55 protein-coding genes, 1 pseudogene and 1 other annotated feature (1 of these 57 running past the window's edge) are annotated in these 57,671 nt (G+C 40.3%); of the genes and pseudogenes, 48 read left to right on the forward strand and 8 right to left on the reverse strand.

What is annotated here, in order from left to right; all coding sequences use genetic code 11:
* Positions 1–1,537: pseudogene (locus AC4J95_RS12775) on the forward strand (hypothetical protein); the annotation flags it as partial.
* 100 nt (positions 1,538–1,637) lie between these two features.
* Here the strand turns inward: AC4J95_RS12775 and AC4J95_RS12780 are convergent.
* Entirely contained in the window at positions 1,638–2,153 is a 516-nt protein-coding gene (locus AC4J95_RS12780; RefSeq protein WP_494550222.1) for a PadR family transcriptional regulator, read from the reverse strand.
* A gap of 231 nt (positions 2,154–2,384) precedes the next feature.
* On the opposite strand from AC4J95_RS12780, the gene AC4J95_RS12785 reads away from it, so the two are divergent.
* Positions 2,385–2,555 (forward strand): hypothetical protein, encoded by a 171-nt coding sequence (locus tag AC4J95_RS12785; RefSeq protein WP_494550223.1) that lies wholly within the window; start codon positions 2,385–2,387, stop codon positions 2,553–2,555.
* A gap of 185 nt (positions 2,556–2,740) precedes the next feature.
* Here AC4J95_RS12785 and AC4J95_RS12790 read toward each other — a convergent pair whose 3' ends face one another.
* Positions 2,741–2,923, reverse strand: coding sequence for a hypothetical protein (locus AC4J95_RS12790; protein ID WP_494550224.1), 183 nt, complete (start codon positions 2,921–2,923; stop codon positions 2,741–2,743).
* 1,161 nt (positions 2,924–4,084) lie between these two features.
* Between AC4J95_RS12790 and rsxC the strand changes: the two genes are divergently transcribed.
* The 7 genes from rsxC to AC4J95_RS12825 all read left to right on the forward strand — a co-directional run bounded on the left by rsxC (position 4,085) and on the right by AC4J95_RS12825 (position 9,794).
* Complete coding sequence (gene rsxC, locus AC4J95_RS12795; RefSeq protein ID WP_494550225.1) at positions 4,085–5,410, forward strand: electron transport complex subunit RsxC; 1,326 nt, start codon at positions 4,085–4,087, stop codon at positions 5,408–5,410.
* The gene (locus AC4J95_RS12800; protein WP_494550226.1) at positions 5,407–6,348 is read left to right on the forward strand and encodes an RnfABCDGE type electron transport complex subunit D; all 942 of its coding nucleotides are present in this window, start codon (positions 5,407–5,409) and stop codon (positions 6,346–6,348) included. Before rsxC ends, AC4J95_RS12800 begins: the two co-directional genes overlap by 4 nt.
* A complete protein-coding gene (locus AC4J95_RS12805) occupies positions 6,345–6,908 on the forward strand; it encodes an RnfABCDGE type electron transport complex subunit G (protein ID WP_316403688.1) in 564 nt (187 codons plus the stop codon). The genes AC4J95_RS12800 and AC4J95_RS12805 overlap by 4 nt, the downstream gene beginning before the upstream one ends.
* Positions 6,909–6,920: 12 nt before the next feature.
* Positions 6,921–7,598 (forward strand): electron transport complex subunit E, encoded by a 678-nt coding sequence (locus AC4J95_RS12810; protein WP_316403689.1) that lies wholly within the window; start codon positions 6,921–6,923, stop codon positions 7,596–7,598.
* On the forward strand, positions 7,598–8,188 hold the full coding sequence (locus AC4J95_RS12815; RefSeq protein ID WP_316403690.1) for an electron transport complex protein RnfA: 591 nt from the start codon (positions 7,598–7,600) through the stop codon (positions 8,186–8,188). Before AC4J95_RS12810 ends, AC4J95_RS12815 begins: the two co-directional genes overlap by 1 nt.
* A gap of 12 nt (positions 8,189–8,200) precedes the next feature.
* Positions 8,201–9,013 (forward strand): RnfABCDGE type electron transport complex subunit B, encoded by an 813-nt coding sequence (locus AC4J95_RS12820; protein ID WP_494550227.1) that lies wholly within the window; start codon positions 8,201–8,203, stop codon positions 9,011–9,013.
* Positions 9,014–9,083: 70 nt separating this feature from the next.
* Positions 9,084–9,794, forward strand: coding sequence for a glucosamine-6-phosphate deaminase (locus AC4J95_RS12825; protein ID WP_494550228.1), 711 nt, complete (start codon positions 9,084–9,086; stop codon positions 9,792–9,794).
* 53 nt (positions 9,795–9,847) lie between these two features.
* Here AC4J95_RS12825 and AC4J95_RS12830 read toward each other — a convergent pair whose 3' ends face one another.
* Positions 9,848–10,561 (reverse strand): glucosamine-6-phosphate deaminase, encoded by a 714-nt coding sequence (locus AC4J95_RS12830; protein WP_494550229.1) that lies wholly within the window; start codon positions 10,559–10,561, stop codon positions 9,848–9,850.
* Between the two features lie 372 nt (positions 10,562–10,933).
* Here AC4J95_RS12830 and AC4J95_RS12835 point away from each other — a divergent pair, with 372 nt between their 5' ends.
* Together AC4J95_RS12835 and AC4J95_RS12840 are read left to right on the forward strand one after the other, a co-directional pair.
* Complete coding sequence (locus AC4J95_RS12835) at positions 10,934–12,379, forward strand: glycoside hydrolase family 1 protein (protein ID WP_494550230.1); 1,446 nt, start codon at positions 10,934–10,936, stop codon at positions 12,377–12,379.
* A gap of 99 nt (positions 12,380–12,478) precedes the next feature.
* A complete protein-coding gene (locus AC4J95_RS12840; protein ID WP_494550231.1) occupies positions 12,479–13,216 on the forward strand; it encodes a MurR/RpiR family transcriptional regulator in 738 nt (245 codons plus the stop codon).
* A gap of 161 nt (positions 13,217–13,377) precedes the next feature.
* On the opposite strand, the gene AC4J95_RS12845 is transcribed toward AC4J95_RS12840, so the two are convergent.
* Positions 13,378–13,602 (reverse strand): hypothetical protein, encoded by a 225-nt coding sequence (locus AC4J95_RS12845; RefSeq protein WP_494550232.1) that lies wholly within the window; start codon positions 13,600–13,602, stop codon positions 13,378–13,380.
* A gap of 418 nt (positions 13,603–14,020) precedes the next feature.
* Between AC4J95_RS12845 and AC4J95_RS12850 the strand changes: the two genes are divergently transcribed.
* The 17 genes from AC4J95_RS12850 to recN all read left to right on the forward strand — a co-directional run bounded on the left by AC4J95_RS12850 (position 14,021) and on the right by recN (position 29,507).
* A complete protein-coding gene (locus AC4J95_RS12850) occupies positions 14,021–14,872 on the forward strand; it encodes a PRD domain-containing protein (RefSeq protein ID WP_494550233.1) in 852 nt (283 codons plus the stop codon).
* Complete coding sequence (locus AC4J95_RS12855; RefSeq protein ID WP_494550234.1) at positions 14,869–16,728, forward strand: beta-glucoside-specific PTS transporter subunit IIABC; 1,860 nt, start codon at positions 14,869–14,871, stop codon at positions 16,726–16,728. Before AC4J95_RS12850 ends, AC4J95_RS12855 begins: the two co-directional genes overlap by 4 nt.
* Before the next feature lie 12 nt (positions 16,729–16,740).
* Positions 16,741–18,165 (forward strand): family 1 glycosylhydrolase, encoded by a 1,425-nt coding sequence (locus AC4J95_RS12860; RefSeq protein WP_494550235.1) that lies wholly within the window; start codon positions 16,741–16,743, stop codon positions 18,163–18,165.
* A 2-nt stretch (positions 18,166–18,167) separates the two neighbouring features.
* Positions 18,168–18,947: a histidine phosphatase family protein gene (locus AC4J95_RS12865; RefSeq protein ID WP_494550236.1), complete on the forward strand. Its 780-nt coding sequence runs from the start codon at positions 18,168–18,170 to the stop codon at positions 18,945–18,947.
* A gap of 231 nt (positions 18,948–19,178) precedes the next feature.
* Positions 19,179–19,880 carry an LCP family glycopolymer transferase gene (locus AC4J95_RS12870; protein WP_494550237.1) on the forward strand — a complete coding sequence of 234 codons (702 nt, stop codon included), beginning with the start codon at positions 19,179–19,181 and terminating at the stop codon, positions 19,878–19,880.
* A gap of 212 nt (positions 19,881–20,092) precedes the next feature.
* Complete coding sequence (locus AC4J95_RS12875) at positions 20,093–20,329, forward strand: GlsB/YeaQ/YmgE family stress response membrane protein (protein WP_410470543.1); 237 nt, start codon at positions 20,093–20,095, stop codon at positions 20,327–20,329.
* Positions 20,330–20,454: 125 nt separating this feature from the next.
* A complete protein-coding gene (locus tag AC4J95_RS12880; protein WP_494550238.1) occupies positions 20,455–21,519 on the forward strand; it encodes a M24 family metallopeptidase in 1,065 nt (354 codons plus the stop codon).
* Between the two features lie 85 nt (positions 21,520–21,604).
* On the forward strand, positions 21,605–22,162 hold the full coding sequence (gene efp, locus AC4J95_RS12885) for an elongation factor P (RefSeq protein WP_316403707.1): 558 nt from the start codon (positions 21,605–21,607) through the stop codon (positions 22,160–22,162).
* A gap of 90 nt (positions 22,163–22,252) precedes the next feature.
* Positions 22,253–22,678 (forward strand): Asp23/Gls24 family envelope stress response protein, encoded by a 426-nt coding sequence (locus tag AC4J95_RS12890; protein ID WP_494550239.1) that lies wholly within the window; start codon positions 22,253–22,255, stop codon positions 22,676–22,678.
* Positions 22,671–23,129: a transcription antitermination factor NusB gene (gene nusB, locus AC4J95_RS12895; RefSeq protein WP_316403709.1), complete on the forward strand. Its 459-nt coding sequence runs from the start codon at positions 22,671–22,673 to the stop codon at positions 23,127–23,129. The genes AC4J95_RS12890 and nusB overlap by 8 nt, the downstream gene beginning before the upstream one ends.
* A 54-nt stretch (positions 23,130–23,183) precedes the next feature.
* A complete protein-coding gene (locus AC4J95_RS12900; protein WP_494550266.1) occupies positions 23,184–24,041 on the forward strand; it encodes a bifunctional methylenetetrahydrofolate dehydrogenase/methenyltetrahydrofolate cyclohydrolase in 858 nt (285 codons plus the stop codon).
* Between the two features lie 15 nt (positions 24,042–24,056).
* A complete protein-coding gene (gene xseA, locus AC4J95_RS12905) occupies positions 24,057–25,391 on the forward strand; it encodes an exodeoxyribonuclease VII large subunit (RefSeq protein WP_494550240.1) in 1,335 nt (444 codons plus the stop codon).
* Positions 25,391–25,612, forward strand: a complete 222-nt coding sequence (locus tag AC4J95_RS12910; RefSeq protein WP_016180539.1) for an exodeoxyribonuclease VII small subunit — start codon at positions 25,391–25,393, stop codon at positions 25,610–25,612. Before xseA ends, AC4J95_RS12910 begins: the two co-directional genes overlap by 1 nt.
* Positions 25,613–26,497, forward strand: a complete 885-nt coding sequence (locus AC4J95_RS12915; protein ID WP_494550241.1) for a polyprenyl synthetase family protein — start codon at positions 25,613–25,615, stop codon at positions 26,495–26,497.
* Between the two features lie 20 nt (positions 26,498–26,517).
* Entirely contained in the window at positions 26,518–27,333 is an 816-nt protein-coding gene (locus AC4J95_RS12920) for a TlyA family RNA methyltransferase (protein ID WP_494550242.1), read from the forward strand.
* A 15-nt stretch (positions 27,334–27,348) separates the two neighbouring features.
* A complete protein-coding gene (locus tag AC4J95_RS12925) occupies positions 27,349–27,807 on the forward strand; it encodes an arginine repressor (RefSeq protein ID WP_494550243.1) in 459 nt (152 codons plus the stop codon).
* A gap of 29 nt (positions 27,808–27,836) precedes the next feature.
* A complete protein-coding gene (recN, locus tag AC4J95_RS12930) occupies positions 27,837–29,507 on the forward strand; it encodes a DNA repair protein RecN (RefSeq protein ID WP_494550244.1) in 1,671 nt (556 codons plus the stop codon).
* Between the two features lie 26 nt (positions 29,508–29,533).
* Here the strand turns inward: recN and AC4J95_RS12935 are convergent, their stop codons facing one another.
* Positions 29,534–29,650 carry a DUF4044 domain-containing protein gene (locus AC4J95_RS12935; protein WP_010745911.1) on the reverse strand — a complete coding sequence of 39 codons (117 nt, stop codon included), beginning with the start codon at positions 29,648–29,650 and terminating at the stop codon, positions 29,534–29,536.
* A gap of 228 nt (positions 29,651–29,878) precedes the next feature.
* On the opposite strand from AC4J95_RS12935, the gene AC4J95_RS12940 reads away from it, so the two are divergent.
* The 17 genes from AC4J95_RS12940 to ileS all read left to right on the forward strand — a co-directional run bounded on the left by AC4J95_RS12940 (position 29,879) and on the right by ileS (position 48,014).
* Positions 29,879–30,250, forward strand: a complete 372-nt coding sequence (locus AC4J95_RS12940; protein WP_316403716.1) for a DUF3397 domain-containing protein — start codon at positions 29,879–29,881, stop codon at positions 30,248–30,250.
* Positions 30,251–30,419: 169 nt separating this feature from the next.
* Positions 30,420–30,851: a division/cell wall cluster transcriptional repressor MraZ gene (gene mraZ / locus AC4J95_RS12945; RefSeq protein ID WP_494550245.1), complete on the forward strand. Its 432-nt coding sequence runs from the start codon at positions 30,420–30,422 to the stop codon at positions 30,849–30,851.
* Positions 30,852–30,866: 15 nt separating this feature from the next.
* A complete protein-coding gene (gene rsmH, locus AC4J95_RS12950; RefSeq protein ID WP_494550246.1) occupies positions 30,867–31,820 on the forward strand; it encodes a 16S rRNA (cytosine(1402)-N(4))-methyltransferase RsmH in 954 nt (317 codons plus the stop codon).
* A 5-nt stretch (positions 31,821–31,825) separates the two neighbouring features.
* Positions 31,826–32,203 (forward strand): cell division protein FtsL, encoded by a 378-nt coding sequence (gene ftsL, locus AC4J95_RS12955; RefSeq protein WP_316403719.1) that lies wholly within the window; start codon positions 31,826–31,828, stop codon positions 32,201–32,203.
* Positions 32,204–34,393, forward strand: a complete 2,190-nt coding sequence (locus AC4J95_RS12960) for a penicillin-binding transpeptidase domain-containing protein (RefSeq protein WP_494550247.1) — start codon at positions 32,204–32,206, stop codon at positions 34,391–34,393.
* A 16-nt stretch (positions 34,394–34,409) separates the two neighbouring features.
* The gene (gene mraY / locus AC4J95_RS12965; protein ID WP_494550248.1) at positions 34,410–35,372 is read left to right on the forward strand and encodes a phospho-N-acetylmuramoyl-pentapeptide-transferase; all 963 of its coding nucleotides are present in this window, start codon (positions 34,410–34,412) and stop codon (positions 35,370–35,372) included.
* Between the two features lie 14 nt (positions 35,373–35,386).
* Positions 35,387–36,751, forward strand: coding sequence for a UDP-N-acetylmuramoyl-L-alanine--D-glutamate ligase (murD, locus tag AC4J95_RS12970; RefSeq protein WP_494550249.1), 1,365 nt, complete (start codon positions 35,387–35,389; stop codon positions 36,749–36,751).
* A gap of 9 nt (positions 36,752–36,760) precedes the next feature.
* On the forward strand, positions 36,761–37,852 hold the full coding sequence (gene murG / locus AC4J95_RS12975; RefSeq protein ID WP_494550250.1) for an undecaprenyldiphospho-muramoylpentapeptide beta-N-acetylglucosaminyltransferase: 1,092 nt from the start codon (positions 36,761–36,763) through the stop codon (positions 37,850–37,852).
* Positions 37,853–37,856: 4 nt separating this feature from the next.
* Positions 37,857–38,975, forward strand: a complete 1,119-nt coding sequence (locus tag AC4J95_RS12980) for a cell division protein FtsQ/DivIB (RefSeq protein ID WP_494550251.1) — start codon at positions 37,857–37,859, stop codon at positions 38,973–38,975.
* Positions 38,976–39,140: 165 nt separating this feature from the next.
* Entirely contained in the window at positions 39,141–40,466 is a 1,326-nt protein-coding gene (ftsA, locus tag AC4J95_RS12985; RefSeq protein WP_494550252.1) for a cell division protein FtsA, read from the forward strand.
* 21 nt (positions 40,467–40,487) lie between these two features.
* Positions 40,488–41,726, forward strand: coding sequence for a cell division protein FtsZ (ftsZ, locus tag AC4J95_RS12990; RefSeq protein ID WP_494550253.1), 1,239 nt, complete (start codon positions 40,488–40,490; stop codon positions 41,724–41,726).
* 14 nt (positions 41,727–41,740) lie between these two features.
* Entirely contained in the window at positions 41,741–42,418 is a 678-nt protein-coding gene (locus AC4J95_RS12995) for a YggS family pyridoxal phosphate-dependent enzyme (RefSeq protein WP_494550254.1), read from the forward strand.
* A gap of 9 nt (positions 42,419–42,427) precedes the next feature.
* A complete protein-coding gene (locus AC4J95_RS13000; protein WP_494550255.1) occupies positions 42,428–43,060 on the forward strand; it encodes a cell division protein SepF in 633 nt (210 codons plus the stop codon).
* Between the two features lie 18 nt (positions 43,061–43,078).
* Positions 43,079–43,348 (forward strand): YggT family protein, encoded by a 270-nt coding sequence (locus tag AC4J95_RS13005; protein ID WP_316403732.1) that lies wholly within the window; start codon positions 43,079–43,081, stop codon positions 43,346–43,348.
* An 11-nt stretch (positions 43,349–43,359) separates the two neighbouring features.
* Positions 43,360–44,142, forward strand: coding sequence for a YlmH family RNA-binding protein (locus tag AC4J95_RS13010; RefSeq protein ID WP_494550256.1), 783 nt, complete (start codon positions 43,360–43,362; stop codon positions 44,140–44,142).
* A 22-nt stretch (positions 44,143–44,164) separates the two neighbouring features.
* Complete coding sequence (locus AC4J95_RS13015) at positions 44,165–44,872, forward strand: DivIVA domain-containing protein (RefSeq protein WP_316403734.1); 708 nt, start codon at positions 44,165–44,167, stop codon at positions 44,870–44,872.
* Positions 44,864–45,076 (forward strand) — a binding site (T-box leader). (Overlaps the previous gene by 9 nt.)
* Positions 45,077–45,227: 151 nt before the next feature.
* Positions 45,228–48,014, forward strand: coding sequence for an isoleucine--tRNA ligase (gene ileS / locus AC4J95_RS13020; RefSeq protein WP_494550257.1), 2,787 nt, complete (start codon positions 45,228–45,230; stop codon positions 48,012–48,014).
* 150 nt (positions 48,015–48,164) lie between these two features.
* Here the strand turns inward: ileS and zwf are convergent, their stop codons facing one another.
* A complete protein-coding gene (gene zwf, locus AC4J95_RS13025; RefSeq protein ID WP_494550258.1) occupies positions 48,165–49,679 on the reverse strand; it encodes a glucose-6-phosphate dehydrogenase in 1,515 nt (504 codons plus the stop codon).
* 135 nt (positions 49,680–49,814) lie between these two features.
* Positions 49,815–50,462 carry a transcriptional regulator EfaR gene (efaR, locus tag AC4J95_RS13030; protein WP_494550259.1) on the reverse strand — a complete coding sequence of 216 codons (648 nt, stop codon included), beginning with the start codon at positions 50,460–50,462 and terminating at the stop codon, positions 49,815–49,817.
* Positions 50,463–50,677: 215 nt separating this feature from the next.
* On the opposite strand from efaR, the gene gltB reads away from it, so the two are divergent.
* Positions 50,678–55,168: a glutamate synthase large subunit gene (gene gltB, locus AC4J95_RS13035; protein WP_494550260.1), complete on the forward strand. Its 4,491-nt coding sequence runs from the start codon at positions 50,678–50,680 to the stop codon at positions 55,166–55,168.
* Position 55,169: 1 nt separating this feature from the next.
* A complete protein-coding gene (locus AC4J95_RS13040; protein ID WP_494550261.1) occupies positions 55,170–56,606 on the forward strand; it encodes a glutamate synthase subunit beta in 1,437 nt (478 codons plus the stop codon).
* Positions 56,607–56,639: 33 nt separating this feature from the next.
* Here AC4J95_RS13040 and AC4J95_RS13045 read toward each other — a convergent pair whose 3' ends face one another.
* On the reverse strand, positions 56,640–56,996 hold the full coding sequence (locus AC4J95_RS13045; RefSeq protein ID WP_494550262.1) for a DUF4828 domain-containing protein: 357 nt from the start codon (positions 56,994–56,996) through the stop codon (positions 56,640–56,642).
* Between the two features lie 234 nt (positions 56,997–57,230).
* Here AC4J95_RS13045 and sfsA point away from each other — a divergent pair, with 234 nt between their 5' ends.
* Positions 57,231–57,671, forward strand: the 5' portion of a protein-coding gene (sfsA, locus tag AC4J95_RS13050) for a DNA/RNA nuclease SfsA (protein WP_494550263.1). It continues 291 nt past the right edge of the window; only the first 441 of its 732 coding nucleotides appear in the window; it begins with the start codon at positions 57,231–57,233; its stop codon lies beyond the right edge, outside the window.

A 57,671-nucleotide genomic window follows, 5' to 3' on the forward strand; every position in this document is an offset into this window, starting at 1 on the left:
TAAAGAAGTCAACAATGCAATAGACCGGTTATTGATTAATTATCCAGTTGATGAAATAAAAAATTTTTTTGTTGAGACGGTAGTATCAGATTTGAAATGTATCGGTAATTTATTCTTTGAAGATATTACTAAACTGACAAATAGACAGGAAAGTATTTTATCTAAGCTACAAACCGAAATAAATAAATATGAGTTGAGGATTTCCCCATTTTTAGAATACGAAATGTCAAACAAACAAAAGGTTTATAGGATTTTTTCAACCGATGAATATAGCTCTGAGATGAAAGATCTCAATTATAGTGATTCTCGGGAAATGAGAGTAAAAATGCTTAAGGGGGTGTTTACAGAGTTTAGTAAAGATTTCGAGGAATTATTCAATATTCTTTCTGAATATCAGTCCGATGAAGTATTAAATAATTCCGAGCTAGAAGAATCCATTTTTTTACACTATTCAATTGTAGAAAAAAAAGAGAAAGTGAAGATATTGATAGGTTTATTAAATAGTGATTTTCTTACATCTTATTCACCTAGTCAGTACATGAATCAACTATCATTTGAAGACGGGAGAAATGTCTTAAGCAGAATTCAAAAAGAAGTCGATGTAAGATGGTCGATTTCCAATATGCTAACCTGCGAAATTATTGAGCAAGAGCAGGTAGCTGAAATGACTTTGCTTCTGGAAAATATCAAAGAAAATGAAGTGTTTGAATCCTTTGATATTCTATCTTTTGATTGCTATATCAATGAAGATAGCAGCATTTTAGAACTATTCTGGAAGTATTTTAATGAAGAAATCATTAGTAATAAATTCTTTATACCTGAGGGACAAAACGAACGGGTATTTGAACGGATTATAAAAATTGTCGGAATAGAAAAATTAGAAAAAGTCTATCTAAAAAGTTTAGAAACAGAGGGTATGGACTATTCTGGAAGACTATTTAAAAATTTGTTAATAGAACAAGGGGTAAATTTTGCCTACGCTTTTCTTTTGAAATTACATTCATTGGAGTTTTTTTCTGATATACATGAGTATCATAACCATCTTAAGTATTTATGGAATCTGAAAGATATTGAAAAAGCAATTAATTTATATCTTGATTTTCTAATTAAGGAAAATTCATTAATATACTATGGATTAGATTATGCTCTGAAATTGCTTATAATAGAAAATTTTGAAGGTTTTATGGAGTTTATAATAGATGAAATATTCAAAACAAATGATGAAAGTCGAATAGTTAATCTGTATAACATAGTTTTAGAAATTTATGATATAGAAACTCTTTTCGTTCTTTTTCAAATACTTAAGGAAAAGAAAATAAGCGATGATTCTTTCAAAAAGATCAATCTAACAAGAAATATAGGAGAGTACAGTGGAAGTTTTGCACCGACGATAGAGAAAAATATCAGACTTTTGAATAGCTTGCTTTTGGTTTTCGAAGATATAGAGTATATCTCCTATTCATATATTATTGATGAATATATTGAATATCTTAAACTGTTCAAGGAATCAATTTTAATAACAGACCTTTTAGAATAGAGTGTTAAGGGAGGTTTCTCATTTTGAGAGACCTCTTTTTAAGTCAAGAGTAACCAAACAAAAGGGCATAAATCTGATGGAGAATTTATCTGTTTTGCCCTTACTTCACACTTTCAATCCATGTTTCGATAGCTTCAACTAAAAGAACTTGCTGCTGCATAACGGCTTTCCCAGCATCATGAACTTCAGCGGAGCCTTTACTATCAGCAATATCTTCTTTTAGCTTTACCTTCATCTTATTAACATTGGCTTCGATAATGCCGATACAGGCTTTTTGGTCTGCGAAGGATAAACTGTCTAGATTGAGAATAACCGCATTCAAGTCTAGAAAAATATTAATGGGACGGGCAGCGATACCTAGCATCAGTTTCTCAAATTCTGTTTTGCCTTTTTTGGTCAAGGAGTAAACAGCTTTTTCCGGCATCTTCCCATTCTTCTTCATGGTGCTTTTGACATAGCCCTGCTTTTCCAGCTGCAGCATCTTCTTATAGATCGTTGGTGTACTGACTTTTACCCATTGGGAGATATTGCGGTATTCAATAAGCTTTTGGATATCGTAAGCACTCAGTGATTCCTTTTTTAAGATTCCTAGAACAATTAGGTCAATCGTCCGCATCGCTAAAACCTTCTTTCTATCACATTTTCTTAATAATCTATATACGAGTAATAGTAGGTCGACTACTATATATTATAGTATTTTGTTTCTACTGACACGTCAAGCATGAGATCACTAAAGAAACTGCTATTCGAGAGGTCAACAGAACTTTCTCATTATCGCGAATAACCAAATTATTTGCCGATCGATATATAATTTAAGTGAAAAGAATAGGAATAAAGGAGGATGGACATGCATCCAAAAGGATTGACCCGTCAAAAAGGAATCGAATTAATCCGATCATCAAAGGAACTAGATTTTGTTATTGTTCCTGTGTCGTATATCGTTGTAACTGCTGGCTTGCTTTGTTTATTTCCTTTAGTGTTACTATACATACAATCACCTTTCATTTATTCTTGCTAAGTATCCTTATTACTAGTGATAACGTCCTGCTACTCCCAATTTGATAAAAACTACTCAAACCTTGGTAGGTGCATAAAAAGCCGACGTCTCTGTTCAAAGGCGTCGGCTTCGTTTTTATTTTCTGTCTATTTTCTTCTTCAAGTTCCTGTTATACATGAAGATGGCGATGGTTAGTAATAAGAGGATCACTGCGATGCAGCCCAGATCCAATCGTTCGTTGCTTCATCTTCGATTGAAACAGCCTCGCCATAGGTCGTTCTCTCATTATCGACCGTCGCGGTACCCACATTACGATTATTGACTTGGGTGGCTTTTGCCTTAGTAATTTTCAACTCTGGTTTTACTTCGTCTGTCTTGTTTTGCAGCAAGACAGCGCGCTCTCTAGAAAACACATGTTTGATATTACCTCGACTTTTTCTGTTGAAATCTGCGCGATGTAAAGGCCGCCAGCAAGAACTCCCTCAAATTCTTTGTCTGGCACCTATACATCTAAATCACTATTCTTCAATTGTATTTTTCGCGTATTGAAGAGTCTCTCTCAATTCTTTCTTTCCCCTTTAATCTAAGTCAAAGGACAGAATCATAGTACAGCGGCTTGGATCGCTTTCACAGTAAGCGTAGCAGTTAACGGGATTCCGTCCTAGTTTTTCTAGATAGGTGTTGCTGACAAGTCTCGAACTATAGGAGCTTGGAAGTTATTCACCAGTTCTCCACGAGTTTACGTGTTCAGTTCCGTCCATTCATTCTCTGTACTCAGTCCAGAGAAAAAATGTGATTCCTTTTTGCGCAGAAAAGAAGATAAATTTTATATCAACGTTATTATATAAGTTCAATGGAAGATAATGCTAAATACTGCTTGAACGTTCTTCACTGTTGAGCAAAAAACTTTTATTTTTTTAACTGTTTCGTACTCAATTTGGAGAGAAAATAAAGGAGTTAGTGGTCTTTTTACCCGAATATGGGTATTCGTTACATATGAAGAGCAAAAATAGGATCAATAGTAATGGTTAATCGAATATTTTCTCGCGAGGGAAATTTTTGATAAACTCAGCTTAATTGAGAGTAAAGGGAAGTGAAAAGGGACTGGCTTGTTCCACGAAGACTTTTTTCAATGTAAAAGAAAAAAAGAGCGAACAAAAATGTCTTTTCTAATTACATCGAATAGTATGTTATGCAGCGGCTTTAGTCACACTATTCTTGGTTTACTTTCAATGATACAAGAATGGTTTACGAAATGCCTAGGAGACTGAATATTATTTTCGTCTAAAAGTATCTTCGTTAACTTCAATTGTATGAATGGATTTCAAAAGTCTTCGACTAAGAACGATTCTCACTATAATCGATTGTGAAACCGCTTTATATGAGGGTATAATAATAACAAAGATAAAACAGGTTCTGGACTTTTGGAAAACGGCTAATGATAAGTTTCTCACAATCAAAAATGTTCATTTAACAATAATAGTGATGTAATTATTCACGAAAGTCACATTAGTTTGTGAGATTCTTATTATTACAAGGGAGGTTTGTATATGGAAACATTAACGAAAGCAATTGCGAAGTTTAAAGGAGGTGTCAGGGTTCCCCACAATAAAAATACTGCAGAATTCGAAAGCGTTTTTATGGATCCGCCGAAAATTGTGACCATTCCAATGCAGCAGCATATTGGAGGTGTCTGTAAACCGACTGTCAAAAAGGGTGATGTAGTGACGGTTGGTCAAGTGATCGGTGATTCAGACGCTTTTGTTTCGGCGCCGATCCATGCCTCTGTTTCGGGCAAGGTAAAGGGGATCAAACCCGTATTGATGATGAACGGGCAGACTTGCGAAGCAGTTCACATCGCCAGTGACGGATTACCAGTGGAATTTCCGGAACCCAAGCCGATTGAGATTAATTCGAAGGAAGATCTTTTGAAGGCTGCTCGCGACAGCGGTATTGTCGGAATCGGTGGAGCCGGTTTTCCATTACATGTGAAATTAGCAGTCAAGGATGAGACACCGATTGATACTCTGGTGATTAATGGGGCAGAATGTGAGCCTTTTATTACTTCGGATTATCGTGAAAGTCTGGAATATCCTGAACGGATCATTGCAGGAATGCAGGTAATCATGAAGCACCTCAACATTCCTCATGGTGTGATCGGGATTGAAAGTAATAAGCCAAAAGGATTGAAGCGCCTACGTGATCATTTGAATGAGCTGGCTGATCTTGATCCGACGATTGATGTGATGGAGATTCCTTCCTTGTATCCGCAGGGAGCGGAAAAAATGCTTGTTTATGCGACAACTGGACGAAAGATTCCGCCTGGCAAGCTGCCATCTGAAGTGGGCTGCCTGATCACCAATATTTCCACAATCTCACTACTCCAGCGTTATATCGAGATTGGTATGCCGTTGACCCACAAGCGAATTACGGTGGATGGCAATGTGGCACAACCGAAAAATGTGGTTGTACCAGTTGGCACCCCAATCAGTGATGTCATCGACTATTGCGGCGGTTTAATTGATGAGCCGAGCAAAATTATTTTAGGTGGACCAATGATGGGTATCGCACAATTTTCATTGGAACTACCTGTTACGAAGCAGACAAATGCTATCACGATTTTATCCGAGGCACAAAGATTGCCGGAAGAATCACCTTGTATCCGATGCGGCCGATGCGTCGAAGCCTGTCCTATGTCGTTACTTCCCGTTCAGATTGAACGGTGCACGTTGAACAAAGATGTCGCCGGGTTGAAGAAACTGAATGTATCGGCATGTATGGAATGTGGCTGTTGTGCCTTTGTTTGTCCGGCTGGTCGGAGACTTGTTCAGGCCATGAAGGAAGCCAAACGATTAGAAAGGGAGGCAGCGCAATGAACAAATTACCTGTTTCGATTTCACCCCATCTTCACTGTGGACGCAGCAGTCGCAGTATTATGCTGGACGTAATCATCGCATTGGTTCCAGCGATCATCGCCTCGACGATTATTTTTGGTTTTCGTGCTCTTATATTGATTATCGTCACGGTTGCTGCTTGCGTTATTAGCGAATATGTCACAAGAAAAATCTTGAAACGACCAGATACGATCCATAATTTGACTGCAGTTGTTACGGGCATCTTGCTGGCGCTGAATCTGCCGGTCACTTTGCCATTTTGGATGGCTATTCTAGGTGGAGTCATCGCCATCGTCATCGTGAAGGAATTTTTCGGCGGTGTCGGTCAAAACTTTGTCAATCCGGCGATCACTGCCCGAATCATTTTGATGATGTCCTTTGCCTCTCAGATGAGTACGTGGCAGCCGCCACTAGATTACTACATGTTCCGTCCAGATGTTATTTCATCGGCAACGTATTTTTCTGCTTCACAAACAGGGCAAAAGATCCCTTCATTATTAGAAATGTTTTTGGGTATTCGAGCAGGAAGCTTGGGTGAGACCTGTGCCTTGGCATTGCTGCTGGGCGGTGTTTATCTCGTCGCTCGAAAAGTAATCTCACCGATTATTCCACTTTGTTTTATCGGAACAGTTGTTATTTTTTCTACTTTGTTAGGTGGCGATCCGCTCTATCAAATGATGTCAGGCGGATTATTGCTGGGAGCGATTTTTATGGCGACTGACTATACAACATCACCTGTAACTAGAAACGGTAAAATTATTTTCGGAGTCGGCTGTGGCATTGTCACGGTATTGATTCGTTTCTTCGCTGCGCTGCCAGAAGGAGTGTCTTATGCCATTTTACTGATGAACATTTTGACTCCTCATATTGAGAATTTGACGATTCCGAAGGTCTTTGGTGAGGGGGCGAAGTCTAAATGAAAGGTTCGAATTCCAAAGTAATTTTTACTGATGCACTTTGTTTGTTTATCATCTGTCTCGTGATTACTTTCGCTGTCGCAGGTACGCGATCAGTCTTTAAAGATCGAATAGCCAAACAGGAGTGGGAGCAGACGCAGAGTGTCATGAGCAAACTGATCAAGGCGGATGATTTTCAAGAGATCGATGTTTCAGGAGGAAATCAGGGGTATCAAGCAGTGGATAGTTCTGGAGAAACGGTGGGCTATCTTTTTGTAACAGCTGCTTATGGGTATGGTAGTGACGTGAGTGTCATGAGTGCAGTTAAGGATGGCAAAGTTGTGGGCGTTGATGTATTGGATGCATCAAACGAAACGCCAGGACTTGGACAAAACGTCACTAAGAAAGAGTTTATTGATCAATTTGCTGGTACGGATGGTACATTAGAGGTTGTGAAAAACGACCCGGCAGATAAAAATCAAGTCGAAGCGGTCACAGGGGCAACCAAATCCTCCAATGCCGTAGCTGCATCAGTCAAAGAAGCACTTGCTCTGTTTGAACAAGTCGCTAAGTCAGGAAAGTAGGGAGGATAAGCAATGGAAAAAGAGAAAGCATCCCGCATTTTTAGTAAAGGATTGATCACCGAAAATCCAGTTCTGCGGCTGATGTTGGGGACCTGTCCAACTCTGGCAGTCACTACCTCCGCTTTGAATGGACTCGGTATGGGGGTAGCTGCGACAGTTGTACTTTTTGGCTCCAATGTCGTGATTTCCCTTCTGCGGAAAGTGATTCCGGATCGCGTCCGAATCCCAGCCTTTATCACCATCATCGCAGGATTTGTGACGGTCGTACAATTGGTCGTTAAAGCATTAGCGCCAGCGCTAGATGCTACTTTAGGAATTTATTTACCATTGATCGTAGTAAACTGTATCATTCTTGGTCGAGCAGAGGCTTATGCGAAGGATCACACAGTGCTTCATTCTGCTTTGGACGGATTAGGTATGGGTGTCGGATTTACGATGGCGCTTCTTTGTATGGGCGGGATTCGCGAGTTGATCGGCAGCGGTACATTTTTAGGTTTCCCGATTACCGCGGGTGTCGTACCACCAATGACAATCATGCTATTGCCGCCAGGAGGCTTCTTTGTTTTTGGCATGCTGGTGATGGTGGCGAATAAATTGAGCGATCGCAAGACAAAAGAGCTCGACTGTGGTGCTTGTCCGATCGCGGAAGCTTGTACAACGGTTTGTGAAGAAAAGGCAGGTGATCAGTAATGCAGATATTTGTAACAATATTAGTCGCGGGTATTTTGACTGATAATTTTGTCTTGTCGCAGTTCTTGGGTATTTGTCCATTCCTAGGAGTATCAAAAAAACTGGACACAGCAGTCGGCATGTCTTTGGCTGTTACCTTCGTAATGGTGTTGGCAACCGCGGTGACGTATCCGATCTACGCTTCCTTGTTAGTACCCTTAGGCTTGGATTATTTACAGACGATCGTCTTTATCCTGACTATCGCCGCTTTGGTGCAGCTGGTGGAGGTTGTGATGAAACGCTACATGACGCCACTGTACAATGCGCTAGGGATTTATCTGCCACTGATCACTACGAACTGTGCGGTTCTTGGTGTGACGATCTTGAATTTTTCAAAAAGTTACAGCTATGTCCAATCGCTGGTCAATTCCTTTGCTGCAGGCGTCGGATTCCTACTTGCGATGGTGATTTTCGCTGGTGTGCGTGGCCGCTTGGAGGGCAATGATATTCCCGAGTCGCTCCAAGGCTTGCCGATCACACTTGTTGCTGCCGCAATTGTTTCCTTGTCGTTTCTAGGATTTGCCGGTTTGGCAGAAGGATTATTCCAGTAGGGGGTGGAAAAAATGACAGAAATCATGATACCCATCGGCATTGTCAGTGGTATGGGATTGATCGCAGGAGTCATTCTTTCACTCGCCACGATCATTTTTCATAAACCAGGTGATGCAAAAGAAGAAGCTCTGCGTGAGGCGTTACCGGGTATTAACTGCGGAGCCTGTGGCTTTTCCGGTTGTGACGGCTATGCCAAAGCGATGGCTAAAGGTGAAGCAGGAGTCACTAATTGTACACCGGGGGGAGCAACAACGAGGCAGGCCTTGTCAGAAATATTGGGAGTCGAAGTGGGTGATGTTCAAAAAGTTGCGGCATTCGTCCGCTGCAATGGCGGCTGCGAGTACACGAATACAAAGATGGAATACAATGGAACCGCGACCTGTTATGGTGCCAATCAAATTTTTGGCGGACCGGAGGCTTGTCGTTTTGGCTGCATGGGTTATGGCGATTGTAAAACAGTTTGTGACTATGATGCGATCCACATTGAGGACGGCATCGCTAAAATAGATCCTGATAAATGTGTCGGTTGCTTAAAATGTATCGCCGTGTGTCCGAAAAATCTGATTAAAATGCTGCCAGCAGAAAACACCTCGATTGTGGCCTGTTCCAATCAGGATAAGGGTGGCGGTGTTCGCAAAATTTGTGATGTCGGCTGTATCACCTGTAACCGTTGTGTGAAGACTTGCCCGCAAAAAGCAATTAAGATGGAAAATAACGTCGCGGTGATTGATCCAGAGTTATGTACCGATTGCGGTGAGTGTGTGGAGGTCTGTCCGCAAAACTGCATCATGAGTATGCCGATTAAGGAAAAGGTTCCTAGCTGATGAAAATTCAAAAAAAACGAAAGCCTTTTCAAATTTGTGCTATCATAAAAAGGAAAGGGTAGGTGTTGAAATGAAATTATTAATAACAGAGGACTATGAAACATTAAGTCAGATTACAGCGGATATTATTTTAATGAAGTGGGCGGAGAGTCGTCGCGTGAACCTAGCATTGACTGCTGGTTCATCACCGAAACGAACCTATGAGATTTTAGCCGAGCGGCTGCAAAAAGTGACTTTTGATCGGAATTTGGCACATTTTTATAACTTTGACGAGATCTCATTAAAGGGCCAAGAATACGGTCTAACGATGCAAGCGTTAACCAAAGAGTTATTTCAGCCGTTGGGGATCGAAGAAGAAAATATTGAAGTGCTAGATGCAAAGAACTATCAGGATTACGATTATCAAATCGCTGAAGACGGCGGCTTGGATTTGGTCTTGATGGGAATTGGCGGAGACGGTCATTTCTGTGGGAACCTGCCAGAATTTACTTCCTTCGACTATGGTGTTTATCGTGTGCCGATTGAACAAGGTGACGATCTGTACAAGTTCATTGATGAAGCAAGTCCTTATGAACCAGGGGGAGAAATGGTGACTTTTGGTCCGCAAACGATTTTAGCAGCGAAAGAGCTAGTGCTGATCGTCAATGGCGAAAAGAAGGCTGCGATCATCAAGCAAGCCTTGGAAGGCCCGATTACTGAAGATATTCCCGCATCAGTACTGCGCTTGCATCCAAACTTAACAGTGATTTTAGATCAAGAAGCGGCTAGTCTATTAGATTAATACTACACAAAAACGAGAGACGCTGAGCGTCTCTCGTTTTTCACTGGACTCAATTAACTAATCAGCTTCGCCGCCTCTTCATCAGCGATGACGGTGATATTTGAATGCAATCTCAGGACAGACGCAGGGAAATCTTCTGTCAACGGTCCCTTCAGCATTTTTGCCAAAGCCTCCGCCTTATTACTGCCATTGACGATTAATAAGACTTCCTTGGCCTTTAAGACACTAAGTGGACCCATTGTCACAAAGGATTTTGGAACCGGCTGGTCGTAGCCCTTATACATCTCAACAAAAATATCGTACCAAGGGTATTCAGGCTTAATGTCCACTTCATAAGATAGACTGTCAAAATCAGTTGTTTTCGGCATATTCCCGCAGAAATGACCATCGCTGCCCAAGCCGATCACCATCAGATCCAGACCACCGGCATCTTCGATCTGCTGATCAAATGTTGCAAAGTTTTCCATCGTCATCTCATGGATATTCTCCTTTTTGATATTCGCTGGATCAAAAAACATTTTCTTCATTTCAAGATAAGTAGAAGTATGATCAGCTCCTTCATAGGGCGCACCATCAAAGGTGTAGACATGGAAATTGGAGCAATTGTGGTTCTTCATTCGGCTAATAACTAGTTCATAGGCTTTTTTAGGTGTCGAGCCAGCTGTCAGTGCACAATTCACTCGGTGATCGGCGGTCATTTTTGATAAAATTGTGGCCGCTGCCAGTTCGCTCATTGCTTCGTAGGTTTTTACAGTAGTGATTTTCATTAAGCTATCCTCCATTCATTTTGTTTTCGTTAAGATGTAAATAACAGCTTTTTTGGATCGTATTTTTGATGCTAAAACAAACCTCATTAATAAAAGCTCCACCAGTAAACGGTATTTTGATTTTATGTTTGACTAAAATTTCGTGCTAATATCCTCATCTAAACCTTACCATGTTTTTCCTTACTTTGTGTAAAGACACTTAAAATAATTTTTCTTCCTCAATAGTTTTAAAAAGTCATTTCCTCTGTCACACCCTGTACCAGCTCTGTAACAAGAATCTCAATGTGTTTCCTGTGACTGAAAGCCTTGAACGGATTACATTTTTATTGTTTGCTGGCTATACTCGAATTAATCAAGAGAGGAGCCAAAATGATGAAAAAAAATAAACGTGAATTTCCTAAAAATTTCTTATGGGGCGGGGCGATCGCTGCCAATCAAGCGGAGGGTGCTTATGATGTTGGCGGAAAAGGGCTGAACGTTTCAAACATCAATGAATTTGTAGATGATATTCCTCTGGAAGATCGAATGGAACGTGATACGACATCGACATTTGTCAAAGAAGCCATTGAAAGCATTGAAAAAGGGGAAGAGCGAAATTTTCCGAAATTGCGAGGCATTGATTTTTATCATACGTATCAAGATGATTTGAAATTACTGAAAGAACTTGGGTTGAATACTTTCCGTACCTCAATCGACTGGTCACGGATCTTTCCAACTGGTGTAGAAGATGAACCGAACGAAGAGGGCTTGAAATTCTATGATCAGCTGATCGATGCGATCCTTGAAAATGGTATGGAGCCAATGATCACCTTGTCTCATTACGAAATGCCGGTATATTTGACGACTCATTATCAAGGCTGGTATTCCCGAGAGGTCATTGATCACTTTGTAAGATACAGCAGCGTGATCTTGGAACGTTATAAGGATAAGGTGAAATACTGGATCGTCTTTAATCAGATCAACCTGATTAGTTATGAAGCATTTTGTCACATCGGAGTAACAGAAGATGGGGCAGATAATTTATTAGAAGCTAAATATCAAGGCCTGCACAACATGCTGGTAGCCAGTGCCAAAGTCAAAAAAGCTGCGACAGCGATTAATCCAGCAATGGAAATTGGAATGATGGTTTTTGCTGATGAAGTGTACCCTGCTTCGACAAAACCAGAGGATGTATTGGCAGCCTTACAGTATTCGCAAATGGATTATTTTTACAGCGATGTTTTACTGAGAGGAAAATATCCTAACTATGCCTTCCGTTATTTTGAAGAACAGGGAGTTGATATCACGTTTTATGAAGGTGATGAAGAGGTTTTGAAAAATACAGCCGACTTTCTTTCCTTCTCCTATTATTATTCGAGTTTAGTTTCAAAAGAGTCCGTCGCAAATAACCGCTCTTTCTTCAAAAATCCTGAATTGGAACAGTCGCCTTGGGGCTGGTCAATTGATCCAATCGGTTTGCGAATCGCATTGAACGAGTTTTACGATCGTTATCAATGTCCGATCTATATTACGGAAAATGGGCTGGGAACAAATGATATTGTAGAGGAAGACGGCATCCATGATGACTATCGCAGCTACTATTTGGCAGAGCATCTGAAGCAGGTGAAAGAAGCAATTTACGATGGCGTAGATGTGCGCGGCTACTATGCCTGGGGGCCGATTGATATTGTCAGCGCCTCATCTCATCAAATGAGCAAACGCTATGGCTTCATTTATGTTGATATTGATGATTATGGCAAAGGAAGTAAACAACGCCTGAAAAAAGATAGCTTTACTTGGTTCCAAAATACGATCCAGCAAAATGGTGCAAATCTCTAAGATAAAAAACTGCTAGCTATGCTGGCAGTTTTTTTGTTGATTGCATTCATTCGTTTCAACCAGTACAATTTATTTGAGATTGCACTGGAGGAGATGACTATGTTTTCAGTCGAACAGCTTTCAACCTTTAATGATTTAGATTACCTGATCTACAATTTTATTATTGAAAATCCAGCAAAAATTCCTTATATGACCATTCGTGAACTGGCAGATGAAACCCATGTATCGACAGCGACGATCACACGTTTCGCGAAAAAAGTCGGCTGTAATGGCTTTACGGAGTTTAAGCTGCTATTCAAGAAAGAACAAACAGCAACTGAACCAGAGATTATTGATGATATCTCTGTCGCCGAAGCCTTTTTTGCTCGAGCGAAAGAGAACAACTTTCAGGAAAAGCTGAATGAAACTGCACAAGTTCTCGCAGATGCGCGTATGATCATTTGTGTTGGAACCGGCAACTCTGGTGTAATGGCAATCTATGCAGCGCGCTATTTTTCTTCGTTAGGAAAATTTGCCGTCAATGTCGATAATCCGATGTTTGCCATCGATATGCCGACATCACCGGATACTGTTTTTCTGTTCTTTTCGGTTTCAGGCGAATACTTTTTGAAGACGTTACCTTTAATCAAAGCGAGCGAAGCTAAATTAATCTCGATTACCAATAGCCGAAATAATCCGTTAGCTAAAATATCGGATTGCAACTTGGCTTATTATGTTCAGCAAGAAAAGAAAACCATTGAGTCCTATGAATACTTGATCGACACGACGACTCAAATTCCGGTAATTTATATGATTGAAGTATTAGCAAAAAAAGTCCGACAATTGATGCAGACATAAATTTATTTCCACTGGTTGAAACTTACTGAGACTAGTAGGTAGTCAATAATGGGGCATCGGTAGCCTAATGATCAATGTTTTAAGGATTCTAACTCAATATATTTATTTGAGAAAAAAACTGTAGGTACTAGCTATAAAAGGCTAATACCTACAGTTTTTAATTAGTTACTCGTTAGTTCTTCGTCTTCTTTCGTTCCAAAATATCGCGAATGAACAACGACTAGCAAGATCTCGATAAAGACCCTAGCACTAGCGAAGTAGAAGGAATAATTACCACCGAATTTTGCACCAATCAAACCAACGCTAAAGCCCCCGAAGAACCAGACGAAGCTATAGGTTGATGCTACCCTGGAAGACACCTGCAACAAGTGAGGGCTGATCCGCATTAATTCCCATCAGCATCAAACAAATCACAAAACCAAGAAAGCCAGTCATCAAAGTATAAAAGGTTCCGATCTTCTGCTCAAAACGTGTTACCAAGAAAATCGAAGAGATTGCCAACAAGGGGACCGAGCGACATCCCTAAGTCCATTGCAGCTCCATAAAATAACTAATGATTTCGCTAATCCGAATATACTATAAAGAAATAGGGGTAACAACATTTTAAGAAAGCGTTGACATTCATCTTTTCATCACTTAGAATGAGACTATAAAATAATGAAGAGAAAAGACCGATCATGGCGCCGGAGTCATGATTGTGAGTATGTTACTGAAAATGATCAGGCAGAACTCAAGAAAGCATAGCTGGAGACCAAGGTCCCGCTGTATACTTTCTTGGGTTTTTTTTCTGGAAAGGAGGAAAAAATGAAGATCAGCCAAATTTTAAATAATAACGTTGCATTGGTGAAACGAGGAGGAAATGAGGTCTTCGTCGTTTCAAAAGGAATTGGTTTCAAAAAGAAAAAAGGACAGGAGATCGCGGAAGAGGAAGTTGAGAAAATGTATATTCTTGATTCTTTCGATATGCTGGATCATTTCAGCTATTTATTATCTCATTCGGACCCCAACGATATACTTCTGATCAACAACATTATTTCCTATGGAGAGGAAAAATTGGGCATCAAGGCAAGTGATTATTTGAGTTTGGCTCTTCTTGACCACTTGGAGTTCTTGCTGAAACGAGTTGAAAAACAACAATTCATCAAAAGTCCCTTGATTTGGGATACGAAACGTTTTTATCCGGATCACTTCAGTGTCGGACTAAAGGCATTGAAGATGATCGAGGAACAAAAAGGATTACAATTGCCAGAAGATGAAGCCGTGTCACTGTGTTTGCATTTTGTCAATATGGAAGAAAGCCGTGACAGTCGCAAAGACTATGTTTTAGAAATGCGCACGCTGGGGGATCTTGTTTCGATCGTAGAACGTCATTTCAATTTGGCTTTGGACGAGGAATCGACCAATTACATGCGTTTTACTACTCATTTGCAATATTTTGTACAGCGAATCGTTGATGGTGAAACCTTTAATGACGGATCAGAAACCATGGAGCTTTACAAGCAAGTTTGCCAATTGTATCCAGAATCGTTTAAAGCAGTCCAGAAAATGAAAATTTACGTACAATCACAGTTTAACTTAGAGATTTCAATTAATGAAGAAACCTATTTGATGCTTCACATTAATCGTGTGACAGAAAGAATGGAGGACAAAAAATGAGTTACGAGAAATTAAATAAACAGCTGATCGAGCTGGTTGGCGGTAAAGAGAATATCAAGGCAGTTGCACATTGTGTAACACGTCTGCGTTTGACCCTAAATGATCGTAGTCTAGCGAAAACAGAAGAAATCAAAAATTTAGATGGGGTCATAGATGTTGTTTCCAATGAAGTAGCTTATCAAATTATTGTTGGAACGCATGTTACGGACGTCTATAACGAGTTTATGGCGATGCTGGGCTTAAAGCCAGATGGCGAAGAGGTAGAAAAGCCGAAAGCTAAGGGAATCAAAGGAATCGCTTCATCAATTCTAGTAATGATCTCAGAAACCATGACTTCGATCATCGAAGTTTTACTAGCAGCTGGGATGATTGCCGGAATCATGGCAATTATTTCATTAACAGGGTTGGTTTCAAAGGACAGTTCAACCTACATGATTTTTGATACATTGCGGGGCGGAGTTTTCCACTTCTTACCAGTTTTCATTGCGGCATCCGCAGCGAAACGAATGAAATTGAACGAGTATGTAGCAATGGCATTAGCAGTCGGATTACTTTCCACTAATATTGATGGTGCCAAAGGCTTGGAATTATTTGGTTATAATCTGCCGACAATTGGTTATGCGAATACCTTTATCCCGATCTTACTAGGTGTCTGGTTCTTGAGTATCGTGACAAAGTATCTGAAAAAAATCATTCCAAGCGGGCTACAGTATTTCTTAGTTCCTGCACTATCGCTAGTTTTGACTTTTCCAGTTATTCTTGTTGTCTTTGGCCCGATCGGAACATTAATCGGTGATGGCGTAAATGCTTTCTTTAATGTACTGATGAGTACGATCGGTAACTGGATCGTTGTTATGTTGTACGCTGCCTTCCAGCCATTCCTAATCGTTTTGGGGGCTGCCAACTTTACCTATCCGATCGTCTTGAACTTCTTAGGAACATTAGGGTATGACCCAATCATCAACCATGCAGCAACGATTTCAGATATCGCAGTTTGTGGTGCGATGTTCGGCTACTTCCTACGTGCGAAAAAAGGTCATCAACGTCAAATGTTCGGTACGGTCAGCTTCAGTGCGTTGATGGGAATCACCGAACCGGCCGTATTTGGGGTCTTTGTAAAATATCGCAGACCCTTCTTAGCGGTTATTATCGGCGGTGGGCTCGGTGGATTGATCGCTGGTTTAGCTGGTGTGAGAACTATGGGATTCGTATGGGGGTTAGCGGCTTTACCAACCTATTTAGCAGGTGGAACGAGCAACTTCATTTGGATGGTCATTAGTGTCATTGTCGGTTTTGTCGGGGCAGCAGCAGTGGCTTACGGTGTTGGAATTCCTAAAGAAGAATCAGAAGAAGAGCTTGAGGAAAAAGAACTCGTTGAAGCATTAGAAGGCAACCAAGGATTGAAACAGGTTTGTATTGGTAAAATCGCCGAAGGAACAGCAATTCCCTTGAGCGAGGTCAGCGATAGAGCATTTGCTTCTGGTGCGTTAGGAAAAGGAGTAGGAATCTTACCTTCTCAAGCAGAAGAAACAATTATCTCGCCAGTTGAAGGAACAGTCACAGTGGCCTTTCCTACAAAACATGCGTATGGCATCAAAACAAAAAATGGTGTGGAATTATTGATCCACATCGGTGTCGATACGGTGAATTTAGAAGGGAAGTATTTTGAAGGCTTCGTAGAACAAGGACAAGAAGTTAAAAAAGGCGACATTATCGCTAAATATCAAGCTGATAAAGTGGAAGAAGCTGGTTTTGATCCGGTGATTATCGTGGTCGTAACAAATTCAAATGATTATCTCGATGTGATCTCAACCAGTAATGAACAAGAGGATGAATTACTTACAGTGATTCTGTAAAAGGAGAAGCAAATGACGTTTATGAAAGATTTTTTCTGGGGCGGCAGTATCGCCGCCCATCAATGTGAAGGAGCTTGGCAAGAAGGCGGTAAAGGGCCGGCGATTATGGATTTTGTTACAAAAGGATCAAACAAAGAACCACGGACGATCACTGAATCAATTGATCCGAAGCTAGATTATCCTTCACATCTAGGAATCGATTTTTATCATCACTATAAAGAAGATATTCAGCTTTTTAAAGAAATGGGCTTCACCGCTTTACGCATCTCGATCGACTGGTCGCGGATTTTTCCAAAAGGCGATGAGCAAGAACCCAATCAAGCCGGACTAGATTTTTATGACAAAGTCATTGATGAGTTACTAGCAAACAACATTGAGCCAATCGTCACCTTGTATCATTTTGAAATGCCGATTCATTTAGTTCACGAATATGGCTCATGGAAAAACCGGCAGGTCATTGATTTTTATCTGCATTATTGTGAGACAGTCATGCGAGCATACAATGGCAAAGTGAAATATTGGATAACTTTTAATGAAATGAACCATTTAGATCCGCAGTCTGAACAATCCGATATTTTCACCTATTTGATTGCTGGTTTGAAATATAGCGAAATGGAAAATCCAGCACAAGACCTAGCACGGATCGGCTATAACATGACCTTAGCGGGAGTTAAAGCAGTTAGGTTGGCACGTGAAATCAATCCCGAAAATAAAATCGGCTGTGTCTTCGGCTTAAATCCGATCTATTCCTATGATTGTCAACCAGACAATGTTTTGAAAGGTTTCTTGGATAACGACCGCGATTACTACCAAGTCGATGCGATGTGTAACGGGAAGTTTCCAAAATATAAGATGAAACAATATCAAGCATTAAACATTGATTTAGACAATCAGCTGAGTGACGTTGAAGATTTTGCCAAAGGGTCGATTGATTTCATTGGTTTGAACTATTATATGTCCAGCATTTCTGAGCCGAACAAACCCGTTGAAGGTGAAGCGGCATTATTTGGCGGCCTGCAAAATCCCTATCTTGAGCAATCAAAATGGGGCTGGGGCATTGATCCAGTGGGAATTCGCTATGTCATGAATTATTTGTATCGGAAATACGAGCTTCCCATCATTATTACTGAAAATGGGTTGGGAGCTATCGATCAAATAGAAAATGGCGCTGTTCATGACGAGTATCGGATTGACTACTTGGAGAAACATATTCAGGCAGTCAAACAAGCGGTGGAGGAAGATTATGTGGAATGCTTTGGCTATTTGACTTGGGCTCCAATCGACTTGGTCAGTGCTACCACAGGAGAAATGAGTAAGCGCTATGGCTTCATTTATGTTGATCTGGATAATGACGGTCAAGGCAGCTTACTACGTTCTAAAAAGGATTCTTTTGATTGGTACCGTAAAGTGATTAAAAGCAATGGGGAGGCACTCTAAAGATGAAGAAAATTTTGGGACTATTGTTCGTAGCTTTGCTGGCTTTTAGCTTAACTAATGGAGTTTCGGCTCAAGCAAAGGAAAAAAATCCCGATAAAGAAGGTGAAGTAACACTCTATCTGGTTCGTCACGGCAAAACTTTTTTCAATACTACCGGACAAGTTCAGGGGTTTGCTGATTCACCTCTAACAGATAAGGGAATCGAACAGGCAAAACTAGTTGGGGCAGGACTGAAAAATAAAAAGTTTGATCTCGCCTATTCCAGTGACTTAGGTCGCCAAAGAAACACTGCTAAGCTGATCCTTGCTGAAAATAAGAAAAAAACACCGAAGCTTTCTGAACACGATGGCTTTAAAGAATGGAATTATGGTGGTTTTGAAGGAAAAACGAATGCAGAGATGTGGACGCCGATTTTTGAAGCGAATGATTTGAAGTTTGATGAAGATTGGACAGACTATGATAAGCTAGTCAACAAGTTAGGCGATGAAGGAGTAGCAGATGCTATCGCAGAAAGCGATCCATTGAAAGTAGCAGAAAGCTATAAAGACATTACTAAAAGAGGTCAGGCAGCGATGGATAAAGTCATTGCTGACGCGGAAAAGAAAAAAGCGAAAAATGTTTTGATCGTTTCTTCTGGTAGTATGATCCCGACACTACTTGAAATGCTTGTGCCTGGAGAATACAAAGGAGAAGCCATTGATAATTGCAGTGTCACTACATTGAAGTACAGAGACGGCAACTATTCAGTCAACAAAATCAACGATACGCAATATGTAGAATAATTTGAGAACTGCTTTCGATGAAACTTATCGAGAGTAGTTTTTTTTAATTATTCCCATCATTTAATTGATTGATAAGGAATCGCCCAGTACTAAATCAGGAATCATCATGTGGAATGAAATGGTACGAGGTACGAAAATTTCCTTATTTGGGCGGACGATTAAACCTCAGACTTACGGCGGATGTTTTTTTCTTCTTTTTTTTATACACTTATTTCAGAGAGGAAGAACGTCATGAAGGTTTTATTTGTATTTGAGGATCATGAGTTTTCTAGTTTTTTTGTTTATGATCTGACTAGCGGTGTAAATACCCTGTTGCGTGTTTCGCCAGAAATAAAAATTCAAAAGCTGACCCTTGGGGAGCTGTATACGCAGGTACCAATTGAAAAATTCTTAAGCTATTTTTCAGTCGCCTTCTCTATAGAAGTAAAAAAATTCTTGATTCTGAAAAAAGCTGATAGTTTGCTAGGTGTCAAAGAAGCAGGCCTCGAGAAAGATGGCAAAATGCCAGTGACTGTTTACAAAGATTTCACTGCAATTAAAAATGGCCAGCGATTCACAAAAGGTGATCAGCGATTGACCCTTGATGAGATAGACGCGTATATCAGTTATCAAATTGATCAGGATGGTCGGATGGATGTGTTTGAGCGTCAAGAGGATATCATTCGGCTAATGAAACGGAAGACTGTTCGTCCACGTTTGTCTTCGATTACGAGTAATTATGGAACGATCAAAGAGTATTCCGGCAGCAATCTTAATCTGAAGGATATGCTGAAAATGGGAACTGGCTATTTAGCAAAAGGCAGTGCTCGAATGAATAAAATCAATGTACCAGAAGTCGGAAGTTTCTCTTTGGCAGGTAATTTCCCTTACCAGTTAGGAACGATCAATTGGGAGCAAAACAGCGTGAAATTGCGATCAGATTTGATTCAATAAAAAGTTATTCACAGGGAATGCTAAAAAAGCGAATTTATCATTCGATTTAGCCGCTTACAAAGCGATAAATACGTTCATAACAGGCTTAGATAGAGTTTCACAACTGGGAAACTTTTTGAGAAAAACGTCTTTGGACTCTTGACATTCCCGATGGCAACTCAGACCTATGAACGATAAAAGACTATGATCCACTAAAAAATGGAGGGATAATTATGATTTGGACTTTAATTGTTGGCGCGGTGATTGGAGCAATCGGCGGCAGTCTTTCTGGACGTGGAAAACAAATGGGCTGTATCTTTAACATCATTGCTGGTCTAGCGGGATCTTATATCGGTCAAGCAGTTTTTGGTCATTGGGGTCCGCATTTAGCTGGGATGGCTTTGGTACCATCAATCTTGGGAGCAGTGATAATCGTCGCAGTTGTTTCATTTTTCACAGGAAGACGATGAGACGAAACATAACAGGAGTCGAGAGATCGGCTTCTTTTTTTGTTTGACAAGGTCTTTTCTTTTTTCTAGTCGAGTTCGTTCTGCTTTTCGAAACTCTTTGTTATAATAGAAGACGGGTGATAAGAATGATAAAACGAATTGAAAAATTGCGTGCATCAATGAAAAAAGAAGTCATTGATGCGTATTTAGTAACAAGTCCAGCAAACCTTCGTTATTTGACGAATTTTACTGGAACAGCAGGTCTAGCATTCATTACATTAGAAAAAGCGTTCTTTATTACTGATTTTCGTTATACTGAACAAGCGAGTGAACAGGTTCAAGGGATGACAATCATCCAGCATCAAGGCAATATAGTAGGAGAGATTATCAAACTGGTAGAAAGCGAGCGTATTAGTTCCCTTGGCTTTGAAGATGGGTTCATGACATATGCGGAATATTCTGTCTTTGAAGAAGTCATTGATGCGGAGCTAGCGCCAGCTAGTGGTTTGATTGAAAAATTGCGAGAGCAAAAAGATGATGGAGAGATCGCAATCATTGAAAAAGCTTGTGCGATTGCGGACGAAGGGTTCGATCACGTCTTAAAAATGATCCGCCCAGGTATGACAGAAATTGAGGTAGCTAATCAGTTAGATTTCTTTATGCGCTCACTTGGTGCAACCGGAACATCTTTTGATACGATCGTAGCAAGCGGAGTACGGTCCGCTTTGCCTCACGGTGTTGCCAGTGAAAAAATGATTGAACCTGGTGATCTAATCACACTAGATTTTGGCTGTGTCTACCAAGGATATGTTTCGGACATCACTCGGACATTTGCGATCGGCGACCCAGGTCAACAATTAAAAGACATTTACCAAATCGTTCTGACAGCACAGCTAAAGGTCATTGATGCAGCACAAGCAGGCGTGACCGGTGCACAATTAGATGCTGTTGCTCGCGATTTTATTACTGAAGCAGGCTATGGGGAGGCCTTTGGACATTCTACCGGTCACGGAATTGGTATGGAAATCCATGAAGGTCCGAATATCAGCAAAACAAATAATGATCCATTGAATGTCGGCAATATCATTACTGATGAACCAGGGATATATATAGCTGGTTTGGGCGGGGTTCGAATCGAGGATGATCTGGTGATTTTAGCTGATGGTAATCGAATTCTGACGCAGTCTCCAAAAGAGCTCATCATTTTGTAAGTGTGATAGAGTAGTGGTAGCGTAAGTAAACAAGAAATGATAAACTAGAACCAAATCTGCAGAGATTGAATTAGGAGGAAGTATCATGATTTCAGTAAACGATTTTAAAACTGGGTTAACAATTGAGGTGGACGGCGGCATTTGGCGTGTAGTCGATTTCCAACATGTGAAGCCAGGTAAAGGTGCGGCCTTCGTTCGTTCGAAACTTAAAAATCTGCGTACTGGAGCGGTTCAAGAAAAAACGTTCCGCGCTGGAGAAAAGGTAGCAAAAGCTCAGATCGATAATAAAAAAATGCAGTATTTATATGATGATGGTGACAACTATGTCTACATGGATATGCAAAGCTATGAACAAATTGAAATGCCTAAACAACAGGTAGCTGATGAAATGCTTTACGTATTAGAAAATACTGAGCTCACTGTTATTATGTATGGGAATGAAGTCTTAGGAGTGGATCTGCCGAATACAGTTACCTTAGAAGTGGCAGAAACGGAACCAAATATCAAAGGTGATACTTCGTCAGGTGGTTCAAAACCAGCTGTGATGGAAACGGGCCTGACAGTCAACGTACCATTTTTCGTGAACCAAGGAGACAAACTGATCATTAACACACAAGATGGCAGTTACGTTTCTCGAGCATAATGATGTTGATACGAAAAGCTTTTAAATTTTGACGTTAGAATAATCATATACTACTTAAGAGTTCGCTCGATGATAGAAGGAGAGAGTAAGATGGCAGATGAAAGAAATTTAGTTTTAGGCGAGAGTCCTGAACTTGGCGAGATTATCATCGCACCAGAAGTAATCGAAGTAATTATCGGGATCGCGGCTTCTAAAGTCGACGGGGTTTACGGTATGCGCGGATCTATTGCTAGTAACATGACAGAGTTGCTGGGAAGATCAGCGCATGGCAAAGGTGTTTATCTTAAAAATGATGAAGACGGCTTAAAGGTCGACATTTATTCATATTTTGATTATGGCACGTCTGTTCCAAAAGTAGCAATGGCGATGCAAGAACGTGTTAAACAGCAAGTTTTGTTTATGACTGATGTTGCGCTAAGCGAAGTTAATATTCACGTAGTCGGTGTTGTTGCAGAAAAACTTGAACAACCAACACTAGAAGAATTATTCAATGATGAAGAGGAAAATAATGAATAAAGAATTATCACGTCATGAGATTCGGGAGAAGGCGTTACAGGCTTTATTCCCATTGGATTTCAACCAAGAGTTAACCAAAAAAGACGCCATAAACCATGCATTAAGTATTGACCAGCAAGAATTCGTCAGTGAAGACGAAGATGCTTTCGTTCCAGTCTATCTTGATGAATTAGTTGGTGGAGTCGTAGAACACCAAGCAGAGCTAGATGACATTATCAAAAAACATCTACGTTCTAACTGGTCGATTCAACGAATTGCTAAAATGGATTTGATTATCTTGCGACTAGGGATCTATGAGATGCTATATAACACTCAAGTACCCAATCGAGTTGTTTTAAATGAAGCAATCGAGTTAGCCAAAACTTTCAGTGATGATCAATCAAGAAAGTTTGTCAATGGAATCTTATCTAATGTAATGAAAGAGATCGATGAAGCTGGGGCAAATAGCTGATAAAGCTATTTTTCCCAGCTTTATTTAAACTATTAAAAGAAGCGGGGAATGAATGTGGCACAACTTATCAATGGAAAAGAGTTAGCTGAGAAGCTACAACAAGAAACGGCGGCGCAAGTTGAAGCGTTAGCGACAAGAGGGATCCATCCTGGTTTGGTCGTATTATTAGTCGGAGAGAACCCCGCCAGTCAAGTTTATGTGCGAAACAAAGAACGCGCAGCAAAAAAAATCGGGATCCATTCAGAAGTAAAACGTTACCCAGAAACAATTACAGAAGCTGATTTGATCAAGGAAATCGAATATTTCAATAATTCTGATGAATTCCACGGCATTTTAGTACAGCTGCCATTACCAGATCATATTGATGAAGAAAAGGTGCTGCTTGCGATTGATCCATTAAAAGACGTTGATGGGTTCCATCCAATGAATATGGGCCGTTTATTTGCGGGGATGCCTCATACAATTCCATGTACGCCATACGGTATTATGAAAATGTTTGAAGCGTATGATATTCCATTGGCTGGCAAGCAAGCAGTTGTGATCGGTCGTAGTAATATTGTCGGTAAACCCATGGGAATCTTACTATTAGAAGCCAATGCGACCGTGACCTTAACACATTCCAAAACGGAGGACCTGGCAAAAGTTGCCAAGAAGGCAGATATTTTGGTTGTAGCAATCGGCAGAGGTCATTTTGTTACAAAAGAATTTATCAAACCAGGGGCAGTCGTAATCGATGTTGGCATGAACCGTAATGAAGATGGGAAATTGATTGGTGATGTAAAATTTGATGAGGTCGAACCAATCGCGGGCTACATCACTCCAGTTCCTGGCGGTGTGGGTCCTATGACTATCACTATGCTGATGCAGCAAACGGTAGAATGTTGTGAACGCCAAGTGTTGGACCACGAATAGCAAAGAGGTGTTTGAATGGCACAAGAGTATTTAACTGTCAGTGCGCTAAATAAATATATTAAACGAAAATTTGACGTAGACCCCTATTTAGAGCGGGTCTATTTGACCGGAGAAATCTCCAACTTTCGTATGCGGGCAAATAGCCATCAATATTTCAGTTTAAAGGATGAACGCTCAAAAATAAGTGCGATCATGTTCAAAGGTGCCTTTCAAAAACTGAAATTCGCACCGAAAGAAGGAATGAAAGTATTGGTGGTTGGTCGTGTAGCACTTTACGAAGCTAGCGGGAATTACCAAATCTATATTGATCACATGGAGCCCGATGGTGTGGGTGCTTTGTATCAAGCTTTAGCTGAATTGCGGGAGAAGTTAGACAAAGAAGGGTTGTTTTCAAGACCAAAAAAAACGTTACCGCGCTATCCCAAACGGATTGCGGTGATCACTAGTCCAAGTGGTGCGGTCATTCGCGACATCATTACAACAGTGAAACGACGCTATCCAATCACCCAGTTGGTTCTATTTCCTACTTTAGTACAGGGAGACAAAGCAGCAGCGGATATCGTCAAAAATATCAAAAAAGCAGAAGCCATGGATTTTGATACCATGATTATTGGACGAGGTGGCGGCTCGATCGAAGACTTATGGCCTTTCAATGAAGAAATCGTCGCGCGAGCAATCTCTGCTTCTCCTATACCGATTATCTCATCAGTGGGACATGAAACGGATACGACAATTGCAGATTTGGTTGCAGATGTTCGAGCAGCGACACCAACGGCTGCCGCGGAATTAGCAGTGCCTGTCTTATCAGAAGAAATCTTGCGCATCAAAGAAAAACAAGCGCGCTTAGAGCAAGCCTTCTTACATCAGTTGCAACGCAAAAAGGAACGCTTTGAACGGCTGCAGCAATCGTATATTTTTAGACAACCCAATCGCTTATATGAAGCACAAAGCGTACAGTTGGATCGCTTAACGCAGCAATTGCAGCAGAATATGACTGTTTTGGTGAATCAGCGAGAACGAGAATTGATGCAGTACAGCAATCGCTTAGCGCAAGCTAATCCTATCAATCGAGTCAAGCAAGCCCAACAACAAATGACTTATTTGCAGGAACGCCTGCAGCAGCAAATGCAAGGCTATTTGGAAAATCAACAACGAAGAGTACAGCAAGCCATCACGTCACTGGATTTATTAAGTCCCTTAAAGACAATGGGCCGAGGCTTTACTTATACAACGCAAGATAATCAGGTAGTTCGTTCAGTAGACGATTTACAGGAAAAAGAAATGACTGTTCATTTTGTCGATGGAACGGTGAAAACAGCGATTTTAGAAATTGATAAAGGGGAAGAATAATGGAAAATACAACCTTTGAAGAATCCATCACGCAATTAGAAACGATCGTCACACAGCTAGAACGCGGCGATGTGCCTTTAGAAGAAGCACTAGAAGCGTTTCAAAAAGGGATGGTCTTAAGCAAACAGTGTCAAGACACGCTAACGAAAGCAGAAAAAACATTGACGAAAATGATGAGTGAAGACGAAGAAGTGCCTTTTACAGGTGAGGAGGAAGCCTAAATGTTGCAGCAGCTTTCTGCTGAAGAGCTACCTAAAGTCGAAAAAGAGATTCGCGACTTTATTACTACCTGCACGACCCATGAACAACTGAAAGAAAGTATGCTTTATTCCATTGAAGCAGGAGGGAAACGGATTCGGCCGCTAATTGTTTTGGCAACTGTCAAAGCATTTCAAAAAGAACTGACCGCACCTGTTTACCAAACAGCTGGAGCACTAGAGATGATTCATACGTATTCACTGATTCATGATGATCTTCCAGCGATGGATGATGACGATTTGCGTCGCGGAAAGCCTACTAACCATAAAGTCTTCGGAGAAGCTCTGGCGATTTTAGCAGGTGATGGACTTTTGACTGGGGCTTTTCAACTGATTAGTGAAACGACATTAAGTACTGCTGAAAATGTCTTACTGATCCAGCTTTTAGCGAAAGCTTCTGGTACCGCCGGAATGGTAGCTGGACAAGCAGGGGACATGGCAGCAGAGAAGCGTCAGGTACCTTTAGATGAGCTAAAGGCGATTCATCGTGGGAAGACGGGAGCGCTTTTGACCTATGCCTTCGTTGCTGGGGGCATCTTGGCAAATCAAACGGAATACGTGATTGAGCTACTTGAAAAACTTGGCGGACACATCGGGCTGGCTTTCCAGATCCGTGATGATTTGCTTGATGTGGTCGGTACCACCGAGGAACTAGGTAAGCAAGTTGGTCAAGATGAAAAAGCTGCTAAAAGCACGTACCCAGCCTTATTGGGTCTTGAAGGAGCAAAACAGGCATTAGCAGATGAATTGAACCAGGCTGAGATTGTTGTACAGCAATTGACGAGTGTTGCTGAGTTTCACCCGCAAATCTTCCGAGAATTGCTTGAGCTGTTTGCGCTAAAAAAATAACTTTAGAAGTAGGGAATGATATGAAAAAAGAACGTGTCGATGTGTTGGCTTTCAATCAAGGACTTTTTGAGACCAGAGAGAAGGCAAAACGCGGCGTGATGGCTGGGCTAGTCTACGATCAGAAAAATGAGCGACTGGACAAACCTGGTGAAAAAATCCCAATTGAGACGATTTTACAAGTGAAAGGACAAGGCTTGGCGTATGTTTCTCGTGGTGGACTAAAACTGGAGAAAGCCTTAAAGACTTTTGCTGTTGATATCAATCGGAAGATTCTATTGGATATTGGTTCTTCTACGGGAGGATTTACTGATGTTGCGTTACAAAACGGGGCAACGTTGAGCTATGCATTGGATGTGGGCTATAATCAATTGGCCTGGAAATTACGTCAAGATGAACGTGTAGTAGTGATGGAACGAACAAATTTCCGCTATTCCAAACTAGCTGATTTTGAGCATGGACAGCCGAATTTTGCCACAATTGATGTTTCTTTTATTTCCTTGAAACTAATCTTACCGCCACTTCATGATATTCTAACAGAAGCAGGCGATGTAGTGGCATTAATCAAGCCACAATTCGAAGCAGGGAAAGAATATGTTGGAAAAAAAGGCATCATCAAGGATCCTAAAACGCATTTGATGGTTTTGGAAGAAATCACAGATTTTGCCACAACTATTGGATTTGATGTACAAGAGTTGACTTTCTCTCCAATTACAGGCGGGGAGGGCAATATCGAGTTTCTTGCTCATTTAAAAAAAGTTCCTGAGTCCGGCATCATAAATCCAGAAATAGATTTGGCAAATGTTGTCTCAGAAGCCCATCAGCAACTAGATAAATAGTCTGGAGGAGAAGGAATGCGAAAACAAGAACGTCATCGTATCATTACTCAGTTACTGAGTGAGTTCGATGTGAAGAAACAAGAGGATTTCGTGGCAATCTTGGCCCAGCAAGGAGTAACTGTTACTCAAGCCACGATCTCACGTGATATCAAGGAAATGAAATTGATCAAAGTTCCCGCTCAAAATGGTGGTTATCGGTACAGCATGCCACGCAAGGAGCAAGAAGATGTTAACGAAAAACTAGCTGATCTTTTGAAAGAAGCTGTGATTTCTGTTGATCAGATGGAAAAGTTCATCAATGTAAAAACACTGCCGGGAAATGCTTCGGCGTGTGCTAATTTGCTGGAAAAACAGTTCACTAAAGTTCTATTCACGACTTTAAATGACGATGACAGCGTTTTGATGATCGCTCGAACGGAAGAAGATGCCAAGCGTATTAAGCAAGACATCGCACAGAAAAGTCAAAATAATTAGTCTGTCTCATTAAAAGGAGAATGTGCAAAATGTTACAAGAACTGACAATTAAAAACTTTGCGATCATTTCTTCGTTACATTTGAGTTTTACTGATGGAATGACTGCATTAACTGGTGAGACTGGTGCCGGAAAATCGATCATTATCGATGCGGTGAGTTTGTTAGCAGGTGCTCGCTCTTCAATCGAATACATTCGCCAAGGCAGCGATAAGTGCTTGGTAGAAGGACTTTTTGATTTACCAAAGCAGTCAGACTTTGAAATATTGATGGAGGAGCTTGGTATAGAAGTTGACGAGGCGGGATTGATTGTCCAGCGAGATTTGAATATCTCAGGAAAGAGTGTCTCACGTGTTAATGGCAGGATTGTGACTTTAGCAAATCTGCGACGAATCGGACAATTTTTAGTGGATATCCAAGGTCAAAACGATCACCAAGAATTGATGCATCCCGAATCGCATTTGCGTCTTTTAGACAGTTTTGGCGATGCTTCTTTTCAAAATATCAAACTGACCTATCAAACGGCTTTCCAAAGCTATGTTACCTTAGCGAATCAGGTCAAGAAGTTCAAACAAAATGAACAGTCTTTTGTCCAACGGATCGATATGCTGACCTTCCAGCAAGAAGAAATTGGCAACGCCGAGCTGACTGTCGGTGAGGAAGAAAAATTGGTAGAGGAACGTGAGAAGCTAACGAACTATCAAAAAATCGTGGACAGTCTTTCCTACAGTTATCAAGCAATGACAAATGAAGAAACGAGCGCTCTTGATACAATTGGTTCTGCTAGTCAAGAACTTCAAACGATTGCTTCTTTAGATAAGGATTATGAAAGTATTTCCGACAATGTTCATAGTGCGTACTATTTACTACAAGATGCCGTCAGTGAAATCGGTCGTCAATTAGATATGCTCGAATTAGATGAGGAAAGATTAGATTTAGTCAATGAACGTCTAGAATTGATCCATCAATTAAAACGAAAATACGGTGATTCGATCGAAGTGATTTTGAACTATTATGATCAGATTAGCCAAGAACTGTTAGATTCAGATTTTTCTGGTGATAAATTGGAAAAACTGGAAAATGAGTTAGCAACAAAAAAAGTAACCTTGCAGAAACTGGCGGAGAAGTTGAGGGCGGCTCGGAACAAAATGGTGAGGAAGCTGGAATCCGCTATACAGAATGAACTGAAGGATCTGTACATGGAAAATGCGCGCTTTGAAGTCCGCTTCAAAGAAACCAATTTTACATCGGATGGAATTGATGAGGTAGAATTCTATATCACGACGAATCCTGGGGAACCTTTAAAACCATTGGTCAAAGTAGCTTCAGGTGGCGAAATTTCGCGTGTGATGTTAGCTTTGAAGACGATTTTCTCGAAAACACAAGGCCTAACCAGTATCGTATTTGATGAAGTCGATACAGGAGTAAGTGGACGTGTGGCGCAAGCCATTGCTGATAAGATTTATCAAATCGGACAAAATTCGCAGGCCTTATGCATCACACATTTACCTCAGGTAGCAGCAAAAGCGGATCATCAATTGTTCATTCGAAAAGAGGTGGTGGATGGCCGGACGCTTACTAAAGTAGAAGAGCTAACGGAGCAAGACCGCACAGAAGAAATCGCCCGAATGTTAGCGGGGACTGAAATCACTGATTTGACTGTCAAACACGCAGAAGAATTATTGCAATTAGCAAAAAAATAGCCGGAGCAGATGCTCCGGCTATTTGCTTACATAATACTCAACAGACTACTCAAAACTAATGAGCCAATTGTTAAAATTAACATGGTCCAAATAACAACCTTAGTAACTTTAGAAAATGTACTAGTAGATTTTTTGTTATTCATGATGTCACCATCCTCGAAAAAATATTAAACTCATCATACTCCATTTCACAAAACTCCGCAATTAACCGAAAAAAACTTTTAAAAAATACTAAGGAATCTTTTCGCACCAATATTGCGAATTCAATTGTTAAAACTTGCTAAATCCTTTATATTTTAAATGAATTGAAACACGAATGTAACGATAATGCAGTATAGTGAGGATAGTAGTTTGAAGAGGAAGGACTGTGTTTGTTGGCATCATTTTCACCAGTACTATTGTTATGGTACATTTTTCCGATAATCGTCTTTTTAGCGTCTGATTATATCGTAACAACTTTTAAGTTAAAACAACGCTTCAATTTGAAAACGCCGGATATTACCATACCATTTTTAATTGTTGGTATGCACGAAATTTCGAAGAGTATCAGCTCGTTTTCGATTTTACCATATTTTTTACTAACTATTCTATTATTGGGCATTAGCGTAGTTGTTTTTCAAGCCTATCGTTATCGCGAAATCATGTACGGTCGCTTCTTTAAAATGTTTTGGCGCTTAACGTTTTTATTGTCGGTCTTAGTCTATTTTATTTTGATTATTGCGAGCATTATTAATGCGTTATAATACGAAAAAACTTTAAAAAAACTCCTTATTCCACTTAGCATCCTTGATAAATCAGCATGGTTAGAAAAGGTCAAAAAACTGTTATTTTTGTTTTTTTGCAAAGTGTGGTAGATTGTGGGGGATTGTGGTAGACTAATCTCATGCGGTGGTAAAAAGGGGTGAAGTCTAGATGTTCATGGGTGAATTTCAACATAATATTGATGCAAAAGGTCGATTGATCGTACCATCAAAATTACGTGAACAATTAGGCGAGAAATTTGTAGTTACCCGCGGAATGGATGGGTGCTTATTTGGATACCCTTTATCCGAATGGAATCAACTTGAAACGAAGTTGAATGAGATGCCACTTTCAAAAAAAGATGCGCGTGCGTTCGTACGTTTCTTTTACTCCGCAGCAACTGAATGTGAGATAGACAAGCAGGGACGAATCAATATTCCTGTATCACTACGTAATCACGCGTCGCTTGAAAAAGAATGTGTGATTATCGGGGTCGCAAATCGAATTGAGATTTGGGATCAAGCACGCTGGAATGAATTTACAAAAGAAACAGAAGCTAGTTTTGATGACATTGCTGAAACAATGGTCGATTTTGGATTTTAGAGAAGAGGATTATCAATGACAGACTTTCAACATACAACCGTTTTGCTTCATGAGACAGTTGATGGTCTAGCAATTAAACCAAACGGTGTTTATGTTGATTGTACATTAGGTGGTGCTGGGCATAGCGAGTATTTGCTAAGCCAGTTAAATGCCGATGGACATCTTTACGCTTTTGATCAGGATCAAAAGGCAATCGATAACGCGAAGATTCGTTTAGGCGAATATGTCGCAAAGAATCAAGTGACCTTTATAAAAGCAAACTTTAGAGAACTGACGACAGAACTGAATCGCATAGGCGTGACAGAGGTCGATGGGATTTTATACGATTTGGGAGTTTCCTCTCCCCAACTGGATGAGGCAGAACGTGGGTTTAGTTACCATCAAGACGCACCATTGGATATGCGGATGGATCAAGATGCACCGCTGTGTGCTTACCAAATCGTAAATGAATACTCTTATCATGAATTAGTAAAAATTTTCTTCAGATACGGTGAGGAAAAATTTTCTAAGCAGATTGCTCGACTAATTGAGCGCAGACGTGCAGACAAACCGATCGAAACAACTGGCGAGCTTGTGGACTTGATCAAGGATGCTATCCCTGCGCCAGCACGACGAAAAGGTGGACATCCTGCAAAACGTGTTTTCCAAGCTATCCGTATCGCTGTAAATGATGAGCTGGGGGCAATTGAGAGTTCTTTGGAACAGGCAATTGACTTGCTTACTATAGAGGGCAGAGTCAGTGTGATTACTTTCCATTCATTGGAAGATCGGATCGTTAAGACAATGTTTAAAGAATTCAGTACACCGAAGGATATGCCTCCGGGTTTACCGATGGTGCCTGAAGAGTTCCAACCAGTATTGAAGCTAGTTAATCGAAAACCAATTATTCCTTCTGATGAGGAATTACATGATAATAATCGTGCGAGAAGTGCAAAATTACGGATCGCGGAGAAAATGAAGAAAGGATAGGAATTATGGCAGAATTAAATAATAATCAACAGTTTCAATTTGATTCTCAGCAAGAAGAGATTCACCAAACGCCAGATTCTTTCAAAGTCTTCGTTTCTCCAGGAGATCGCCTAAAGAAAATCACTCGTGTGGAAAAAATTGCTGTATTTGCATTCTTAGTGATGCTAATTGGATTATCGGTTGTGATGGTTAATTACCGAAATGAAATCAGCAAAACTCAAAATGAAATTACAAGTATTCAAACGGATATTGATGCAAAAGAAAAAACAGCTTCTCAACTACAACAGGAGAAGAGCGAATTATCTCGTTCTGATCGTTTGAAGGAAGTTGCTGAAAAAGCTGGGCTTTCTATCAATGACGCGAATTTAAGGAAAGTGAAGTAAATGAGCTTTAAAAGGCTAAAAAGGAAAATCCGAAAAAAGAATTTGACTCCGATGAACAATCGCAAAAAAGTAGGCGTTATTTTGTTTGCTACGAGTATTGGATTGTTCTTTTTATTTGCCATTCGCATGATTTATGTTGTAGCTGGTGGACATGTCGCCGGTACTTCTTTAGCAGCCAAGACTGAAGAATTGTATAACGGTGGAGAAGTAGTGAAGGCAAAACGTGGAACGATTTACGATCGTAACGGTGAAGTAATTGCAGAAGATGCAACCTCCTATTCGATCTATGCGATTTTGTCAGAGAGTTATGTTTCCGGAAAAGAAAAGCTTTATGCACAAGAAAAGAATTTTGATGAATTGGCTTCTATTTTACATAAGTATTTAGGAATTAATGAAAAGTCGGCCTTAAAAACTTTGAAAAGCGGTATTAATAGTGATGGGACTAGCAAGTACTATCAGGTTGAATTTGGTAACAAAGGAAAAAGTATTTCTGAAGAGACCAAACAAAATATTGAAGCTGACATGAAGAAAGCTAAGGTCAAAGGTCTGTACTTTACTGAACACACTGATCGAATGTATCCGAATGGGAATTTTGCTTCTCATTTTATTGGTTATGCACAACCAGATAAAAAAGAATCGTTGGTCGGCATGATGGGTGTCGAAGCAGCTTATGATGATGTTTTAAAAGGAAAAGACGGAAAAGTCGTTTACCAAAAAGATGAGAATCAACGTCCGATTCCTGGAAGTGTTGCGGAAGAGAAAAAGGCTGTTGATGGAGAAGATATTTATACCACTTTGGATGCGGGATTACAAAGTTATTTAGAGACTCTATTAGATAAAGTTAACGCTGAGGCCAAACCAGCTGAAATGACAGCGATGCTGATGCAGGCAAAAACCGGAGATATTTTGGCGATGTCTCAGCGACCAACTTTCAATCCTGAAACAAAAGAAGGTCTGGGAGAGTCTGATGCATGGCGCAACTTTCTAATTGAAGACAATTATGAACCAGGGTCGACTATGAAGGTTTTTACGACTGCGGCTGCTGTGAATGAAGGAGTCTTTAATGAGAATGAAAGTTATGTTTCAGGAAAGATTCAAGTAGCGGATGCAACCATCAATGACTGGGATTTAGGTAAAAAAGGAATTTTGACGATGCGTCAAGCATTATCTTGGTCAAGCAACGTTGGGATGGTCAAATTGGAAGAGCGATTAGGGGAACGTTGGCCTGATTATGTGAAGCGTTTTGGTTTTGGTCAAAGCACTTATTCTGGTTTGCCAGGTGAGAACAAGGGCCTATTGCCAACCAGTAATATCGTTGACCAAGCGATGAGTTCTTACGGTCAAGCTATCGGTGTAACAAATTTTCAAATGATGCGCGGCTTTACTGCTGTAGCAAATGACGGAAAAATGTTGCAACCTCATTATATTGAAAAAGTATCCAATCCTAATACAGGTAAAGAGATTATCACAAAACCGGAAGTAGTAGGAGAACCAATCACCGCTGAGACTGCTCAAAAGGTTCGTGAATATATGCGAGATACTGTTGAGAGTGAAAACTATGGCTCAGCGTATGATCAATACAAAGTACCTGGTTACCACATTTCTGCCAAAACAGGTACGGCTCAAATTGCTGAGGGCGGGAGATATTTAACAGGAGATACGAATTATATTTATTCAATTGCTTTGATGCTTCCATCAGAAGATCCTGAATATATTTTATATATTACGATGAAGCAGCCACAAGAAAATAAAGAAGGTATCTTAGGTGAAATAGCAAATCCACTATTAAGCCGAGCGATGGAATTCCAAAATAGCAATACAGATTCTTCGGATGAAGAAAGCAATACGAAAATTACAGTAGAGGACTATCGCAATCTAAAGACGTCACGTGCTGCTGCAGATGCAAATAAACGAGGAGTAACTGCGGTCGTAGTTGGAGATGGTGATAAAGTCATCAAACAATCTGCGAAACCTGGAGAGAAAGTCATGGCCAATGAGCATTTGATTTTACTGACAGACGGGAAGAAAGAGATGCCCGATGTTCGTGGATGGTCAAAAGCAGATATCCTAAAATTAGCGAATTTGCTGGATATTGAAGTTAGCTTCAAAGGAGATGGGTACTGCACAAAGCAAAACATCGTTCCTTATGAAGAAGTATCGAAAAAGAAACTAAAAATCACGTTAGGTTAGGACTGGAGAGAAAAAAATGCAACCGGCACAACTATTCATTGCCTTTGCCAGTAGTTTCGCAATTACGGTAGCAGGCATGCCTTTTATAATCGGCTATTTTAGAATGAAAAAACAAGGACAAGAAATTCGTGATGAAGGTCCAAAATGGCACAATTCAAAAGCAGGGACCCCAACGATGGGCGGACTAGGTTTTTTAGCCGCTGCTGTGATTACTGCAATTTGGTTTAGTCTTTGGACAAATAAAATGACAACGTCACTATTGATTTTAGTGTTCGTCTTATTATTGTATGGGATCATCGGTTTTTTGGATGATTTCATAAAATTGGCGAAGAAACAGAATGAAGGATTGACTTCAAGTCAAAAATTCATAGCTCAAGTTGTTGTAGCGATTATCTTCTATATCATTTATCGAACAGAAGGTTATCCTAATACCTTGAATTTCTTTGGTATTGAACTGCCGATAAATATTCTATATGGTCTGTTTGTGGTTTTTTGGTTGGTCGGTTTTTCAAATGCAGTGAATCTAACTGATGGGATCGATGGACTGGTATCTGGTCTAGGCACAATCTCATTTGCAACATATGGAATCATTGCATGGAAACAACAGCAGTATGAAGTTTTAATTGTTTGTCTTTCTGTGATGGGTGGGCTTGTTGGATTCTTTCCTTATAATAAGAAGCCAGCAAAGATCTTTATGGGCGACGTTGGATCGCTTGCTTTAGGCGGGCTGTTAGCAGCTGTATCGATCCTCTTACATCAAGAATGGACATTATTACTAGTCGGTCTAGTTTACATTTTTGAAACAGCAAGCGTGATTATTCAGGTCACTTCCTTTAAACTAACAGGGAAACGTGTTTTTAAAATGTCACCCTTACACCACCACTTTGAAATGTCAGGTTGGTCCGAGTGGAAGGTTGACACAGTATTTTGGGCTATTGGACTCATTGCATCCATTATTGTTTTACTGATCGTACTGTAGGAGATGACTAGGAAATGAAACAAATTAAACAATATGAAAACGAAAAAGTATTAGTCTTAGGATTAGCGAAGAGTGGATTTAGTGCGGCCAAGTTGTTGAATGACTTGGGCGCACTTGTTACGGTCAACGATGGAAAGCCTTTTGAAGAAAATCCAGAGGCTCAAGGATTATTGGAACAGGGTGTACGAGTGATTACAGGGCACCATCCGATAGAATTATTGGATGAAGATTTTTCTTTGATGGTGAAAAATCCTGGTATTCCTTACGATAATCCATTAGTAGCGAAAGCGGAAAAACTGCATATTCCTATTTTGACCGAAGTGGAGTTGGCCTATCAAGTCGCAGAATGTCCAATCGTTGGTATCACTGGAACGAATGGCAAGACGACTACCACCACTATGATCGGTCTATTGTTGAATCAAGAGAGAACCGCTGGAAAAGCTCATCTTGCTGGTAATATTGGTTTTCCCAGTAGTGAAGTGGCTTCGAAAGCAACAGTGGATGATGATATTGTCATGGAACTGTCAAGCTTTCAGTTGATGGGCGTAAAAGAATTCAAGCCGCAGATTGCTGTCATAACAAATATCTACGAAGCGCACTTGGACTATCATAAAACGCGTGAAAATTACGTGGCCGCGAAATGGGCTATTCAAGCGAATATGACCCCAGCTGATTACCTCGTCTTGAATTGGAATTCTCAAGAACTGCAATCAATGAGTAAACAAACTAAAGCGCAAGTCGTACCTTTTTCAACGAAGGAAAAGCTAGTGAATGGAGCGTACCTACTAGACGGTGGGCTCTACTTTAAGCAAGAAAAGATCATGAATGCTTCTGAATTAGGAGTGCCAGGAGCGCATAATGTTGAGAATGCATTAGCGGCGATTGCTGTAGCAAAACTAAAAGGTATTTCAAATGAAGGAATCAGAACGGCTTTGAGCAATTTCCACGGTGTTCCGCATCGAACACAGTATGTGGATACGATCAATGGTCGCAAGTTTTATAATGACTCTAAAGCAACAAATAGCTTGGCTACTGAGATGGCCTTGAGTGGTTTTGATAATGATCGTTTGATCCTGTTAGCGGGTGGTTTGGATCGTGGAAATGGGTTTGATGAATTGATTCCATCACTAGAAGGAGTTAAAGCAATCGTTCTATTCGGCGAAACAAAAGATAAGCTGGCTGATACAGCTAGACGTGCAGGAATTAAAACGATCATTATGACATCAAATGTTGAGACGGCTGTTCCACTGGCTTATGAACAAAGTGAAGCGGGCGACAGTATCCTGTTATCACCTGCCAATGCCAGTTGGGATCAATATCCGAGCTTTGAGATTCGCGGGGAAAAATTTATGCAAGCTGTGAAACAAATAGAAAAGTAGGGAAATAGAATGAGAATACTTGTTACAGGCGGCGGCACGGGTGGACATATTTATCCAGCCTTAGCATTTATCCGTTACGTACAAAAGATTCAACCTGATTCCGAATTTTTATATGTAGGAACTCATCGCGGGTTGGAAAATAAAATCGTGCCTGAAACAGGCATCCCTTTTAAAACGATTAAAATCCAAGGGTTTAAACGAAAGTTTTCGCTCGATAATGTAAAAACAGTTCAATTGTTCTTGGAAAGTATCAAACGTTCGAAAGCGATCTTACGCGAGTTTAAACCAGATATTGTAATCGGTACAGGCGGTTATGTTTCGGGATCGGTGGTTTATGCGGCAACGCGAATGAAGATCCCCACAATTGTTCATGAACAAAATAGTGTTCCAGGAATTACAAACAAATTTTTGAGTCGTTTCGTTGATCGGGTAGGAATTTGTTTCCCTGATGCTGCACAATATTTCCCGGAAAATAAGACAGTTTTAGTTGGGAATCCACGTGCACAAGAAGTGGTGACTAGTGGGAAATCTGAAGTGTTGGAACAATATGGTTTGTTGCCAGAAGTTCCCACGGTTTTAATCTTTGGCGGGAGTCAAGGCGCATTAAAAATAAACCAAGCCGTCATCCAAGCATTGCCGAAGTTCTCTCAAAAAGAGTATCAAATACTTTATGCTTCCGGAGACAGGTATTATAACGAAATATCTGAAAGGTTTGATATAGATAAAATCAGTCGCAATCTTTCACTGCAGCCCTATATTAAAAATATGACGGATGTTATGGCTAATGTTGATTTGCTAATTGGTCGTGCTGGGGCGACTTCAATTGCAGAACTCACTGCTTTAGGATTGCCGGCTATCCTTATTCCAAGTCCATATGTGACGAATGATCATCAAACAAAGAACGCACAAAGTTTAGTTAATGCAGGCGCGGTCAAGATGATTACGGATGCTGAATTAACTGGTGAAACATTGGTGGCAGCAGTTGATGAAATCATGGGGTATTCTGAAAAAAGATTAGCAATGGCGGAGGCTTCACGTAAAGAAGGTATCCCAGATGCTGCCGAACGATTATGGTCACTAGTCAACGAGCTCGTCAAATAATATTTTGGAGGTGAGGATCATTAGTCGTGAAGAAGTTCCAGATGAAAAGAAAGACCAAGAGGTAAAAAATAGACAAGAAAATTTAACACCTTGGCAATTGGCCAATATGGAATACTTGAAGCAAAAGGCACTGGAAAACGGCGAACCAGAAGGAGAACAAGAAACTTCTGATGTGCCTACTGATACACCAAGTACTAGTGAGCCTGCCGATGAAAGTATTGAAGAGTCTGAAAAAACGGCGCCTGATCCTATTGAGCCTGAAGAAGAAGTAGAGTTGGAAGAGTCTTCAAATGGACCCAAAAATGGCTCGTTTTTAGATCGGCTACCCAATATAAGACATGAGCGCAATCGCCGTCTTGTACGGAGATCGTCGATTCTAATTGGATTATTTTCAATTCCAGCTTTACTATTATTATATTACATTTCACCATTAGGTAAGTTAGGCGGCGTTAGTGTAAAAGGCAATGAACGTATTTCCACAGAGATAATTAAAAATGAACTCAATTTTACTGTTGGAGATAATCTTTGGAGTCAGTATTTTGATCGCAAAGATCATGTGGAAAATTTGAAGAAACAAGAGCTTCAAATTGAAAAAGCTGAAGTCTCTATTGATGGATTTAATCATTTTGAAGTGCAGGTTAAGGAATACCCAGAAGTTGCCTATTTAGAAAACGATGGAAAGTATTCTCCGGTTATTTCAAATGGGAAAATAATCCCGATTGAAGTCGAGAAAAGTAATGGCGAATTGCCTATTTTAGAAAGTTTTACCGGCTCAAAACGAATTTTGAAAGTGCTCGAAGGATATAATAAATTGTCTGAAGAAGTCAAACAGGGAATTTCTCAGATTAAGTACGCTCCCACAACTGAAAATAAAGAATTATTGGAAATTTTCATGAATGACGGAAATAAGGTACTGGTAAGCATCAATGATTTGGGTGGGAAAATGAATTATTACCCTCAAATCGCGAAAGAAATGAATGACAAGCAGATTAAAGGAGTCGTTGATATGGAAGCAGGAATATACAGTTATCCATACACTGAAAAAACGGATGAAAAATCGACTACCGAGGAATCAACACAAAACTCAACAGATCAATCTGGAATGCCAGTTGGAAATGATTAAATTTATTACAAGAAAATGTTGAATCTTCTTTTTCATTCTAGGCAAAATGTGTTAAAATTGAAGGCAGTGAATTGCTTGCAAATAATTATATTTCATGCTTAACAGTAAGTTAAAATATTAAATCTGAATAAAGCATTTATTTGAAAATAGGAGGGAATCCCATTCATGGCAAAAGCAGGAATGTATGTAGGCCTTGATATCGGGACAACATCGATAAAAGTTGTTGTTGCCGAGTACATCGATAGCCAAATGAATATCATTGGTGTTGGAAACGCAAAATCAGAAGGAATCAATCGTGGGATTATCGTAGACATCGATAAAACAGTACAGGCGATTCAACGAGCAGTAAAACAGGCCGAGGAAAAAGCTGGGATTCAGATAAAAAGTGTCAGCGTGGGATTACCTGCCAACTTATTAGAAGTTGAGCCTTGTCAAGGTATGATCGCTGTTAACAATGAGTCGAAAGAGATTATGGATGAAGATGTTCGTAATGTCGCTTCCGCAGCAATGGTTCGTTCAGTTCCTCCTGAAAGACAAATCGTTGCGCTATTGCCTCAAGAATTTACCGTTGATGGCTTTGAAGGTATCAAAGATCCTCGCGGAATGATTGGTGTTCGTCTCGAAATGTTCGGGCTAGTGTTCACCGGACCTAAAACAATCATTCATAACATCACAAAATGTGTGGAGAAAGCGGGACTATCAGTTGCTGAAACAGTGATTACGTCTTTAGCTTTGACAGAGTCGATTTTATCAGACGGCGAAAAAGACTTTGGTACGATTGTGGTTGATATGGGCGGTGGTCAGACAACGACCGCAGTCATGCACGATAAACAATTGAAATTTACTCACGTTGATCAAGAGGGCGGAGAATTTGTTACCAAAGATATCTCCATCGTCTTAAACACTTCGTTTAATAATGCTGAAGCATTAAAAATCAACTATGGGGACGCTTATCCGAGCCGAACTTCTGCGGATGAAGATTTCCCAGTAGATGTTATTGGAAAAACGGATCCGGTTAAAGTTGATGAACGGTACTTAGCAGAAATTATCGAAGCTCGCTTAGAACAAATCTTCCGTAAAGCAAAGGAAGCATTAGATGAGATCGAAGCACTTGATCTGCCTGGCGGAGTTGTTTTAACAGGCGGGGCAGCCAGCTTGCCTGGTGTGGTTGACTTAGCCGAAGACATTTTTGGAACGACTGTGAAGCTGCACGTTCCAAATCAAATGGGCTTGAGAAATCCTGTCTTTACAAATGTCATCAGCATCGTAAATTATTCAGCTGAATTGAGTGATGTTTACCATTTAGCGAAATCAGCGGTAACGGGTGAAAAAGTTTCTCTATCTGTTTCACCACAACCGAATGCTGTTTCTACAGCACCTGTATATGACGATTACGAAGCATCCAATGATTATGAAGAAGAATCAAAACCAAAAAATGAAGAAAAAGTTACTGGGAAGATTAAAGACTTCTTCTCTAATATTTTTGACTAATTTGTAGGAGGAATAGAAAACATGGAATTCTCAATAGATAACAATATTAACGAAGGTGCAGTTATTAAAGTTATCGGTGTTGGCGGTGGGGGCGGAAACGCCATCAATCGCATGATCGAGGAAAACGTCAAAGGCGTTGAATTCATTGCTTCAAACACTGATGTCCAAGCCCTTAAAAATTCAAAAGCAGAGACAGTAATTCAATTAGGTCCTAAATATACTCGTGGATTAGGAGCTGGATCACAACCGGAAGTTGGTCAAAAATCAGCAGAAGAAAGTGAACAAGCTATTCGCGATGCACTTGAAGGAGCGGATATGGTTTTCATCACAGCCGGCATGGGCGGTGGTACTGGTACTGGAGCTGCTCCAATCGTTGCGAAGATTGCAAAAGACTTAGGTGCACTAACAGTGGGCGTTGTTACGCGTCCATTCAGTTTTGAAGGTCCGAAACGCGGGCGCTTTGCTGCCGAAGGTATTTCATTGCTAAAAGAAAATGTTGATACACTATTAATTATTTCAAATAACCGCTTGCTGGAAGTTGTAGATAAGAAAACACCGATGCTGGAAGCATTCCGTGAAGCAGACAATGTTTTACGTCAAGGGGTTCAAGGTATCTCAGACTTGATTACAGCTCCTGGCTATGTGAACTTGGACTTTGCCGATGTGAAAACAGTGATGGCTAACCAAGGAACGGCTTTAATGGGGATTGGTGTTGCTAGCGGTGAAGATCGCGTTGTTGAAGCGACGAAAAAGGCAATCTCTTCACCGTTATTAGAAACATCAATCGACGGTGCAGAACAAGTGTTATTGAACATTACTGGCGGGTTAGATATGACTCTGTTTGAAGCTCAAGATGCTTCGGATATTGTTGCAAGTGCAGCAACAGGCGATGTAAATATTATTTTAGGAACATCAATCAGCGAAGAATTAGGCGATGAAATTCGCGTTACAGTAATTGCGACAGGAATTGATCCGACAAAAAAGGAGCGTAAGGCTACACGTAATACACAACGTGCTAGTCAAATCCAATCAATTCCCCAAAAGCAAAACTTAGACATTGAGCCTTCAAGAGGCAATGATGGGCAATCGGCTTTTGGTGAATGGGATATTCGAAAAGAAGAAAACATTCGTCCAAAAGTAGAAGAAACGCAATTTGATAATATCGAAAAGAAAGAATTTGAAACATTTAATCGTGAAGAAGTAAAACCTGAAAAAGACGAAGAACTAGATACACCACCATTCTTTCGCCGAAGAAAATAAGAGGGGGAGAGCACATGATCGCTGAAAACTTGCATAGAATCGAGCAAGAGATTCAGGAGTCGTGTGCTCTTGTTTCACGTAACCCGCAGGAGATTACGATGGTTGCGGTGACCAAGAGTGTCGACTCCAATACTGCAAATGAACTCGTTGAATTAGGTGTGACCGATTTAGCAGAAAATCGAGTAGATAAACTACTTGAAAAAAAGCAAAGTCTCTCAAACTATCAGCAGATTAAATGGCATCTTATTGGTAATTTACAGCGTCGCAAGGTAAAATTAATTATAAACGAAATTGATTACTTTCATGCACTAGATAGTTTGCGTTTAGCACAAGAAATTCAAAAGCGTGCAGAACATCAAATTAATTGTTTTATTGAAGTAAATGTTTCTGGAGAGGAATCGAAGCATGGCATTAAGCCGGCAGAACTTGATTCCTTTATTAGAGAATTAGAAGGATTGGATAAAATTAAAATGATCGGTTTGATGACGATGGCTCCTTATGAGGCAAGTCAGCAAGAAGTTCGGGATATTTTTTCTACCTTAAAAGAACTTCAGATAAGTGTGAAAGAGAAAAACTTGCTATACGCACCATGTACGGAATTAAGCATGGGAATGAGCCAAGACTTCAAAACGGCAATTGAAGAAGGTGCTACGTTTGTTCGAATCGGAACGGCACTATTTAGGAAAGGTTAGGTAAAGTTAATGGGAATTAGTCTAGCAAAGATCACTGATTTTTTTGGTTTAGCAGATGATGATATGTATGAAGAAGCAGTACCTGCCCCAAAGAAGCAGGTTAGCCGCCCAGCAAGCGAAACATTAAAAAAAGAACGTGTAACAGCACGTCCTACATACCAAAAGCAGGAGCGTCCAAAAGAAAGAATTGTCAAGGAGCAAGTTCGACCGGTAGTTGAAAAAACACAACCGACGAATCGTCGTGCTGAAAGTGTTATGAAAAAGGCAGAAAATATGCCTAAGAACAATGAAAAAGTTGTTTCAATGCCTAATAATAACAGTCGGGCACAACGATTTGCACCAAAAATTGAAGAAAGACGTACAAACCGCATCTCAGTCGTAGAACCTAGGGCTTACAATGAAGCGATGACGATTGCAAAGCGGGTAGGTCAGGGCGAAGTCGTTTTGATCAATTTTCAGTCTTTAGATGAAATGAGAGCACGTCGTGTCGTTGATTTTCTAACAGGTGCCGTCTTTATGATTGACGGAGATATCAAACGTGTTGGAAATGAAATGTTTTTATGTACGCCAACGAATGTTGAAATCACCAATACAGCTTTAAGTTCTATGGTCGATGATGATATTTATGGATTAGAAATGTAAAGGAGCCGCTTATACGGAATGATAATTACACTTTTTTATTACTTGAATCGACTGGTCTATCTCTATAGCATTCTTTTAGTCGTATATGCATTAATGTCATGGTTTCCAGGAGCGTATCAGTCCAAGTTCGGCCAAATTTTAGGGCGCATTTGTGAGCCGTTTCTTGATTTATTTCGACGACTGCCTTTGCAATTTGGCGGATTGGATTTTTCAGTTATGGCAGCGATTTTAGCATTGAATTTTGCCATGAATATTTTACAAAGAATTCTGATAAATCTTGTTTATTAAGGAGGTGCAATATGAATGCGAATGTCTATCAACATTTTAGACCAGAAGAGCATCCATTTGTTGACAGTGTTGGTGATTGGTTGGAACAAGTTGAAAGCCAATACGCTCCTTATTTGACGAACTTTTTAGATCCTCGCCAGGCATATATTTTAGAGACTTTAGTTCGTGAAAATAGCGAATTGAAATTTTCTTTTTATGGCGGTTACGAACATGCTGAACGTTGTCGCTGCATGATTTATCCTGATTACTATGAACCGCAAATCGATGATTTTGAACTTGTAATGATCGAGATTAATTATCCTCAGAAATTCACGGAGCTTTCACACGGAAAAATTTTGGGAACGTTAATGAATGCGGGAATCAAACGCGATTATTTTGGCGACATTATCTCGGATGGTGATCGCTGGCAAATCTTTTTAGCGAGCGACTCTGCTAGCTATATTGTAAGTCAGGTAACAAAAATTGGTCGAGTGACTGTTCACTTAGAGGAACGTCCATACACGGATATCATTATTCCAAAAGATAGTTGGGTAGAAGAAACCACCACGGCAACCTCGATGCGCTTGGATGCGATTATTTCAACAGTTTATAACATTTCCCGCCAACGTTCAAAACAATTGGTTGAGGCTGGAAAAGTCAAAGTGAATTGGTCCTCCAATGAGCGTCCAGACTATTTGCTTGATTTATTAGATGTCGTTTCAGTTCGAGGATTTGGGCGAATTCAGATCCAAGGATTAGAAGGAAAAACAAAGAAAGAAAAATTCCGTTTGCGCTTAGGCGTTTTACGAAAATAAATTTTATGAGGTGAACAGAAAGATGGCATTAACTCCATTAGATATCCAAAACAAAAATTTTTCCACCAAAATGCGTGGCTATAATCAAGATGAAGTCGATGATTTTCTAGATATGATCGTTCGCGATTATGAAGACAGCATCGCAAAAAATCGTGAGTTAGAAAAAGCTTTAAAACATTCAGAAGAAAAGCTTGAGTATTTCAATGAATTGAAAGAAGCCTTGAACCAATCAATTGTCGTGGCACAAGATACTGCTGATAAGGTTAAATCTTCTGCAAGTAAAGAATCAGAAGTTATCGTTACTTCTGCTCAAAATCGCGCAGATGAGTTGATTTCCAATGCTATGCAAAAAGCTAACTTATTAACGACAACAGCTGAAGATAAGGCGAAAGAAATTTTAACAGACGCTACTTCTAAAGCACGTCAATTAGCTGCTGAAACAAATGATTTGAAGAAGAAGACGCGTGTCTTCCACCAACAATTACTATTATTATTGGAAACTCAAATCGATCAAGCACGCAGCGGTGACTGGGAGGAAGTATTGAAACCAATGTCTTCTTATGTCGGTGATGGTCATGAAGTTTTAAAAGAAGTTTTAGCTAATGAACTTGACAGCGACACTGAGAATGCAGTAGACTCAGATGAGCCAATCGTCCTTGCTGAACCTCAAGAAGAAGATATGGGGTTGACGATTGATATTCCTGAATTGATTAAATCAGACGAAAATTAAGCAATCTAGAACAGAAAAGCTGATTAGATTCTTTAAGCGAGCCGAAGATAGTGAAAGTTCGGCAGACCCTCTAATTGGAAAGATCCTCTAGATCATTCGATTGCGAACTATTCAGTAGTGATCGACGGGTCATCTCGTTAGCGATGATTAGAGGAAACTTAGGTTTCAAATTTTGGGTGGTACCACGACAAGCTCGTCCCTTTGCGGACAGGCTTGTTTTTTTGTTTTTCACGACTTATTACCGACGGTCAGATTTCTGCGGACTTTTCGTGATTTAAAGGGTTACTCGTAAAAGTACCTACATGCTCAATTTTATAGGAAATACTTACTTATTAATAAAAGGAGACGATTGATAGTGAAGACTAAAGAAACGCTTCAGCTAGGAAAAACTGGCTTTCCAATGCGCGGTAATTTACCAAACCGCGAAAGTCAATGGGAAAAAGAATGGGAAGAAAATAAGATTTACGAAAAACGCCAACAACTAAATGAAGGCAAACCAACTTTTGTATTACATGATGGCCCTCCGTATGCCAATGGGAATATCCATATCGGGCATGCTTTGAATAAAATTAGTAAAGATATTATTGTTCGTTCAAAATCAATGTCTGGATTTCGTGCGCCATACGTTCCTGGCTGGGATACACATGGTTTGCCGATTGAACAAGTTCTTACAAATAAAGGCATCAAACGTAAAGAAATGACAATGGCTGAATATCGGAAAAAATGTGAAGAGTACGCGTTGTCACAAGTGGATAAACAACGGGATGATTTCAAACGTTTAGGAATCGCAGGTGACTGGGATAATCCTTACATCACCCTGACACCTGATTACGAAGCAGCTGAAATTCGCGTATTTGGAAAGATGGCTGAAAAAGGATATATCTATAAAGGGTTGAAACCAATTTATTGGTCACCTTCAAGTGAGTCTTCATTAGCAGAAGCCGAAGTGGAGTATAAGGATGTTAAATCTCCTTCTATTTTCGTGGCCTTCAAAGTGAAGGACGGCAAAGGTATTTTAGATACTGATACGTCATTCATTATCTGGACCACAACGCCATGGACATTACCTGCGAACCAGGCAATTTCTGTAAATAAAGATTATGTTTATGTGGTAGTTGAAGAAGCGGGGCAAAAATATGTCATCGCAAAAGATCTATTGGATTCTGTTTCAAAAGAACTGGATTGGTCAGAACCTAAAGTACTAAAAGAAGTTCAAGGAAGAGACCTTGAATACATGACAGCCCAGCATCCATTTTATGATCGTGAATCATTAGTAATTTTAGGAGACCATGTCACTTTGGAAGCTGGTACAGGTGTTGTACACACAGCTCCTGCACATGGGGAAGATGATTACTTTGCATGGAAAAAATATCGTAACGATATCATTTCACCAGTTGATGACCGTGGAGTCATGACGGCTGAAGCTCCTGGATTTGAAGGTGTCTTTTATGATAAAGTCAATGCAATGGTAACTGATCTATTAAAGGAAAAAGGTGCGCTTCTTAAGCTAGAATTCTTTATGCATAGCTATCCTCATGACTGGCGTACAAAGAAACCGATCATTTATCGCGCAACACCGCAATGGTTTGCTTCTATTGATAAATTCCGTCAAGATATCTTGGATGAAATTGAAAAAGTAGATTGGATCATTCCATGGGGAAAAACACGTTTATATAATATGATTCGTGATCGAGGCGATTGGGTTATTTCCCGCCAACGCGCATGGGGTGTGCCGCTGCCAATTTTCTATGGTGAAGATGGTGAAGCAATCATTACACCTGAAACAACAGAACATGTCGCACAATTATTTGCGGAACATGGTTCAAATGTTTGGTTTGAACGTGAAGCGAGGGATTTGTTACCAGAAGGCTTTACTCATCCAAGTTCACCAAATGGTAAATTTACTAAAGAAACTGACATTATGGATGTTTGGTTTGATTCTGGTTCTTCTCACGAAGCGGTGTTACGTCAACGTGAGAACTTGACTTTCCCAGCTGACATGTATTTGGAAGGTTCTGACCAATACCGTGGTTGGTTCAACTCAAGTATCACGACCAGTGTGGCGATCAATGGTGTTGCTCCTTATAAATCCGTTCTTTCTCAAGGCTTCACTTTAGATGGCGAAGGCCGTAAGATGAGTAAATCACTAGGCAATACGATTGTACCAGGAAAAGTCATTAATCAAATGGGTGCAGATATCTTACGTTTGTGGGTCAGCAGCGTGGACTACGAAGCGGATGTACGGGTATCAATGGATATTTTGAATCAAGTTTCTGAAGTTTATCGTAAGATTCGGAACACAATGCGTTTCTTATTAGCAAATACGAACGATTTTGAACCTGCAAAACATGCAGTTGCTTATGACAAATTACGTTCAGTTGACAAATACATGCTGATTCGTTTAAATGAAGTAATCAAAACAATTCGTGAAGATGGATATGATAAATATGATTTCACTCAAATCTATAAGACAGTCGTGAACTTCTTGACAGTTGATCTTTCTTCATTCTATTTAGATTTTGCAAAAGATGTGGTCTATATTCAGGCGGAAGACAGCTACGAACGTCGTTGCATGCAAACTGTTTTCTATCAAGCTGCGGTGGCATTGACGAAACTGTTGACGCCAATCATTCCTCATACGACTGAAGAAATCTGGACGTACTTGAAAGAGGAAGAAGAGTATGTGCAATTAGCGGAATTACCAAGCTACGAAGAATTCCCTAATCAAGCAGAATTGTTAGATACATGGAAGGCCTTCATGGATTTCCGAGATAAAGTCTTGAAAGCTTTAGAAGAAGCTCGTAATGAAAAAGTCATCGGTAAATCGTTAGAGGCAAAAGTAACAATTTATCCGAATGAACAAGTACGAGTGATGCTAACAGCTTTGGATGCTGATCTTGCTCAATTATTGATCGTGTCTCCAGATTCATTTAGCGTCTCGAAGGATTCAGCGCCAGATAATGCTATGAAATTTGATGATGTAGCGATCTTAGTAGAAAAGGCTGAAGGTGAAGTCTGCGATCGTTGCCGTCAAGTTCGGACGACAGTTGGTGAAGATGAAAAACTTCCACATTTATGTGCCTCATGTGCTCATATCGTAGAGGAAAATTATCCAGAAGCTGTAGCAGAAGGATTGGAATAAGAAACTATTATAATGGAAGAAACCCGCACTGAAATATCGGTGCGGGTTTCTTTACGTACTCATGTAACTTGAAAATGTCTTGCTTTTTTTCTTATGATTTGCATACGCAAAAAAGCTGGGGAAAATCCCAGCTTCTATCTTGATGAAAAATTATTCTAATTTCCCGCGCTCACGATACCATTGATCAGGCTGCCAAGCCCATTCATGCCCATTCTTTGCTAACAGATCAAAGGCACATTGAGGGCCCATCGTACCAGCTGCGTAATTTGGAAAACCTGGAGTAGTTTGATCCCAGGTATTGCGGATACGGTCCACGATTTCCCATGAGTTAGCAACTTCATCCCAATGAGAGAAGTTAGTTCCATCACCGTTCAAGGCATCTAACAACAATTTCTCATATGCTTCCGGACTATTTTCTGTTACTTCTGCGCTTTGACGGAAATCTAACTTCACTGGGTCAGTATTGAAGCCTTGCCCAATTTTCTTTCCGTTTAAGGTTAAGGAGAAACCTTCTGTTGGCTGGATGTAGATGGTTAAAATATTTTGCGGTAGTTCTTCACTATCTGATTCCTCTTGTTCGAAGTTGAAGACATTCACTGGAACTTGTTTAAAGACAATATTGATTCGTGTTCCTTTTTCTGTCATGCGTTTCCCTGTTCGAATATAGAAGGGAACACCAGACCAGCGAAAGTTGTCGATCAAGAATTTACCAGCAACAAAAGTTTCCATCAAAGAATCTTCTGCAACATTCGGCTCATCATGATAGGCTGCAAATTTTTTGTCATCTAACGCACCGGCGTCATATTGTCCTCGCACAAAATTCTGTAAAACTTCGTCTGAATTGTAGCGGCGAATCGCCTGTAAAACTTTTACTTTTTCCTCACGAATCGATTGATTAGAAAAAGAGGTTGGAACTTCCATCGCTAGTAAAGCTACGACCTGCAGGATATGGTTTTGAACCATATCCTTTAATGCGCCACTACGTTCATAGTAGCCTCCACGATCTTCCACGCCAAGCGCTTCGGAAAAAGTGATCTGAACATTTTCAATGTATCGGTTATTCCAAAGGGATTCAAAGATATTATTAGCAAAACGGATCACGGAAATGTTTTGAATCATTTCTTTGCCTAAATAGTGGTCAATCCGAAAAATATCTTGTTCTGGGAAGACTTTTCGAATTTGATTATTCAGCTCATTCGCCGAATCATAATCAAAGCCAAATGGTTTTTCGATTACTAAACGATTGTAGCCGGTGGTAGTTAAAATTTCCTGCGATTTCAAATGGTTGACGATCGTACCGAAAAATTGAGGTGCCATGGCTAAGTAATATACACGGTTTCCTTGTAGGTCATATTTTTCGTCTAGCTTATCTGACAATTTTTTTAACTGATCATAATGATCGGTATCATTGACATTGTGTGACAGATAATAAAAGTGGCTTGAAAATTCTTGTACTTCTTTTTCTGTTGGCGCAATATCTTTAATCGTATCGCGAATGATCTCACGATAGTGCTCATCACTCCATGGTCGTCTAGCTGTGCCGATTACCGCAAAATGGTTGGCTAAGTTGCCTTTTCTGTATAGACGAAACAACGAGGGGTAAAGTTTTCGCTGTGCTAAATCGCCGGTTCCACCAAAAATGGTGAATAATGCTGCTTGTTCCATAAATTCCACTCCTAGTTCATAATAATGTATTCATTTTTCACGAGAAATATGAGTCTGATCGTCATTACGCATACCATTTTACTAACTTGCTAAAGCAAGAAGTAAAACTGGCAAAGTTGAATTAGCATACAATGTTTATAATGAGTCAACAAAAATCGTTGATGCTGCTTTGTAACTTATTGAAACCTCTTTTCGGTCATTTTGTAAAGTAATTGGTCCTTCATAGGCCGCAATATTTGTGATTTTATAATCTTCGTGGATTTTTATACCAAGATCCATCAAGTAATCAAGCAGATCTTTTTCATCTAAGACGCGTGCGATTCGAATTTTTGTGCCTTCTGGGTAATTTGCTAAAGTTTGACGATCCTTTTCGTGGACTGTCTGATCCTGTTGTGGAATCATTCCGCCATGAGGACAAAAAGTTGGATGGTTCAGATAAGTATCCAATTTTTCTTCTAATTGTGAGGACGTCACATGTTCTAAGACTTCAGCTTCATCGTGGACTTCATTCCATGAGTAGCCTAGATGATCCACTAAAAAAACTTCCCATAAACGATGCTTGCGCACTAGCGTGCTCGCTTTTTCTAAACCTGTCGGTGTCAGTTGTACTCCTTGATAGGGCGAATGTTCAACAAGGCCTTCTTTTACTAATTTATTGATCATTTCGCTGACAGAAGCGCCAGAAATGGACAAACCAGCAACGATTTTTTTGTTACTAACTTTTTCTTTGTCGCCACCTAATTCTAATATTAATTTTAAGTAGTCTTCCCGATTCGGTGTCATTGATGTTCATCCTTTCGTAACGAAGCATATCAGATTAAGTTTACCAAATTAATCTCTTTTTTTCCATTTGATTGGACTGATCTTTTAAAGAAGAAAGCGCCTAATAACAGAAGTAATAAAAAAAAAATTCTAAGAATCCTTGCCTATCTTTAAAAAAAAAGGTAGTATATTAAAAATAAATGAGAATTGTCAAACTATTTAAAGGATTGATGTCAATGACAAAGCAACTTGAAAAAGGAGCCCCGACCATGTATGATCCCTCATTTGAGAAGGATGCATGTGGTATGGGCTTTATTGCTCAGATGGAAGGGAAGGCTTCACATCAATTAGTGAAGCATGCGTTAACAATGTTGGAACGAATGAATCACCGCGGTGGAACTGGAGCAGAACCTGAAACTGGTGATGGTGCAGGGATTCTAGCAACGATTCCTGACAAATTCTTCCAACGAGAAGCAAAAGTAGCCGGTGCATCTTTACCAGAACGTGGTCAATATGCGGTAGGGATGTTTTTTTTACCAGCCGACGAAAAGCACAAGAAAGGTTTACAGCAAGCGCTTGTAAAAGAAATCGAAGCCGCGGGTTACTTAGTTCCTTGGCAACGTGACGTTCCTTTTCAATATGAGAATTGTGGACCAGGCGCGCAAAAAGTAATGCCTAGTTTTGTGCAACTATTCATAAAGCGCCCGTTAGAAGTCCAAACTGATCGTGATTTTGAAGATCGCATGTATCGTTTGCGTCGTAAATTAGAGAAAACCTATCATGCAGGTGAAATGGCTATCTGTAGCCTGTCTAGTAAAACGATTGTTTACAAAGGGATGCTTCATGCGTATCAGGTAGGTATTTTTTATGATGACCTGCAGGATGAAGATTTCGCAGCTAGTATTGCTGTTGTACATTCTCGATTTTCTACGAATACATTCCCTAGTTGGGACCGCGCTCAACCTTTCCGTTTTCTTGCTCATAACGGAGAAATTAATACGTTGCGTGGTTCAGAAAACTGGATGAAGAGTCATGGCATCGAAGTATATAACGAAGAAGATTCTGACTCGGCAAAGTTAGAGAATTGTATGGAGTATTTGTACCGTAATGGTCGTGATATTCCTCACGCATTGATGATGATGGTACCAGAAGCCTGGTCAGAAGAAGCAGGACTTAGTGAAGAAATGACTGCTTTTCAGGAGTATAACGCCAGTTTTATGGCACCGTGGGACGGTCCAGCAGCTTTGTGCTTCACGGACGGTGAGATGGTAGGAGCTACTTTGGATCGAAATGGCTTACGACCTTCACGTTATTCCATTACGAAAGACGGGTTTGTTCAAGTCGCATCAGAATCTGGTGTTGTAGATTTTGCCCCATCAAATGTCATTGAAAAAGGTGTCTTAGGCCCAGCTAACATGATTTTAGTTGACACGATCAACGGGAAATTTTATCGCAATCAGGAAATCAAAGAAAAATATGCAAAGGCTCATTCTTATAGTGAATGGTTAGCTGAAAATCGGATCGATTTGTCTCAACTCGCTGAAATTGAATCAAAAGAAGCGGTGATGACAGAAAAAGAATTGCAAAAGATGTGGAAATTGAATGGCTACATGGATGAAATTATCCGTGACGAGCTATTACCAATGGCGGAAAAAGGCGAAGAACCTGTTCTTTCAATGGGGTATGATTCACCTCTAGCAGTTTTAAGTGAGAAGCCCCAATCGTTGTTTACGTATTTCAAACAACAGTTTGCTCAAGTAACGAATCCGCCGATTGACGCGATTCGTGAACAATTAGTGATCGGTACTGAGATGTTCTTGGGACGGGACGGAGATATCCGAGTTGATGATGCTAATAACTGCCAAAAGCTAAAAATAAAAAGTCCTGTCCTCAGCAGTGTTGATTTTAATAAAATCACTCAATTAAACACGAAGGAACAAAAAGCGGTGACAATTTCAACATTGTATCCAGTTGGCGGCTATAATGCTCTAGAAGATGGCTTGGAGCAGATGTTTAAAGAGGCTGAGTCCGCAATCGATCAGGGGGCAACAATCTTAATCTTAAGTGATCGAGGGTCAGTGGAAACGAAAATGGCGATGCCAGTTTTGCTGGCTGTATCAGGTGTGCATAATTATTTAGTAAGAAAAGGAAAAGCTTCATTAGCAAGTTTGGTTGTAGATTCTGCAGAAGTTTGCGAAGTTCACCACTTTGCCACATTGATCGGTTATGGAGCTAGCGGGATACATCCTTATGGTGCATACGCAACGTTGAAGGATTTTGACATTAAGAATGGCTTGGAAAATTATCGGAAAGCTGCTGAAAAAGGCATCGTTAAAGTAATGTCACGAATGGGGATTTCAACGATCGCTGGTTATCATGGGGCTCAATTATTTGAAGTTGTAGGTATCAGCCAACCAGTTACGGATAAATACTTTACTGGTACTGCTAGTCGTATCGGCGGATTATCGTTACATCAGATTGAAGAAGAATATCTTGAAAGGCATCAATTAGCTTACGGTCCGCAACAAAATGATCTGCTGGCTTCTGGCGGGAGTTTTCAGTACAAGGCTGATGGGGAACATCATCTGTTCAATCCGAAAACGATTTATAATTTCCAGCAAGCAGTTCGTGCCGGTGATTACCAATTGTTCAAGCATTATGTTGATCAAATGAATCAAGAAGCATTAGAAGAGCCAACGAATTTGCGCGCATTGTGGGAGTTCAAAAAAGATCGTCCAGCAGTGAAGCTTTCTGAAGTAGAGCCAGCGAGTAAAATCGTGAAGCGTTTCAAAGTCGGGGCGATGTCTTATGGTTCATTAAGTGAAGAAGCCCATCAATGCATTGCAGAGGCAATGAATAGTATTGGTGCAAAATCTAATAGTGGCGAAGGTGGAGAAAATCGCAAACGATTCAAGCCACAAGCAGATGGGAAAAATTTCAATAGTAAAATTAAGCAGGTCGCTTCAGGTCGTTTCGGCGTAAATGCTGAATACTTGATGAGTGCCGAAGAATTACAAATCAAAATGGCGCAAGGAGCGAAACCGGGTGAAGGTGGACAGTTGCCTGGCAACAAAGTCTTCCCTTGGGTTGCAGAAATTCGTGGATCTACACCAGGAGTACGCTTAATTTCGCCACCACCGCATCATGATATTTATTCGATTGAGGATTTAGCACAATTAATCTATGATCTAAAAGCGATCAACCCTTATGCTAAGATAAATGTCAAATTGGTATCAAGTACCGGTGTCGGAACGATTGCTACCGGTGTAGTCAAAGCTGGAGCAGATGTCGTCGTGATTTCTGGGTACGATGGCGGGACAGGAGCATCACCACGTAATTCGATTCGTGATGCGGGCTTACCTTGGGAAATGGGTGTTGCCGAAGCGCATCAAACATTAGCGATGAACAATTTACGTCAGCGCATGACGTTGGAAACAGACGGAAAATTAATGACTGGCCGCGACGTTGCGATGGCGATTTTACTAGGTGCAGAAGAGTATAGCTTTGCTTCGTTAGCGTTAGTTGCGATTGGTTGTGTCATGATGCGCGTATGTAGCTTGAATACTTGTCCGGTGGGTGTGGCGACACAAAATCCCGCATTACGCAAATTCTTTGTTGGAAAACCTGAACATCTAATCAATATGATGTATTTTATCGCGGAAGATTTGCGAGAAATCATGGCTGAATTAGGATTCAGAAGTATTGATGAGATGATTGGTCATACTGAAGTCTTGGAGCCGCGCTTCATTGCAAAAGGTAAGGCAAAATCATTAGACTTTTCTCGAATTTTATCAACAAGTATTGGCATTGAACGCAAAACAGAAGATCCGTTTAAAGAAAAACGCGAATGGCCAGAACTGGATCAATTTGCTGAAGGTGCGATTAAAAACGGTGAGCAAGTGAAAATGAGTTCTTCAATCAATAATGTCAACCGAACAGTCGGTGCGCGAATGGGCGGCTGGATTGCAGAACGCTTTGGCAATTATCAGTTAACACCAGGGCAGATCAAGTACACCTACACTGGGATTGCAGGTCAAAGTTTTGCTTCATTTATCACTCAAGGGATGGAATTAAAACTGATTGGTGAGGGAAATGATTATGTGGCGAAGGGACTAAGTGGTGGTCGCGTAATTATTGTGCCCCCTAAAGATGCTGCATATGATGTCGAGAATTCACCAATCGTTGGGAATGTTGTTTGTTTTGGTGCAAATCGCGGTGAAGGCTACTTCCGTGGAAAAGCCGGTGAACGGTTCTGTGTTCGAAATAGTGGTGCGAATGTTGTTGTCGAAGGCGTTGGTGACCATGGATGTGAATATATGACTGGCGGAGTTGCAGTTATCTTAGGTTCAACTGGACGAAATTTTGCTGCCGGAATGTCAGGCGGGGTCGCTTATGTTTATGATCCTAGCGGGACATTTGCTGATAAATGTAATTTAGAAATGGTGGATCTTTTCAACCTTGGAGAATCTGGTGACGATACGGTCTTGAAGGAAATGATTGAGAAGCATTTGGCTTACACAGATTCGTTAAAAGCCGCTGAGTTACTGAATGATTGGGAAAATGCTCAAAAGCATTTTGTAAAAGTTTATCCAAGAGAATATCACGAAATGGTTCGTGTAACAGAAGAATTAGCGAAAACCGGATTATCAGGTGAAGAATTGATCGAAAAAGCCTTCATTGAAGTAATTGGTGAACAAACAGTACCGGCTGGAAAGGAGCGTGGCTAGGATGGCAGATCCATTTGGCTTTTTAAAATATCCTCGGAAGGACAATCCTTATCGACCAGTCGAAGAGCGCATTCAAGATTGGGAAGAATTGCAAACACCACTTAATGTAGAAGAACGGCAAGAGCAAGCTGCTCGTTGTATGAACTGCGGGATCCCATTTTGCCACACAGGAATTTTTTACGGAGGCAAACGTGCTGTTTCAGGTTGTCCCAATGACAATCTGATTCCAGAATGGAACGATTTTGTCTATCGTGGCGATTTCAAAAGTGCGTTTGATCGGTTGGCGAAAACTAACCCCTTACCGGAAATGACGGGTCGTGTGTGTCCCGCGCCGTGTGAAAAATCTTGTACAGAAGGTTTAAACGGATCAGGTGTAGCGATCCATGATAACGAACGCTTCATTATTGATAATGCCTTTGAAAATGATTGGGTCAAAGCGGATGGGCTGCCGACAGAACGAACGAACTTTACCGTTGCTATCATTGGTTCTGGTCCAGCAGGTCTTTCAGCTGCTTGGCGGTTGAATCAATTAGGGCATCAAGTGACCGTTTACGAACGCAGTGATCGTGCAGGGGGCTTGTTGATGTATGGGATTCCTAATATGAAGTTGGATAAAGAGATTGTTCAACGTCGAATCGATGTAATGGAGGAAGTCGGTATTAACTTTGTATTGAATACTGAAGTTGGAGTGGACGTTACAGCGGATGAACTACAAGCAAGCTACGACCGGATCATCATCGCTAGTGGAGCCAGTGTGCCAAGAGATCTGAAGATTAAGGGCCGAGAACTTCATGGAATTCAGTTTGCGGTAGATTATCTGACTGAGTGTACGAAAGATGTCATGAAGCATGGGAAAAAAGTGACAGACCAGAAGCTCGCCGGCAAGAACGTTATTGTTATTGGTGGCGGTGATACCGGGAATGACTGTATTGGCTCAGCAATTCGTCAAGGAGCCACTTCGGTAAAACAGTTAGAGATTACGCCACAATTACCAGCGCAACGTGCAGCCAATAATCCATGGCCGGAATATTCTATGATCAATCGTGAAGGGTATGGGCAAGAAGAAGGCGCGTTGAAAAATTCAGAGCTGACGGCCTATAACACGTCTACGACAGCATTTATCGGTGCAGAACGTGGACAAGTGATTGCGATTGAGACCACTCAAGTAGATAATCAATTCCAGCCAATTGCAGGAACTGAAAAAACGTTGAAAGCTGACTTAGTTTTATTGGCAATGGGCTTTACTGGAGCTGAGAAAAGCTTACTAGATGCTTTTGATGTTCAGGAGATTTATGAAGATTACACAACCAACAATGAAAAAGTTTACGTGGCTGGCGATGCCAGACGTGGACCAAGCCTTGTTATTTGGGGAATCCGTGAGGGACGTAAAGCAGCAGAAAATGTGGATCAGATTTTACGTTCGTTGATTCATCAATAGCAAAAAAATGGATGCCGTAATTGGCATCCATTTTTAATTTTTCACTGGGACGATCGGTAAAGATACATCATCCAGCTCATCATAAAGTGTGTCTGGTGATCCATTTTTGGTATTAATTACTAAGTGATAACCATATTGATCTTGAATTGCTAGCTTTTGTTCACTAAGTTCAATGAGCTGATAGATGATGGCTGTGCCATCTAAAATAATCGATAAATCAGGATAGATTGTAATCGTGTGATGTCTGCGTTCTTTTGGATGAGCGAATTCCCAAGAACCGACATAAACGCTATTTAAGTCCTTTGCTTCACGCTTGCGGACAAGTTTAGAACCCAAGGCAGCAACACCAAGAGATGTCGCACTGAGGAAAACGGGCCATTTCAATCTCATCAAAAAAACTCCTTTCTAAATTTAACAGATATAAATTTTTTAAATTTGTGGGATTTTTGAGTTGTATACAAATCCGCAAAAAACTATTAGATAGTTGATCATTTTCGAATAAATCTAAAAAAGCGGAGCTGGCATCCTTTCACACATGCTTTGTTATACTATATAATAAAGTCTGTCATCTTTCCATCAGGCTTAAGGACTATTTAACTTTTTTTAGAAGGATTTTGATAAAAAATGAAGTATTCTGCGATTCATCTAGCTATCTTTATTGAAAGAAGCAATCGTTTTATCGCTCGCTGTCGGTTAATAGACACGGGAGAAGAAATCGTTACCCATGTGAAAAATACTGGTCGCAGCAAAGAGCTATTATTACCATCTGCTCTGGTGGCTGTAAATTATCAACCATCAGACAAACGTAAGACGGCTTATGATCTTATCGCTGTGAAGAAGGGAGAAATGTGGATCAATATCGATTCACAAATACCGAACGCTTTGGCAGCCGAAGGAATTTTAGCTGGAAATATTAAATTGCCAGGATTAAAAGGAACGATCAACTTTCTAAAGCGTGAGTATACCTACGAGCGCTCAAAATTTGATATTTATTTTGAAACCAATCAGCAGGAAAAAGGATTTGTTGAGGTTAAAGGTATGACGCTGGAAAATCATGGAATCGGA

This window comes from Enterococcus sp. GPZ-007, from assembly GCF_059374735.1.

What these genes read in the sequence shown, in the direction of transcription:
- mraY (WP_494550248.1), top strand. Translation starts at nt 34,410, where the DNA reads ATGCAACCGGCACAACTATTCATTGCCTTTGCCAGTAGTTTCGCAATT.
- rsxC (WP_494550225.1), top strand. Translation starts at nt 4,085, where the DNA reads ATGGAAACATTAACGAAAGCAATTGCGAAGTTTAAAGGAGGTGTCAGG.
- AC4J95_RS12935 (WP_010745911.1), bottom strand. Translation starts at nt 29,650, where the DNA reads ATGAATAACAAAAAATCTACTAGTACATTTTCTAAAGTTACTAAGGTT.
- AC4J95_RS12925 (WP_494550243.1), top strand. Translation starts at nt 27,349, where the DNA reads ATGCGAAAACAAGAACGTCATCGTATCATTACTCAGTTACTGAGTGAG.
- AC4J95_RS12845 (WP_494550232.1), bottom strand. Translation starts at nt 13,602, where the DNA reads ATGCGGATCAGCCCTCACTTGTTGCAGGTGTCTTCCAGGGTAGCATCA.
- ftsL (WP_316403719.1), top strand. Translation starts at nt 31,826, where the DNA reads ATGGCAGAATTAAATAATAATCAACAGTTTCAATTTGATTCTCAGCAA.
- AC4J95_RS13040 (WP_494550261.1), top strand. Translation starts at nt 55,170, where the DNA reads ATGGCAGATCCATTTGGCTTTTTAAAATATCCTCGGAAGGACAATCCT.
- AC4J95_RS12810 (WP_316403689.1), top strand. Translation starts at nt 6,921, where the DNA reads ATGGAAAAAGAGAAAGCATCCCGCATTTTTAGTAAAGGATTGATCACC.
- AC4J95_RS12800 (WP_494550226.1), top strand. Translation starts at nt 5,407, where the DNA reads ATGAACAAATTACCTGTTTCGATTTCACCCCATCTTCACTGTGGACGC.
- recN (WP_494550244.1), top strand. Translation starts at nt 27,837, where the DNA reads ATGTTACAAGAACTGACAATTAAAAACTTTGCGATCATTTCTTCGTTA.
- AC4J95_RS12855 (WP_494550234.1), top strand. Translation starts at nt 14,869, where the DNA reads ATGAGTTACGAGAAATTAAATAAACAGCTGATCGAGCTGGTTGGCGGT.
- xseA (WP_494550240.1), top strand. Translation starts at nt 24,057, where the DNA reads ATGGCACAAGAGTATTTAACTGTCAGTGCGCTAAATAAATATATTAAA.
- efp (WP_316403707.1), top strand. Translation starts at nt 21,605, where the DNA reads ATGATTTCAGTAAACGATTTTAAAACTGGGTTAACAATTGAGGTGGAC.
- ftsZ (WP_494550253.1), top strand. Translation starts at nt 40,488, where the DNA reads ATGGAATTCTCAATAGATAACAATATTAACGAAGGTGCAGTTATTAAA.
- AC4J95_RS13045 (WP_494550262.1), bottom strand. Translation starts at nt 56,996, where the DNA reads ATGAGATTGAAATGGCCCGTTTTCCTCAGTGCGACATCTCTTGGTGTT.
- AC4J95_RS12890 (WP_494550239.1), top strand. Translation starts at nt 22,253, where the DNA reads ATGGCAGATGAAAGAAATTTAGTTTTAGGCGAGAGTCCTGAACTTGGC.
- mraZ (WP_494550245.1), top strand. Translation starts at nt 30,420, where the DNA reads ATGTTCATGGGTGAATTTCAACATAATATTGATGCAAAAGGTCGATTG.
- AC4J95_RS12920 (WP_494550242.1), top strand. Translation starts at nt 26,518, where the DNA reads ATGAAAAAAGAACGTGTCGATGTGTTGGCTTTCAATCAAGGACTTTTT.
- AC4J95_RS12915 (WP_494550241.1), top strand. Translation starts at nt 25,613, where the DNA reads ATGTTGCAGCAGCTTTCTGCTGAAGAGCTACCTAAAGTCGAAAAAGAG.
- AC4J95_RS13000 (WP_494550255.1), top strand. Translation starts at nt 42,428, where the DNA reads ATGGGAATTAGTCTAGCAAAGATCACTGATTTTTTTGGTTTAGCAGAT.
- AC4J95_RS12830 (WP_494550229.1), bottom strand. Translation starts at nt 10,561, where the DNA reads ATGAAAATCACTACTGTAAAAACCTACGAAGCAATGAGCGAACTGGCA.
- murD (WP_494550249.1), top strand. Translation starts at nt 35,387, where the DNA reads ATGAAACAAATTAAACAATATGAAAACGAAAAAGTATTAGTCTTAGGA.
- gltB (WP_494550260.1), top strand. Translation starts at nt 50,678, where the DNA reads ATGACAAAGCAACTTGAAAAAGGAGCCCCGACCATGTATGATCCCTCA.
- murG (WP_494550250.1), top strand. Translation starts at nt 36,761, where the DNA reads ATGAGAATACTTGTTACAGGCGGCGGCACGGGTGGACATATTTATCCA.
- AC4J95_RS13010 (WP_494550256.1), top strand. Translation starts at nt 43,360, where the DNA reads ATGAATGCGAATGTCTATCAACATTTTAGACCAGAAGAGCATCCATTT.
- AC4J95_RS12865 (WP_494550236.1), top strand. Translation starts at nt 18,168, where the DNA reads ATGAAGAAAATTTTGGGACTATTGTTCGTAGCTTTGCTGGCTTTTAGC.
- AC4J95_RS13005 (WP_316403732.1), top strand. Translation starts at nt 43,079, where the DNA reads ATGATAATTACACTTTTTTATTACTTGAATCGACTGGTCTATCTCTAT.
- AC4J95_RS12840 (WP_494550231.1), top strand. Translation starts at nt 12,479, where the DNA reads ATGTTTTCAGTCGAACAGCTTTCAACCTTTAATGATTTAGATTACCTG.
- ftsA (WP_494550252.1), top strand. Translation starts at nt 39,141, where the DNA reads ATGGCAAAAGCAGGAATGTATGTAGGCCTTGATATCGGGACAACATCG.
- AC4J95_RS12875 (WP_410470543.1), top strand. Translation starts at nt 20,093, where the DNA reads ATGATTTGGACTTTAATTGTTGGCGCGGTGATTGGAGCAATCGGCGGC.
- nusB (WP_316403709.1), top strand. Translation starts at nt 22,671, where the DNA reads ATGAATAAAGAATTATCACGTCATGAGATTCGGGAGAAGGCGTTACAG.
- AC4J95_RS12815 (WP_316403690.1), top strand. Translation starts at nt 7,598, where the DNA reads ATGCAGATATTTGTAACAATATTAGTCGCGGGTATTTTGACTGATAAT.
- AC4J95_RS13015 (WP_316403734.1), top strand. Translation starts at nt 44,165, where the DNA reads ATGGCATTAACTCCATTAGATATCCAAAACAAAAATTTTTCCACCAAA.
- AC4J95_RS12880 (WP_494550238.1), top strand. Translation starts at nt 20,455, where the DNA reads ATGATAAAACGAATTGAAAAATTGCGTGCATCAATGAAAAAAGAAGTC.
- AC4J95_RS12910 (WP_016180539.1), top strand. Translation starts at nt 25,391, where the DNA reads ATGGAAAATACAACCTTTGAAGAATCCATCACGCAATTAGAAACGATC.
- AC4J95_RS12995 (WP_494550254.1), top strand. Translation starts at nt 41,741, where the DNA reads ATGATCGCTGAAAACTTGCATAGAATCGAGCAAGAGATTCAGGAGTCG.
- AC4J95_RS12835 (WP_494550230.1), top strand. Translation starts at nt 10,934, where the DNA reads ATGAAAAAAAATAAACGTGAATTTCCTAAAAATTTCTTATGGGGCGGG.
- AC4J95_RS12780 (WP_494550222.1), bottom strand. Translation starts at nt 2,153, where the DNA reads ATGCGGACGATTGACCTAATTGTTCTAGGAATCTTAAAAAAGGAATCA.
- AC4J95_RS12785 (WP_494550223.1), top strand. Translation starts at nt 2,385, where the DNA reads ATGCATCCAAAAGGATTGACCCGTCAAAAAGGAATCGAATTAATCCGA.
- rsmH (WP_494550246.1), top strand. Translation starts at nt 30,867, where the DNA reads ATGACAGACTTTCAACATACAACCGTTTTGCTTCATGAGACAGTTGAT.
- AC4J95_RS12850 (WP_494550233.1), top strand. Translation starts at nt 14,021, where the DNA reads ATGAAGATCAGCCAAATTTTAAATAATAACGTTGCATTGGTGAAACGA.
- AC4J95_RS12805 (WP_316403688.1), top strand. Translation starts at nt 6,345, where the DNA reads ATGAAAGGTTCGAATTCCAAAGTAATTTTTACTGATGCACTTTGTTTG.
- zwf (WP_494550258.1), bottom strand. Translation starts at nt 49,679, where the DNA reads ATGGAACAAGCAGCATTATTCACCATTTTTGGTGGAACCGGCGATTTA.
- AC4J95_RS12870 (WP_494550237.1), top strand. Translation starts at nt 19,179, where the DNA reads ATGAAGGTTTTATTTGTATTTGAGGATCATGAGTTTTCTAGTTTTTTT.
- AC4J95_RS12820 (WP_494550227.1), top strand. Translation starts at nt 8,201, where the DNA reads ATGACAGAAATCATGATACCCATCGGCATTGTCAGTGGTATGGGATTG.
- AC4J95_RS12860 (WP_494550235.1), top strand. Translation starts at nt 16,741, where the DNA reads ATGACGTTTATGAAAGATTTTTTCTGGGGCGGCAGTATCGCCGCCCAT.
- AC4J95_RS12960 (WP_494550247.1), top strand. Translation starts at nt 32,204, where the DNA reads ATGAGCTTTAAAAGGCTAAAAAGGAAAATCCGAAAAAAGAATTTGACT.
- efaR (WP_494550259.1), bottom strand. Translation starts at nt 50,462, where the DNA reads ATGACACCGAATCGGGAAGACTACTTAAAATTAATATTAGAATTAGGT.
- AC4J95_RS12825 (WP_494550228.1), top strand. Translation starts at nt 9,084, where the DNA reads ATGAAATTATTAATAACAGAGGACTATGAAACATTAAGTCAGATTACA.